Raw genomic sequence first — 56,312 nt, forward strand, 5'->3', positions numbered from 1 at the left:
CACCCCGGAAGGGGAGTGAAAGAGATCCTGAAACCGTGTGCCTACAAATAGTCAGAGCCCGTTAACGGGTGATGGCGTGCCTTTTGTAGAATGAACCGGCGAGTTACGATCCCGTGCGAGGTTAAGCTGAAGAGGCGGAGCCGCAGCGAAAGCGAGTCTGAATAGGGCGTTTAGTACGTGGTCGTAGACCCGAAACCAGGTGATCTACCCATGTCCAGGGTGAAGTTCAGGTAACACTGAATGGAGGCCCGAACCCACGCACGTTGAAAAGTGCGGGGATGAGGTGTGGGTAGCGGAGAAATTCCAATCGAACCTGGAGATAGCTGGTTCTCCCCGAAATAGCTTTAGGGCTAGCCTTAAGTGTAAGAGTCTTGGAGGTAGAGCACTGATTGGACTAGGGGTCCTCATCGGATTACCGAATTCAGTCAAACTCCGAATGCCAATGACTTATCCTTAGGAGTCAGACTGCGAGTGATAAGATCCGTAGTCAAAAGGGAAACAGCCCAGACCGCCAGCTAAGGTCCCAAAGTGTGTATTAAGTGGAAAAGGATGTGGAGTTGCTTAGACAACTAGGATGTTGGCTTAGAAGCAGCCACCATTTAAAGAGTGCGTAATAGCTCACTAGTCGAGTGACTCTGCGCCGAAAATGTACCGGGGCTAAATACACCACCGAAGCTGCGGATTGATACCGAATGGTATCAGTGGTAGGGGAGCGTTCTAAGGACAGTGAAGTCAGACCGGAAGGACTGGTGGAGTGCTTAGAAGTGAGAATGCCGGTATGAGTAGCGAAAGACGGGTGAGAATCCCGTCCACCGAATGCCTAAGGTTTCCTGAGGAAGGCTCGTCCGCTCAGGGTTAGTCAGGACCTAAGCCGAGGCCGACAGGCGTAGGCGATGGACAACAGGTTGATATTCCTGTACCACCTCTTTATCGTTTGAGCAATGGAGGGACGCAGAAGGATAGAAGAAGCGTGCGATTGGTTGTGCACGTCCAAGCAGTTAGGCTGATAAGTAGGCAAATCCGCTTATCGTAAAGGCTGAGCTGTGATGGGGAAGCTCCTTATGGAGCGAAGTCTTTGATTCCCCGCTGCCAAGAAAAGCTTCTAGCGAGATAAAAGGTGCCTGTACCGCAAACCGACACAGGTAGGCGAGGAGAGAATCCTAAGGTGTGCGAGAGAACTCTGGTTAAGGAACTCGGCAAAATGACCCCGTAACTTCGGGAGAAGGGGTGCTTTCTTAACGGAAAGCCGCAGTGAATAGGCCCAAGCGACTGTTTAGCAAAAACACAGCTCTCTGCGAAGCCGTAAGGCGAAGTATAGGGGGTGACACCTGCCCGGTGCTGGAAGGTTAAGGAGAGGGGTTAGCGTAAGCGAAGCTCTGAACTGAAGCCCCAGTAAACGGCGGCCGTAACTATAACGGTCCTAAGGTAGCGAAATTCCTTGTCGGGTAAGTTCCGACCCGCACGAAAGGTGTAACGATTTGGGCACTGTCTCAACCAGAGACTCGGTGAAATTATAGTACCTGTGAAGATGCAGGTTACCCGCGACAGGACGGAAAGACCCCGTGGAGCTTTACTGTAGCCTGATATTGAATTTTGGTACAGTTTGTACAGGATAGGCGGGAGCCTTTGAAACCGGAGCGCTAGCTTCGGTGGAGGCGCTGGTGGGATACCGCCCTGACTGTATTGAAATTCTAACCTACGGGTCTTATCGACCCGGGAGACAGTGTCAGGTGGGCAGTTTGACTGGGGCGGTCGCCTCCTAAAGTGTAACGGAGGCGCCCAAAGGTTCCCTCAGAATGGTTGGAAATCATTCGTAGAGTGCAAAGGCATAAGGGAGCTTGACTGCGAGACCTACAAGTCGAGCAGGGACGAAAGTCGGGCTTAGTGATCCGGTGGTTCCGCATGGAAGGGCCATCGCTCAACGGATAAAAGCTACCCCGGGGATAACAGGCTTATCTCCCCCAAGAGTCCACATCGACGGGGAGGTTTGGCACCTCGATGTCGGCTCATCGCATCCTGGGGCTGTAGTCGGTCCCAAGGGTTGGGCTGTTCGCCCATTAAAGCGGTACGCGAGCTGGGTTCAGAACGTCGTGAGACAGTTCGGTCCCTATCCGTCGTGGGCGTAGGAAATTTGAGAGGAGCTGTCCTTAGTACGAGAGGACCGGGATGGACGCACCGCTGGTGTACCAGTTGTTCTGCCAAGGGCATAGCTGGGTAGCTATGTGCGGAAGGGATAAGTGCTGAAAGCATCTAAGCATGAAGCCCCCCTCAAGATGAGATTTCCCATAGCGTAAGCTAGTAAGATCCCTGAAAGATGATCAGGTTGATAGGTTCGAGGTGGAAGCATGGTGACATGTGGAGCTGACGAATACTAATAGATCGAGGACTTAACCATATAATATGTAGCAAATGTTATCTAGTTTTGAAGGAATATGCCTTCAATAGTTTGGTGATGATGGCAGAGAGGTCACACCCGTTCCCATACCGAACACGGAAGTTAAGCTCTCTAGCGCCGATGGTAGTTGGGACCTTGTCCCTGTGAGAGTAGGACGTCGCCAAGCAACTAAGCACGAGTCAAATGACTCGTGTTTTTTCGTGTTTTCTTTTATAATCCATAGTAATAAAAAATGTATTTAAATAATTATTATTTTGATTAAATACAGGGGAATGTGGCTAGGATAGTAAATAAGCAAAAGAGTTGCAAATTTTATTAATACGTATATAATTAAAGTCAAAGATAGTCAAAGTCAATAAAGGTGGCGGATAAATGAGAAATATATCTGATATCATTGAGCAATATCTAAAGCAAGTTATTGACTTAAGTAATAATAATGTGATTGAAATCAAGAGAAATGAGATTGCGGATCGATTCGAGTGCGTACCATCTCAAATCAATTATGTGATCAATACCCGTTTTACGTTAGAAAGAGGATTTGTAGTAGAAAGTAAACGTGGTGGAGGAGGTTACATTCGCATTATAAAAGTCAAACTGCATGACGATATAGACATTATTGATCAAATGCTTCATATGATTGATCATAGCGTTGCGCAAGGAAATGCAGAGAGTATGATTATACGTTTAATAGAAGAGGGAATCATAACGAATCGTGAAGCTAAACTTATGTTAAGCGTACTAGATCGTTCTGTATTATCAATGGATGTTCCTTCTCGAGATGAACTTAGGGCTCGAATATTATGCGCAATGTTAAGAACACTGAAATATAAATAAATACAGCTTTTGTAAAAGAATAATAACTAAAAGATAAGGCAGTTAAATATTGTAGAAGTTTTGAAAAAAGAACACGCACTTTTATGTAAACGAATAAAGGAAAGTGAACAGTCTAGTAATGTATGAAAAGTACTATGAGATAGATCGTTCCTGTTGTAAAGGTGGGGATAGTGATGACTTGTCAAAACTGTAATATAAGACCAGCAACTTTACATTATACAAAAGTAATTAACGAAAAGAAGGCGGAAGTTCATCTTTGTGAGCAATGTGCAGAACAAAGTGGCTATACGTCTTTCTTTCAATCATCGCAGTCTAACTTTTCATTCCATGATTTATTTGCTGGGTTATTACATGGTGAATCAACAATGTTTGAAGAAGAAAAAAGCGGATTTTCGAACACAAATATATTAAGATGTCCAAATTGTAAAATGACATATGAGCAACTTACAAAGGTAGGACGCTTTGGATGTGCTTCTTGTTACGATACATTTAAGGAACATTTAAAGCCGTTATTAAAACGTCTTCACGGCGGGCATACAGATCATTGTGGAAAAATTCCGAAGCGTATAGAAGGAAATATTCACTTAAAGAAAGAATTAGATGAACTAAAACTCATTCTGAAACAATACGTACAGAAAGAGGAATTTGAGAAAGCTGCTGGAGTAAGGGATAAAATTAGAAATCTTGAAACTCAGCTTAGTGAGCATAGAGAGGGGGAATAGTTCTATGTCACTGGACAAAATTATGAATGAAGCGATTAGTCCATGGATGAAGGGAGATGGCCCTGATTCTGATATTGTTTTAAGTAGTCGAATTCGTTTGGCTCGTAATTTTAAAAAATATCAATTCTCTACTATGCAAAACGAAGAAGAAGCTAAACAGATTCAAGAATTATTTAAAAAGGAATTTATAAATAAAACAGTAGAACCTTTTGGAGAGTTTGAACTATTAAAAATGAATGAATTAACGCCTCTTCAAAGGAGAGTATTAGTTGAAAAGCATTTAATTAGTCCCAACCTTGCAGGAACAGAATATGGAGCGTGTCTATTGTCAGAAAACGAACATATTAGTGTTATGCTGAATGAAGAAGACCATATTCGGATTCAGTGCTTATTTTCAGGATTGCAGTTATCAGAGGCCCTTCAAAGTGCCAATCAAATAGATAATTGGATTGAGAAAGAGGTTGAATATGCTTTTGATGAATCACTTGGATATATTACGAGCTGCCCTACTAACGTTGGTACAGGACTTAGGGCTTCCGTAATGATCCATTTACCAGGGCTCGTTTTAACGAAAAGAATTAGCCGTATTATACAAGTAATTCAAAAATTAGGGTTAGTAGTAAGAGGAATATACGGTGAAGGTAGCGAAGCGTTAGGTAATATATTTCAAGTGTCAAACCAAATGACGCTAGGAAAATCTGAAGAAGATATTATTGCAGATTTAAAGAGTGTCATTCAACAAATCATACAGCAAGAAAAGATGGCTAGAGAATTAATTGTACAAAATTCAAGTATTGAGCTTGAAGATAAAGTTTATCGCTCTTATGGCATACTAGCCAACAGTCGTTTAATTCAATCTGCGGAAGCAGCCAATTGCTTATCAGATTTACGACTTGGTATTGATTTAGGATATATAAAAGGTATATCGAGAAATATTTTGACTGAGCTAATGGTTCTTACACAACCAGGCATTTTACAACAATATGCGGGAGGACCTTTAGGGCCAGAAGAAAGAGATTATCGAAGAGCAACCTTAATCCGTGAGCGATTACGTATTGAAAAAAACTAAGCGCAAGTAGGAGGCGATTTCTATGATGTTTGGAAGATTTACAGAAAGAGCACAGAAAGTATTAGCTTTATCTCAAGAGGAAGCGATTCGTATTGGGCATAACAATATTGGAACAGAACATATTTTACTTGGGCTTGTACGCGAAGGTGAAGGAATTGCAGCAAAAGCGTTGATTGCTCTTGGATTAAGCCCGGAGAAAGTTCAAAAAGAAGTAGAAGCGTTAATTGGACGCGGAACAGAAGCTTCTCAAACCGTACATTATACACCGCGTGCTAAAAAGGTTATTGAGCTGTCTATGGATGAAGCTCGTAAATTAGGTCATTCTTACGTTGGAACAGAACATATTCTACTTGGTTTAATCCGCGAGGGTGAAGGGGTAGCAGCACGTGTTTTAAATAACTTAGGTGTTAGCTTAAATAAGGCAAGACAACAAGTATTGCAACTTCTTGGAAGTAATGAAGCAAGTTCAGGTCATCAAGGTGGTTCTTCAACAAATGCAAATACACCAACACTTGATAGCTTAGCACGTGATTTAACAGTTGTTGCACGTGAAAATCGTTTAGACCCTGTTATTGGACGTGGTAAAGAAATTCAACGTGTAATTGAAGTTTTAAGCCGTAGAACGAAAAACAATCCTGTATTAATTGGGGAGCCTGGTGTAGGTAAAACGGCAATTGCAGAAGGATTAGCACAACAAATCGTAAATAATGAAGTTCCTGAAACTTTAAGAGATAAGCGTGTTATGACACTAGATATGGGTACAGTGGTAGCCGGAACGAAATACCGTGGTGAATTTGAAGACCGTTTGAAGAAAGTAATGGATGAAATCCGCCAAGCAGGAAATATCATTCTATTTATTGATGAACTTCATACATTAATTGGTGCAGGTGGAGCAGAAGGTGCTATTGACGCATCGAACATTTTAAAACCATCTTTAGCTCGTGGGGAATTACAATGTATTGGAGCGACAACGTTAGATGAATACCGCAAATATATTGAAAAAGACGCAGCTTTAGAGAGACGTTTCCAACCAATTCACGTTGATGAGCCAAGTTTAGATGAATCAACTCAAATTTTGAAAGGTTTACGCGATCGTTATGAGGCACATCACCGCGTATCTATTACAGATGATGCAATTGATGCAGCTGTAAAGCTTTCAGATCGTTATATTACAGATCGTTTCTTACCAGATAAAGCAATTGATTTAATTGATGAAGCTGCTTCAAAGGTTCGCTTACGCTCTTATACAACACCACCAAATCTAAAAGAGCTTGAAGTGAAGCTTGAGGAAATTAGAAAAGAAAAAGATGCAGCTGTACAAAGTCAAGAGTTTGAAAAAGCTGCTTCCTTACGTGATATGGAACAACGTTTACGTGAGAAGTTAGAAGATACGAAGCGTCAATGGAAAGAGCAACAAGGAAAAGAAAACTCAGAAGTGACAGTAGAAGATATTGCAAATGTTGTTTCTACGTGGACTCGTATCCCGGTTTCTAAGCTTGCACAAACAGAGACTGATAAATTATTAAACTTAGAATCGATTCTTCACGATCGTGTTATTGGTCAAGATGAAGCGGTAGTAGCTGTAGCGAAAGCTGTTCGTCGTGCTAGAGCAGGCTTGAAAGATCCGAAACGTCCGATTGGTTCATTTATTTTCTTAGGACCAACAGGTGTAGGTAAAACGGAGCTAGCAAGAGCGTTGGCAGAATCTATGTTCGGTGATGAGGATGCAATGATTCGCATCGATATGTCTGAGTACATGGAGAAGCATTCTACTTCTCGTTTAGTTGGATCTCCTCCAGGATATGTTGGATATGAAGAAGGTGGACAATTAACAGAAAAGGTTCGCCGTAAGCCATATTCAGTTGTCTTATTAGATGAAGTAGAGAAAGCTCATCCTGATGTGTTTAACATTTTACTACAAGTATTAGAAGATGGTCGCTTAACAGATTCTAAAGGGCGTACAGTTGATTTCCGTAATACAATTGTTATTATGACATCTAACGTTGGTGCAGAAGCGTTAAAACGTAATAAACATCTTGGATTTAACGTACAAGATGAGAGCCGCGATTATTCAGATATGAAAGGTAAAGTAATGGATGAACTGAAAAAGGCATTCCGTCCAGAATTCTTAAACCGTATTGATGAAATTATCGTGTTCCATATGCTTGAGAAAAAACATATTCAAGAGATTGTAACACTTATGGTAAATCAGTTAGTAAATCGCTTAAAAGAGCAAGAAATTGAATTGCATTTAACAGAAGGAGCGATTTCGGCTATTGCTGATAAAGGGTTTGACCGAGAGTACGGTGCTCGTCCGCTTCGTAGAGCAATTCAGAAACATGTAGAAGATAGACTATCGGAAGAACTTTTAAAAGGTGCTATTGAGAAAGGACAAAAAGTTATCTTTGATGTTGAAGGAGAATCATTTGTCATTCATAGTGCTGAAAAGGTAAAATAAGTATAGACAAACTAAGAGGGCTACGAGATAGCCCTCTTTCTTGTACGATAAGGATAAATTGTTTATAGATGAAAGTGAAGTGAGATATAAAACGATATGGCTAAAAAGAAAACAAAATTCACATGTCAAGAGTGTGGGTATCAGTCACCAAAATATATGGGGAAATGCCCTGGATGTGGTCAATGGAATACGCTTGTTGAAGAGATGGAACCGGTTGTATCATCAAGGCGCCTTAATTATGCGAATGCAATTCAAACAGAAGTAACAAAACCAAGACGTCTAACAGAAGTGGAAACAAAGTCTGAGGCGCGTATTGAAACAAAATTTCAAGAATTTAACCGTGTACTTGGTGGCGGGATTGTAGATGGATCCTTAGTACTGATTGGTGGAGACCCCGGGATTGGAAAATCAACGTTACTATTACAAATATCATCACAATTAGCGGATTCTTCATATGATGTCCTATATATATCGGGTGAAGAATCAGCAAAACAGATTAAACTGCGTGCGGATCGTTTACATGTAAATGGTAGTAATCTATTTGTTGTATCAGAGACGGACTTACAGCGAATTGCAACACATATTGAAGAGGTGAACCCAGCCTTTGTTGTTATTGATTCTATTCAAACAATACATCTACCTGAAGTAACATCAGCACCGGGAAGTGTGGCACAAGTTCGTGAATGTACAGCGGAATTAATGAAACTTGCAAAAACGAAAGGAATCCCTATTTTTATCGTTGGACATGTGACAAAAGAGGGAGCAATTGCAGGACCTCGTATGTTAGAACATATGGTCGATGCAGTTCTTTACTTTGAAGGAGACCGTCATCATACATACCGCATTTTGCGAGCAGTAAAGAATCGTTTTGGTTCTACGAATGAAATGGGTATTTTTGAAATGAAAGAGCTTGGCCTTGCAGAAGTATTAAACCCTTCTGAAATTTTTCTTGAGGAAAGACCAGTTGGGGTTGCAGGATCAACAGTGGTTGCCTCAATGGAAGGAACAAGACCAGTTTTAGTAGAAATACAAGCATTAATTTCCCCTACTAGTTTTGGAAACCCTCGAAGAATGGCAACGGGAATTGATCATAACCGTGTATCGCTTATTATGGCAGTGCTAGAAAAAAGAACAGGCTTATTATTGCAAAATCAGGATGCATATTTAAAAGTAGCAGGTGGTTTGAAGTTAGATGAACCAGCAATTGATTTAGCTGTCGCTTTAAGTATAGCTTCAAGTTTTAGAGATAAATCTACGGCACCAACCGATGCAGTAATAGGAGAAGTAGGATTAACTGGAGAAATAAGAAGAGTATCAAGAATTGAACAACGTGTACAAGAAGCAGCTAAATTAGGATTTCAACGCGCTATTATTCCTAGAAAAAATTTGGGAGGATGGACAATTCCAGATGGGATTGAGGTAGTTGGTGTATCTAATTTAGGAGAAGCACTTCGTTTGACATTAGGAGGCTAGGCTATGGAAGAAAACAAGCAACGTGTCAAAAGTATGATTAATATTTTACAACTTGTGGCCCCGGGAACACCACTGCGCGAAGGGATAGATAATGTACTTCGCGCACAAACAGGGGGATTAATTGTTCTTGGATATAATGAGCAGATTAAAAGTATTGTTGATGGAGGTTTTCATATTAATTGTGCATTCTCTCCAGCTAGTTTATATGAATTAGCAAAAATGGATGGGGCACTTATTTTAAATGAAACGGGAAGTAAAATTTTGATTTCGAACGCACAGTTAGTTCCAGAGTCATCTATTGACTCTATTGAGACAGGTATGCGCCACCGAACGGCGGAGCGTGTAGCAAAGCAGACAGGCAGCCTTGTTGTGGCTATTTCACAAAGACGTAACGTAATTACGCTATATCAAGGGAATTTACGTTATACACTAAAAGATATAGGCGTTATTTTAACAAAGGCGAATCAAGCTATCCAAACGTTAGAAAAATATAAGGCTGTATGGAATGATGGGATTACGAATTTGGGCATTCTAGAATTTGAAGAGGTTGTTACAATGTCCGAGGTAGTCCATGTTTTACATAGTGTTGAAATGGTACTACGTATTAAAAATGAAATATTGAGCTATATTCATGAATTGGGAACAGAAGGTAGGTTAATTCGTTTACAACTTACGGAACTATTAGCCGACTTAGAAGCAGAGGCAGCGCTATTAATTAAAGATTACTATCAAGAAAAAACACAAGACCATCATCAAATTTTGAAAAAGTTACAAGAACTTGCGAATACACAACTTCTAGAGGACAGTGATTTAGTTAAATTGCTTGGATACCCAGGACAAACGAGTTTAGAAGAAAGTGTGACGCCGAGAGGATACCGAATCACAAGCAAAATTTCGCGTGTTCCACCACTTATCATTGAAAATTTAATTAATCGATTTAAAACTTTGCAAGGTGTTTGTCGTGCAACTATTAATGAATTAGATGATGTGGAAGGAATTGGAGAAGTCAGGGCGAAGAAAATACGAGAAGGCCTAAAAAGAATTCAAGAGCATCTCTATATGAGTAGACACAATTAAGAATATTACATTGATTCCATAATATAACGACACTAGAACATTTTTGGTATATGATATGATATATTGGTAAATAAAACTATTTATAAAAAAACACGTCCGCTTTTGCATTCGGCGTTTTGATTAGCGAAACAATGGTTAATAATGAGTAGGAGGTGGTTGGATGTTAAAACGGATTGTACAGCTCTTCTTTTTAGTAATCGGGGGAGCGTTAGGGATTTACTTAATCCCAAAAGTTATTAATGTATTAGACATCGGTGCCGTTCCTTTATTGGAAGGATCGTATGTTCGTGCAATTATTGGTGCAATTATTTTATTTTTAACAACATTTTGGCTTGTAGATTATATTGTTCAACTTATTAAGCATATTGAAGAGGCTCTTGTAAAAGCGCCTGTAGCAGATGTTTTGTTTGGTACATTAGGTTTAATCTCTGGGCTTATTGTTGCGTATTTAATTTTAATACCAATTCGTGAATTTACAATTCCAGTTATTAGTACAGTGTTGCAAGTGTTCTTTACTCTTTTACTAGGATATTTAGGATTCCAAGTAGGGTTTAAAAAGAGGAATGAATTGCTAGGATTATTTACATTACCACAACGTGGGAAGAAGAAAAATAATAATAGTGAGAATGAAGAACCAGAAAATGAGGTAGAAGAATCTTTAGCGCATTGGAAAATTCTCGATACAAGTGTAATTATCGATGGACGTATTGCTGATATTTGCCAAACAAAGTTTTTAGAAGGAACAATTGTCATTCCGCAATTCGTGTTAGAAGAACTTCAGCACATTGCCGATTCTTCTGATGCTTTAAAACGTAATCGTGGTCGCAGAGGATTAGATATTTTAAATCGTATTCAAAAAGAGATGCCGATCCCGGTAGAAATTTATGAAGGCGATTTCGATGATATTCAGGAAGTGGATAGCAAACTTGTAAAGTTGGCGAAAATCACTGGCGGAACGGTAGTAACGAATGACTTCAACTTAAACAAAGTCTCTGAATTACAAGGGGTAACGGTGTTAAACATTAATGATTTAGCTAATGCAATTAAACCTGTTGTACTCCCAGGTGAAGAATTAAGTGTTTATGTTGTAAAAGATGGAAAAGAACAAAATCAAGGTGTAGCATATTTAGATGACGGCACGATGATTGTAGTAGAAGATGGTAGAGAATATGTAGGCTCACAACTCGATGTACTCGTTACGAGTGTGTTACAAACGTCGGCTGGGCGCATGATTTTTGCCAAACGTAAATTATTAGAAAAAGCATTATAAGTAGAGGATTATTAATATGTATACATTAATTATTCCAGCAGCTGGTCAAGGAAAGCGGATGGGTGCTGGCAAAAATAAGTTGTTCTTACTTATTAATGAAGTACCGATTATTGTGCATACGTTACGTGCTTTCGAACAGGATAAAGCATGTAAAAATATTATTATGGCAATTAACGAAGAAGAGCGTCCGTATTTTGAAGAGTTAATGCAAAAGTATCCGGTTGCAAAGCCAGTACAATTTATTCAAGGTGGAGCTGAAAGACAAGATAGTGTATATAATGCGATTCAGCATACGAGTGATGTTGAGTATGTTCTTGTACATGACGGTGCGCGCCCGTTCGTAACGAATAAAGTGATCCAAGACGTATTAACTGCAGCAGAAAAATATGGAGCTTCCATTTGTGCGGTGCCAGTGAAAGATACTGTTAAGAAAGTAGAGCAGGGTGTTGTTGTCGAAACGGTAGAAAGATCTCAACTTAAAGCTGTTCAAACACCGCAAGGGTTCTCTGTTTCTCTTTTGTTAGAAGCTCATAGAAGTGCGAAGCAGAGTTGTTTCCTTGGTACAGATGATGCAAGTCTCGTAGAACGTATCGGGAAGCAAGTAGGTGTAGTAGAGGGGAGTTACTATAATATTAAAGTGACGACCCCAGAGGATTTACTAATTGCTGAAAGTTTTCTTCACGTTCAAAAGAAATGATAGCAATGATTATAGCGAAGAGAAGCTCGGCAAAGGCCGGGCTTTTCTTTATAAGGATAGCGATATAATATAGAATCATAAAGCTCAGTAGTTTAGCTCGAGGAGGATGTAAAAAATGTTTCGAATTGGACAAGGTTTTGATGTGCATGAATTCGCGGAAGGTAGACCGTTAATTATTGGCGGAATTACAATTCCACATGAGAAAGGATTAATCGGTCACTCTGATGCAGATGTATTGTTACATACAATCGCGGATGCGTGTTTAGGTGCAATTGCAGCAGGAGATATTGGGAAACATTTTCCTGATACAGACCCTGCCTTTAAAGATGCTGATTCAGCTGTATTATTGCAAAAGGTTTGGGAGTTTGTGCGTGAACAAGGTTATGAATTAGGGAATTTAGATTGTACAATTATTGCTCAAAAGCCAAAAATGGCACCACATATTGAAAGTATGCGCAAACGCATTAGTGAGCTATTAGAAACGTCTATCGATAATATCAATGTAAAGGCAACAACAACAGAAAAATTAGGATTTACAGGTAGAGAAGAAGGAATTGCTTCTCAAGCAGTTGTTTTATTACAGAAAAAATAATGGTTTTTAATTCGTAAGATGGATAATCACATTTTTTTGGTGTACAATTATAGAATGTGTTGACATTAAGAATGGAAGGTGTACCAATTATGGAAAAGCAAGTGAGAGTGCGCTATGCGCCAAGTCCAACAGGACACTTACATATCGGAAATGCGCGTACGGCATTATTTAATTATTTATTTGCTCGTCATCAAGATGGTAAGTTTATTATTCGTATTGAAGATACTGATGTAAAACGTAATGTTGCTGGTGGAGAAGAAAGCCAATTAAAATACTTGAAATGGCTCGGTATGGACTGGGATGAAGGTGTTGATGTTGGTGGTGAATTTGGACCATATCGTCAAACAGAGCGTTTAGATATTTATAAAAAGTTATATGAAGATTTATTAGAGCGTGGTTTAGCTTACAAATGTTATATGACAGAAGAAGAGCTAGAAGCAGAACGCGAAGGGCAAATTGCTCGTGGTGAAACACCTCGTTACGCAGGTAACCACCGTGATTTAACTGAAGCGCAAGTGAAAGAATTTGAAGCTGAGGGACGTATTCCAAGTATTCGTTTCCGCGTACCAGCTGACCGTGATTACACATTTAAAGATATTGTAAAAGATGAAGTTGCATTCCACTCAAATGATTTCGGTGATTTCGTTATCGTGAAAAAAGATGGAATTCCAACTTATAACTTTGCAGTAGCAGTAGATGATCACTTAATGGAAATTACACACGTACTTCGTGGTGATGACCATATTTCAAACACGCCAAAACAAATGATGATTTATGAAGCTTTCGGTTGGGATATTCCGCAATTCGGTCATATGACTTTAATTGTAAATGAAAGCCGTAAAAAATTAAGTAAGCGTGATGAATCTATTATTCAATTTATTGAGCAATATAAAGAGCTTGGATATCTTCCAGAAGCAATCTTTAACTTTATTGCACTACTAGGTTGGTCGCCAGTAGGAGAAGAAGAAATCTTCTCTCAAGAAGAGTTTATCAAAATGTTTGATGCAGCTCGTTTATCAAAATCACCTGCATTATTTGATTCTCAAAAACTAAAATGGATGAACAACCAATATATGAAAAAGCAAGATTTAGATACGGTGGTAGAATTAAGCTTACCGCATTTAGTGAAGGCTGGACGTATAGGTGAAACTTTAAGTGAACAAGAACAAGCTTGGATTCGTGATGTAATTGCGTTATATCATGAACAAATGAGCTTTGGAGCTGAAATTGTAGAGCTTTCTGAAATGTTCTTCAAAGATCATGTTGATTATGAAGAAGAAGGACAAGAAGTATTAAAAGGTGAACAAGTACCAGAAGTACTTCGTGCATTTGCTGGTCAAGTAGAAGCACTAGAAGCTATGGAACCGGCAGCAATTAAGGCGGCTATTAAAGCAGTTCAAAAGGAAACAGGTCATAAAGGTAAAAACTTATTTATGCCAATCCGTGTTGCAACTACTGGTCAAACACACGGTCCAGAGCTTCCTAATGCTATTGCACTTCTTGGAAAAGAAAAAGTTTTAAATCGTCTTCAAAAAGTAATTGGTTAACATTTTCTAGGTTTAGAAATATAATAAGTATACTTAAAACCTAATAAGGAAAAGCGACGAGAAGGAGAAGTAGAAAATCAGGCTTTTTACAGAGAGAACCACCTTAGGCTGGAAGTGGTTTATAAGCGGATTTTTGAAATGCCCCTTCGAGTCTTCTGCTGAACAGCAAATTGTTTTGCGAAACGTCTTAGGACGTAAAGTAAGCAGAAGCGGTGTACACCGTTATCAGAGATGAGTTTGAGGCTTTTTTTAGCCTAAACAGAGTGGAACCGCGCTTATAAGGCGTCTCTGTCAATATGACAGAGACGTCTTTTTTTATACCGTAAAATTGGGTATGAGTATAAGTTTTATCCACGTGTATAAAGATTTAGGGGGATAAGTAGGGAGTTAGTTCACTCGAAAAAGCAGCCCATAAAGGGGAGGGAACGTCGATGTTTAAGAGGCTTCGGGAAGATATTGAAGTCGTTTTTGAACAGGATCCAGCGGCAAGAAGTTATTTCGAAGTCATTTTGACTTACTCTGGATTACATGCAGTTTGGGCCCATCGAATTGCACATGCTTTTTATAAAAAGAATTTCTTCTTTATTGCACGTTGGATCTCACAAGTTAGTCGTTTCTTTACTGGCATTGAGATTCATCCAGGAGCAACAATTGGTCGTCGTTTTTTCATTGACCATGGAATGGGGGTTGTAATTGGAGAAACGTGCGAAATTGGTGATAATGTAACAATCTATCAAGGAGTTACATTAGGTGGTACGGGTAAAGAAAAGGGAAAGAGGCACCCTACAATTCAGGATAATGTATTAATTGCAACAGGTGCTAAAGTACTGGGTTCGATTACAGTTGGAGAGAATTCTAAAATTGGAGCAGGTTCTGTCGTATTAAAAGAAGTCCCTGCACATTCTACAGTTGTAGGTATACCTGGCCGAGTCGTTATTCAAAATGGCGTAAAGATTGGTCAAGAATTGAATCATTCCGATCTTCCAGACCCAATTTTTGATAAATTAAAGGTCATGGAAGTAGAACTTGATAAATTGAAAAAACAACTTGAAGTAAAGGTAGAAAGGAAGGATAAAAATGACTATTCACATTTATAATACGTTAACACGTCAAAAGGAAGAGTTTATTCCATTAGAAGAAAATAAGGTAAAGATGTATGTATGCGGACCTACAGTTTATAACTATATTCACATCGGGAACGCAAGACCACCTATGGTATTTGATACAGTGCGCCGTTATTTAGAATATAAAGGATACGATGTGCAGTATGTATCTAACTTTACTGACGTAGATGATAAATTAATTAAAGCGGCAAATGAGTTAGGCGAAGATGTGCCGACAATTGCGGACCGTTTCGTGGAAGCGTACTTTGAAGATGTAACGGCACTAGGTTGCAAACATGCAACAGTTCATCCGCGTGTAACAGAAAATATGGACATCATTATTGAATTTATTCAAGAACTTGTGAATAAAGGATATGCATATGAATCAGAAGGGGATGTGTACTTTAGAACGAAGGAATTCGAAGGGTACGGTAAGTTATCACATCAACCGATCGCGGACTTACGTCACGGTGCGCGTATTGAAGTAGGAGAAAAGAAACAAGACCCTCTTGATTTTGCACTATGGAAAGCTGCGAAAGAAGGAGAAATCTTCTGGGAAAGCCCTTGGGGTCAAGGTCGCCCAGGCTGGCATATCGAGTGCTCGGCAATGGCGCGTAAATACTTAGGGGATACAATTGATATTCACGCTGGTGGTCAAGACTTGGCATTTCCTCATCACGAGAATGAAATCGCGCAGTCTGAGGCGTTAACAGGAAAAACATTTGCACGTTATTGGATGCACAATGGATATATTAATATTAATAATGAGAAAATGTCTAAGTCACTTGGGAACTTCATTTTAGTTCACGATATCATTAAGCAATATGATCCGCAGTTAATTAGATTCTTTATGCTATCAGTACATTACCGTCATCCAATTAATTTCAGTGAAGAGTTATTACGAAGCACAAATAACGGACTGGAAAGAATTAAAACAGCTTACGGTAATTTAAAACACCGTATGGAAAGTAGTACGGATTTAACAGATCATGATGAGAAGTGGTTAGCTGACCTGAAAAAATTCCAAACTGCATTTGAAGAAGCGATGAATGATGACTTCAATACTGCCAATGCAATCACTGAGTTATATAATGTAGCAAATCATGCAAATCAATATTTACTGGAAGAACATACGTCTACAGTGGTAATTCAAGCATACGTAAAACAACTTGAAACATTATTTGATATTCTAGGGTTAGAATTAGCGCAAGAAGAGTTACTAGATGAAGAAATTGAAGCGCTTATTCAAAAACGTATTGAAGCTCGTAAAAATCGTGATTTTGCATTATCAGATCAAATTCGCGATGATTTAAAAGATCGTAATATTATTTTAGAAGATACCGCTCAAGGTACAAGATGGAAAAGAGGATAAGAATGATTGATGCAAAGCAATTAAACAGCTTAGCGTTAGCATATATGGGTGATGCGGTATATGAACAATATATCCGCTATCACCTACTTCAAAAAGGGAAGGTTCGTCCTAATCAGTTGCATCGATTAGGGACAAGCTTTGTTTCGGCAAAAGCACAGGCGAAAGTTGTTTATCATTTATTAGAGACAGCATTTTTAACTGAGGAAGAAGAGGCAGTACTAAGAAGAGGGCGTAATGCAAATTCAGGTACTGTTCCGAAAAATACAGATGTACAAACATATCGACATAGTACAGCCTTTGAAGCGTTAATTGGCTATCATCACTTATTAAATAATCGTGAAAGATTAGACGAAATTGTATATAAGGCAATTGCTGTTCTAGAAGAAAAGGAAGGGGGCACATCATCATGAGTAGTGAATATATTATCGGACGTAACCCTGTAATTGAAGCGTTACGATCAGGGAGAGATATTAATAAAATTTGGATCGCAGAAGGTGCTGCCAAAGGACAAGTACAAATTGTACTAGCACTAGCGAAAGAAAATAAAATTATTTTGCAACATGCACCAAAAAAGAAGTTAGATCAATTAGTTGAGGGGAACCATCAAGGTGTAATTGCTCAAGTGGCCGCATATCAATATGCTGAGCTAGAAGATCTATTCAAAGTAGCAGAGAAGCGTAACGAAGATCCGTTCTTCTTAATTTTAGATGAAATTGAAGACCCGCATAACCTCGGTTCTATTATGCGTACTGCGGATGCGACAGGAGCTCATGGAATTATAATTCCGAAAAGAAGAGCTGTGGGACTTACTGCATCAGTTGCGAAAGCATCTACTGGGGCAATTGAATATATTCCTGTTGCACGTGTAACGAATTTATCTCGTACAATCGATGAATTAAAAGAACGTGGACTTTGGATTGCTGGTACAGATGCAAAAGGGAAAACGGATTATCGTAATTTAGATGGTAAAATGCCAATTGGATTAGTAATTGGAAGTGAAGGAAAAGGTATGAGTCGTATTATTGGTGAAAAATGTGATTTCTTAATTACTTTACCGATGGTTGGTAAAGTTACATCCTTAAATGCTTCAGTGGCCGCGAGTTTGTTAATGTATGAGGTATATCGTAAACGTAACGAAATTGGTAAATAAAAAATGAACGATATTTTAATCGTTGACGGTTACAACATTATTGGAGCTTGGGGAGACTTGAAAAAACTACGGGATGTAGATTTGCAATCATCAAGAGATGCACTGATTGATAAGATGGCGGATTACCAAGGTTACACAGGTACAAAGGTAATGATCGTTTTTGATGCTTATACAGTCCACGGTATTGAAAAAAAGATGAAACAATCACGTGTGGAAGTTATATTCACGAGGAAGAATCAAACTGCAGATGAAAAGATAGAGCAACTTGCAATTGAGCTTAGAAATATAAATACGCAAATATATGTTGCGACTTCTGATTATACGGAACAATGGGTTATATTTGCTCAAGGTGCGCTCCGGAAATCTGCGCGGGAATTAGAGTTGGAAGTACAAGCGATGGAGCAACAAGTAAGAAGGCGTACACAAGACACAAAAGAAAAGCAACCTGCTATGCGAAAGATATTTAGTAAAGATATTACAGAAAAGTTAGAAAAATTAAGAAGAGGAGAGCGTTGAAGCATTGACGCTCTTTGTCTTTTTACTGTATAATATTTCTAAATAAATAGCGGTCGGAGGGATCAAGGTGGAAGCAGGCTTCGTAAGTGTAGGCGACGTTACATTTCGTGATTTAGAAGATGAGGCAATCGTTGAGTTAGTTCGAAAAGGTAATACTGACGCTCTAGAATATTTGATTCACAAATATAAGAACTTTGTTCGCGCGAAATCGAGATCTTATTTCTTAGTGGGTGCCGATCGAGAAGATATTGTTCAAGAAGGTATGATTGGATTGTTTAAAGCGATTCGTGATTATAAAGAGGACAAGCTGTCTTCATTCAAAGCATTTGCTGAACTGTGTATCACTCGACAAATTATTACCGCTATTAAAACAGCAACCAGGCAAAAACATATTCCGTTAAATTCATATGTGTCTTTAGATAAACCGATTTATGACGAGGAATCTGATCGGACATTATTAGATGTTATTTCGGAAGCGAAGGTAACTGATCCTGAAGAAATGATTATAAGTCAGGAAGAATATACCGACATAGAATCTAAAATATCTGAATTATTAAGCGATTTAGAAAGAAAAGTGCTTTCTTTATATCTAGACGGTCGTTCTTATCAAGAGATTTCGGAACAGTTAAATAGACATGTGAAATCTATTGATAACGCTTTACAGAGAGTGAAGCGGAAATTGGAACGGTATATGGAAATGAGAGAGAGTACCACTTCAAATTAATAACAAGAGCTACAGGTGTAAAAAATCACCTGTTTTCTTTTTGTAGCGAGTACAAAAGGCATGTCATTGACATTGTCTTTTATTGTATGATACATTTTTAGGGACATAATGTTACAAGGTTGGTGTAACTAATGAGGAAAAAAGTTGTACTCTCATGTGAAGAGTGTAAAAATCGAAACTACTCTACGATGAAAGATACGAGCTCAGTAGAGCGACTTGAAATAAAGAAATTTTGTAAAACATGCAATCAGCATACAGTTCACAAGGAAACAAAATAAATAATTGAAATAATACACTGGAGGTCCCGTAGATGCGTTTAACGAACTTTTTCGGCGATGTAGGTCGCGAAATGAAAAAAGTAAGTTGGCCTAAAAAAGATGAATTACTCCGTTCAACAGCGACTGTTATCGCTACAGTTGTCTTCTTTGCGATTTTCTTCGCAGTAGTTGATATGGGCATTTCTTCTTTAATTCGGTTAATTCTTGGTTAATTCTTGAATAAGAAGCACTTATCCATGATATAATGTTATTTATAAGAACTGTGTAAAAGCCCGGTGAACGGGTTTTTTCATTTGCGCAAAAAAATGTACGTCAGGGAGGGAAGGACGCTCGTCCTAAATGAATGGAAAAAAGTTGGTATGTTGTCCATACTTATTCTGGATATGAAAATAAAGTAAAAGCAAACCTAGAGAAACGTGTAGAATCAATGGGTATGCAAGATAAAATTTTCCGTGTTGTTGTCCCGGAAGAAGTAGAAGTAGAAATGAAAAATGGTAAAGAAAAATTAATGAAAAGAAAAGTGTTCCCAGGTTATGTATTAGTAGAATTAATCATGACTGATGACTCTTGGTATGTTGTACGTAACACGCCAGGTGTAACTGGGTTCGTTGGTTCTTCTGGTTCTGGATCTAAACCATCACCTCTATTAGAAGAGGAAGTTGTTACCATTATGAAACATATGGGAATGGACAACGAAGTGGTTGATTTCGACTTTGAACTTCATGAGACAGTACGTGTAAATGAGGGACCATTCGCAGATTATACAGGTGCTATCGAAGAAATTGATGTGGAGAAGAAGAAGGTTAGCGTGCTTGTGGACATGTTTGGTCGCGAGACTCCAGTTGAACTTGACTTCCATCAAATTGAAAAATTATAAAATGAAACTTGAAATGAATTGTAAAAAGTGATAATATCTTTTAAGTCAGTACGTCTTCGTTATCGGAGACGTTTTTTGAAAGATTTTATCCTTAGAGATAAAATATGACGTGGGAGGGCAAATCACTGTCCAATTGACCACATCACGGACTTAAGGAGGTGTGTCTCGTGGCTAAAAAGGTAATTAAAATGGTAAAGCTTCAAATTCCTGCAGGTAAAGCTAACCCAGCTCCACCAGTTGGTCCAGCATTAGGACAAGCAGGTGTTAACATCATGGGCTTCTGTAAAGAGTTTAACGCTCGTACAGCAGATCAAGCTGGTCTTATCATCCCTGTTGAAATTACGGTATTTGAGGACCGTTCATTCACTTTCATTACTAAAACTCCTCCTGCTGCTGTTCTTCTTAAGAAAGTAGCTGGTATTGAGTCTGGTTCTGGTGAACCAAACCGTAATAAAGTGGCAACTGTTAAGCGTGATAAAGTACGCGAAATCGCTGAAACTAAAATGCCTGACCTAAACGCTGCTAGCGTAGAAGCTGCAATGCGTATGGTTGAAGGTACTGCACGCAGTATGGGCATCGTTATCGAAGACTAATTCGATTTGTTTTTTAAAAAAGGTTGCGGGTCTGGAATTCCAATTCGCAACCTTTATTATCGTAAATGATTATCGTTTTTAAATAAATGGGTGGCGCGCATCCTCAGGTTATACCTGAAAATAAGCGTAAACGTGGGAGGTTATTCCGCTAAAACCACATTCGAGGAGGAAATAAAAATGGCTAAAAGAGGTAAAAAGTACGTAGAAGCTGCAAAGCTTGTTGATCGTGCAGCTGCTTACTCTGCAACAGAAGCAGTAGAATTAGTAAAGAAAACAAACACAGCTAAATTTGATGCAACTGTAGAAGCTGCATTCCGTTTAGGTGTTGACCCTAAGAAAGCTGACCAACAAATCCGTGGTGCAGTTGTTCTTCCACACGGTACTGGTAAAGTACAACGTGTATTAGTGTTCGCTAAAGGTGAAAAAGCTAAAGAAGCTGAAGCTGCTGGAGCTGACTTCGTAGGCGATGCTGATTACATCGGTAAAATCCAACAAGGTTGGTTCGATTTCGATGTAGTAGTAGCAACTCCTGACATGATGGGTGAAGTTGGTAAACTTGGTCGCGTATTAGGACCTAAAGGTTTAATGCCAAACCCTAAAACTGGAACAGTTACTTTCGATGTAACTAAAGCTGTTAACGAAATCAAAGCTGGTAAAGTTGAATACCGCGTTGATAAAGCTGGTAACATCCACGTTCCAATCGGTAAAGTATCTTTCGAAGATGCTAAATTAGTAGAAAACTTCAGAACAATCGCTGACACTTTACAAAAAGTTAAGCCAGCTGCTGCAAAAGGTACTTACATGAAGAACGTAACAGTTGCTTCTACAATGGGACCTGGCGTACGTGTAGACGTTTCTACATTAGCGTAAATTTTGGAAGTTGACTTCATAAAGAAGTTTTAATATAATCATTTATGTTGTGAATTTAATTAGTGTACCGTAGACAGTAGGTGTCAATAGACTTAATTTCCTACCTAGGTGTTAATATACGAAGCGGAATTTTTTTCTGTGACTATATGCCTCCATGTCTACAAGTTGGGCATGGAGGTTTTTAGTGCACTTTCGGTACATCTTCTATATAATCTACAGGAGGTGTAATAACATGAGCAAAGTAATCGAAACTAAACAACAAGTTGTAACTGAAATCGCGGACAAACTTCGCGCTAGTAAATCTACAATCGTTGTTGACTACCGTGGTTTAACAGTTTCTGAAGCAACAGAATTACGTAAGCAATTACGTGAAGCTGGCGTTGAGTTCAAAGTTTACAAAAACTCTCTAACTCGTCGTGCTGCAGAATCTGCTGAAATGGCTGAGTTAAATGAATTCTTAACAGGACCAAACGCAATCGCGTTCAGTAACGAGGATGTAGTTGCTCCTGCGAAAGTATTAAACGACTTCGCTAAAGATCATGAAGCTTTAGAAATTAAAGCAGGCGTAATCGAAGGTAAACTTGTAACACTTGATGAGGTTAAAGCTATCGCTACTCTTCCATCACGTGAAGGCTTACTTTCTATGCTTCTTAGCGTTCTTCAAGCTCCAATCCGTAACCTTGCACTTGCTACTAAAGCAGTTGCAGACCAAAAGGAAGAGCAAGGCGCTTAATTTTTTAAAAGATAATTACGTATTATCGATAAAACAATACAAACCTATTTAAGGGAGGATATTTACAATGACTAAAGAACAAATCATTGAAGCAGTTAAATCTATGACTGTATTAGAACTTAACGACTTAGTAAAAGCTATCGAGGAAGAATTCGGCGTAACTGCTGCTGCTCCTGTAGCTGTTGCTGGTGGCGCTGGAGAAGCTGCTGCTGAGAAAACTGAATTTGATGTGGAACTAACTAGCGCTGGTGCACAAAAAATCAAAGTTATCAAAGTTGTTCGTGAAATCACTGGTCTTGGCTTAAAAGAAGCTAAAGAATTAGTTGACAACACTCCAAAAGTAATCAAAGAAGCTGCTGCTAAAGAAGAAGCTGAAGAAATCAAAGCTAAACTTGAAGAAGTTGGCGCTGCTGTAGAAGTTAAGTAATTAACTTTTGATGCTTTAAAAAAAGCTCGCTCTCATGCGAGCTTTTTTTTTAACTGTAAAGAAAAGAGGTGGCCATATGGCAGACCATTATTTTTCTAACGACCCTTCTAGTAAAAGTGATCGTAAGCGATGGGAATTTACGCTTCGTGGATCTCAATTTACTTTCTTATCTGACCGTGGGGTGTTCTCGAAAAACGAAGTGGACTTTGGTTCTCGTCTTTTAATTGAAGCGTTTCAAGTGCCAGATATTAAAGGTGACATATTAGACGTAGGTTGTGGATATGGACCAATTGGTTTATCGTTGGCGAAAGAGTTTCAAGACCGTAAAGTTCACATGGTGGATGTGAATGAAAGGGCACTTGAGCTTGCGAAAGAAAATGCCGCTAACAATAGAATTGGAAATGTGCACATTTTTCAAAGTAGCGTCTATGAAAATGTAGATGGTATGTATGCTGCTATTCTATCTAATCCTCCAATTCGTGCAGGTAAAGATATCGTGCATGAGATTTTAGAAAAAGCTATAGAACATTTAGTTCCAGGTGGGGAGTTGTGGATTGTTATTCAAAAGAAACAAGGTGCACCATCTGCGCTGAAGAAACTAGAAGAAGTATTTTCTGAAGTCGAAGTTGTAGAAAAGAAAAAAGGATATTATATCATAAAATCAAAAAAACGTTGACGGTTATTTTTGGCTATGTTAACATTATACAATGCCAATATATGATTTTCTGCGTTGAGAAAGATGTATATTTTTGTTTCTCTTGGAAAAGATAGTAAAATCAGCAGATTATGAAACAGAATGATGGTTTTCTTATAGAAGCCATTTTTCTTTTTTGAACAGGTAGAAAGACTCAACGTATTTATCTTTAAGAGAAAAAGACTACGCTAAATAGCAGTAGTTGTATTTATTTGTGATTTTGCACAAATTTTTTTGTGCATTTATAATACTCATGATTTGAGGGGTGAAGCAGTTGACAGGTCAACTAGTTCAATACGGACGCCACCGCCAACGAAGAAGTTATGCCCGTATTAGTGAAGTATTAGAGTTACCAAATCTTATCGAAATTCAAACCTCTTCTTATCAGTGGTTTCTTGATGAGGGTTTGCGAGAAATGTTCCAAGACATTTCTCCGATTGAAGACTTTACGGGAAATCTATCGCTTGAATTTATCGACTACAGCTTAGGTGAACCTAAATACTCTGTAGACGAATGCAAAGAGCGTGATGTGACGTATGCAGCACCACTTCGTGTAAAAGTGCGTCTAATCAACAAGGAAACTGGTGAAGTAAAAGAACAAGATGTGTTCATGGGAGATTTCCCACTCATGACAGAGACTGGAACATTCGTAATTAACGGTGCAGAACGTGTTATCGTTTCCCAGTTAGTTCGCTCTCCAAGCGTATACTATAGTGGCAAAGTGGATAAAAACGGAAAACGTGGTTTTACTGCTACTGTAATTCCAAACCGCGGAGCTTGGTTAGAGTATGAGACAGATGCTAAGGATGTTGTATATGTGCGTATTGACCGTACGCGTAAACTTCCTGTAACTGTTTTGTTACGCGCATTAGGGTTTGGCTCTGATCAAGAAATCACCGAGCTTTTAGGTGATAACGAATACTTAAGCAACACATTAGAAAAAGACAACACAGATAGCACAGAAAAAGCATTGCTTGAAATTTATGAGCGTCTACGTCCTGGTGAGCCACCAACAGTAGAAAATGCTAAGAGCTTACTTGTGTCTCGTTTCTTTGATCCAAAGCGCTACGATTTAGCAAATGTAGGTCGCTACAAGATCAACAAAAAGTTACACATTAAAAACAGATTGTTTAATCAACGTTTAGCTGAAACATTAGTGGATCCAGAAACTGGTGAAATTTTAGCGGCAGAAGGAACAATCTTAGATCGTCGTACACTTGATCGCATTTTACCTTACTTAGAGAAAAACATTGGATTCAAAACAGCGAAACCAATGGGTGGAGTGGTAGAAGGCGATGTTGAGCTGCAATCTATTAAGATTTATGCTCCTGAGTCAGAAGGCGAGCGCGTAATTAACGTAATTGGTAATGCAAATATTACTCGTGATGTAAAACACATCACACCAGGTGATATCCTTGCTTCTATCAGTTACTTCTTCAACCTACTATACAAAGTAGGGGATACAGATGATATCGACCACTTAGGAAACCGTCGTCTGCGTTCTGTTGGAGAACTATTACAAAATCAATTCCGTATCGGTCTTTCTCGTATGGAACGTGTTGTTCGTGAGAGAATGTCGATCCAAGATACAAATGCAATTACACCACAGGCATTAATTAATATTCGTCCTGTTATTGCATCTATTAAAGAGTTCTTCGGAAGTTCTCAGTTATCTCAGTTCATGGACCAAACAAACCCATTAGCAGAGTTAACTCACAAACGAAGACTATCTGCATTAGGACCTGGTGGTTTAACGCGTGAGCGCGCAGGCTTTGAAGTACGTGACGTTCACTACTCTCACTATGGTCGTATGTGTCCGATTGAAACACCAGAGGGACCAAACATCGGTTTGATTAACTCATTATCTTCATTCGCGAAAGTAAATGAGTTTGGTTTCATTGAAACACCATACCGTCGTGTTGACCCAGAAACTGGTCTTGTAACAGGGCATGTCGATTATTTAACAGCAGATGAAGAAGATAATTATGTTGTAGCCCAAGCGAATATGAAATTATCTGAAGAAGGAGAATTCCTTGATGAAGATATCGTAGCTCGTTTCCGTGGTGAAAACATTGTCACAAATAAAGAACGCATCGACTACATGGATGTATCACCAAAACAAGTAGTGTCGGCAGCGACAGCTTGTATTCCGTTCTTAGAAAACGATGACTCTAACCGCGCACTTATGGGAGCGAACATGCAACGTCAGGCGGTTCCGTTAATGAATCCGGAATCACCGATTGTAGGTACAGGTATGGAGTACGTATCAGCAAAAGACTCAGGTGCTGCAGTAATCTGTAAACACCCTGGTATTGTTGAGCGCGTAGAAGCACGTGAAGTTTGGGTACGTCGCTATGTAGAAGTTGACGGTCAAACAGTAAAAGGCGACTTAGATCGCTACAAAATGCAAAAATTCATTCGTTCTAACCAAGGAACTTGCTACAACCAACGTCCAATCGTAAGTGTTGGAAATGAAGTTGTAAAAGGTGAAATCCTTGCGGATGGTCCTTCTATGGAATTAGGTGAACTAGCACTTGGACGTAACGTGCTTGTTGGCTTCATGACTTGGGACGGTTATAACTACGAGGATGCGATCATTATGAGTGAGCGCCTTGTAAAAGATGATGTGTATACTTCTATTCATATTGAAGAATATGAGTCAGAAGCTCGTGATACGAAGCTTGGACCAGAAGAAATCACACGTGATATTCCAAACGTTGGGGAAGATGCATTACGTAACCTTGACGAGCGCGGTATCATTCGCGTTGGTGCGGAAGTAAAAGATGGAGATTTACTTGTTGGTAAAGTAACACCTAAAGGTGTAACAGAATTAACAGCTGAAGAACGTCTATTACATGCTATCTTTGGAGAAAAAGCGCGTGAAGTACGTGATACATCACTACGTGTACCACACGGTGGTGGCGGTATTATCTTAGACGTAAAAGTATTCAACCGTGAAGATGGCGACGAATTGCCACCAGGCGTGAATCAACTTGTGCGTGCATATATCGTTCAAAAACGTAAAATCTCTGAAGGTGACAAGATGGCCGGACGTCACGGTAACAAAGGTGTTATCTCTCGTATTTTACCAGAAGAAGATATGCCTTACTTACCAGACGGTACGCCAATCGATATCATGTTAAACCCATTAGGGGTACCATCTCGTATGAATATCGGTCAGGTATTAGAGCTTCATCTTGGTATGGCAGCAAGATACCTTGGCATTCACATTGCAACACCAGTATTCGATGGTGCTCGTGAGGAAGATGTTTGGGGCACAATTGAAGAAGCTGGTATGGCAAATGACGCGAAAACAATCCTGTATGACGGACGTACTGGTGAACCATTCGATAACCGTGTATCTGTTGGTGTCATGTATATGATCAAACTTGCGCACATGGTTGACGATAAACTTCATGCTCGTTCTACTGGACCATACTCACTTGTAACGCAGCAGCCTCTTGGAGGTAAAGCTCAGTTCGGTGGACAGCGTTTCGGTGAGATGGAGGTTTGGGCACTTGAAGCTTACGGTGCTGCTTATACTCTTCAAGAAATCTTAACAGTGAAGTCTGATGATGTTGTTGGACGTGTTAAGACGTATGAAGCAATTGTTAAAGGCGAAAATGTTCCAGAACCAGGCGTTCCTGAATCATTCAAAGTATTGATTAAAGAGCTGCAAAGTTTAGGTATGGACGTTAAAATGATGTCTAGCGACGATACAGAAATTGAAATGCGTGATACGGAAGATGACGATGATCATCAATCAGCAGACAAATTGAATGTCGAAGTTGAGACAACTAAGGAATAATTGGGATAACCTGTAGACTAAAAGGGAGGTAGGCCCCTTGATAGATGTAAATAACTTTGAATATATGAAGATTGGACTTGCTTCACCTGACAAGATTCGTTCTTGGTCATACGGTGAAGTTAAGAAACCAGAAACAATTAACTATCGTACGTTAAAGCCTGAAAAAGATGGCTTGTTCTGTGAGCGTATTTTCGGACCACAAAAGGACTGGGAATGTCATTGCGGAAAATACAAACGTGTACGTTATAAAGGTGTAGTTTGTGATCGATGTGGCGTTGAAGTAACGCGTGCGAAAGTGCGTCGTGAACGTATGGGTCATATCGAATTAGCTGCTCCTGTATCTCATATTTGGTATTTCAAAGGTATCCCGAGCCGCATGGGACTTGTCTTAGACATGTCCCCTCGCGCGCTTGAAGAAGTAATTTATTTCGCTTCTTATGTTGTAACAGAAAGTGGAGATACACCACTTGATAAGAAGCAATTACTTTCTGAAAAAGAATACCGTGCATATCGTGATCGATATGGTAGCACATTCCAAGCTGCTATGGGTGCAGAAGCGATTAAAAAGCTATTACAAGACATCGATTTAGATAAAGAAGTAGACTTCTTAAAAGAAGAATTAAAAACAGCACAAGGACAACGCCGTACTCGTGCTATTAAACGTCTAGAAGTATTAGAAGCATTCCGTAACTCTGGAAATGAGCCATCTTGGATGATCTTAGATGTTCTACCAGTAATCCCACCAGAACTACGACCAATGGTACAGTTAGATGGTGGACGTTTTGCTACTTCTGACTTAAACGACTTATACCGTCGTGTAATTAACCGTAACAACCGTTTAAAACGTCTATTGGACTTAGGTGCACCAAGCATTATCGTTCAAAACGAAAAACGTATGTTACAAGAAGCTGTAGACGCATTAATCGATAATGGTCGTCGTGGCCGTCCAGTTACTGGACCAGGTAACCGTCCATTAAAATCTCTATCTCACATGCTTAAAGGTAAACAAGGACGTTTCCGTCAAAACTTATTAGGTAAACGTGTTGACTACTCTGGTCGTTCTGTAATCGTTGTAGGACCGAACTTAAAGATGTATCAATGTGGATTACCGAAAGAGATGGCGCTTGAACTGTTCAAACCTTTCGTAATGAAAGAGTTAGTTGAAAAAGGATTAGCACACAACATTAAGAGTGCGAAACGTAAAATCGAGCGTGTACAACCTGAAGTTTGGGACGTTTTAGAATCTGTGATTAAAGAACATCCAGTACTTCTAAACCGCGCACCAACACTTCACCGTCTTGGTATTCAGGCGTTTGAACCTACATTAGTAGAAGGTCGCGCAATCCGTCTTCACCCACTTGTATGTACTGCATACAACGCGGACTTTGACGGTGACCAAATGGCCGTTCACGTACCTTTATCATCAGAAGCACAAGCAGAAGCTCGTCTTCTTATGTTAGCGGCACAAAACATCTTGAACCCGAAAGACGGTAAACCAGTTGTTACTCCATCTCAGGATATGGTATTAGGTAACTACTACTTAACACTTGAGCGTGAAGGTGCAATCGGTGAAGGTATGGTCTTCAAAGATGCGAACGAAGCATTACTTGCATATCAAAATGGATATGTACATCTTCATACGCGTGTTGCAGTAGCTGCAAGTGCAGTAAACAACGCAACATTTACTGAAGAGCAAAAGAGTATGCTTCTATTAACAACAGTTGGTAAATTAATATTTAACGAAATCTTACCAGAGTCGTTCCCTTATATTAATGAACCAACAAATTCAAACCTTGAAAAAGAAACACCAGCGAAATATTTCGTTGAAAAAGGTGCGAATATTAAAGAGATTATTGCTAGTCGCGAAGAAGTGGCGCCATTCAGCAAGAAAATCCTTGGTAACATCATTGCGGAAGTGTTTAAACGTTTCAAAATTACAGAAACGTCTCGCATGCTTGACCGTATGAAAAACTTAGGATTCAAGTACTCTACAAAAGCTGGTATTACAGTTGGGGTATCTGACATTCTTGTATTAGGTGAAAAAGATGAAATTCTCCACGAAGCACAAGCAAAAGTAGATAATGTAATTAAACAATTCCGTCGCGGTTTAATCACGGAAGAAGAACGTTACGATCGCGTTATCTCTATTTGGAGTAATGCAAAAGATGTTATCCAAGGAAAACTGATGAAGTCCTTGAATAAACGCAACCCAATCTTCATGATGAGTGATTCCGGTGCCCGTGGTAACGCATCGAACTTTACTCAGCTTGCTGGTATGCGTGGTCTGATGGCCAATCCATCTGGTCGTATCATCGAACTTCCAATCAAATCAAGTTTCCGTGAAGGTTTAACAGTACTTGAGTACTTCATCTCTACGCATGGTGCGCGTAAAGGTCTTGCCGATACAGCACTGAAAACTGCCGATTCTGGTTACTTAACACGTCGTCTTGTTGACGTTGCACAAGATGTAATCGTTCGTGAAGATGATTGTGGAACAGATCGCGGTTTATTAATTGGTGCGATTAAAGAGGGTAATGAAGTTATTGAGTCATTATATGATCGTCTTGTTGGACGTTTTGCAAGAAAAACTGTAAAACATCCTGAAACAGGTGAAGTATTAGTTGCTGAAAATCAATTAATTACTGAAGATATCGCTCATATCGTTGAAAATTCGGGTGTTGAAACTGTAAACATTCGTTCAGCGTTTACGTGTAACACTCGCCACGGTGTATGTAAGAAGTGTTACGGTCGTAACTTAGCAACTGGAACAGACGTAGAAGTAGGGGAAGCGGTAGGTATTATCGCAGCTCAATCTATCGGTGAGCCAGGTACACAGTTAACGATGCGTACGTTCCATACAGGTGGGGTTGCCGGAGATGATATCACTCAAGGTTTACCTCGTATCCAAGAGATCTTCGAAGCTCGTAATCCGAAAGGTCAGGCTGTTATCAGTGAAATCGACGGTGTTATCGCAGCGATCAACGATGTTAAAGATCGCCAAGAAGTAGTTGTACAGGGTGAAGTTGAAGCTCGTACGTATGCTATTCCTTACGGTGCTCGTCTGAAAGTAATTCCAGGACAGAAAATTAGCCACGGTAAAGAGTTAACAGAAGGTTCTATCGATCCGAAAGAATTACTAAAAGTAACGGACATTACGGCAGTTCAAGAATACTTATTACGTGAAGTTCAAAAAGTATACCGTATGCAAGGGGTAGAAATTGGTGACAAACACGTAGAAGTAATGGTACGCCAAATGTTACGTAAAGTACGTGTGAGTGATGCAGGTGAAACAGATGTATTACCAGGAACATTACTAGATATCCATCAGTTTACTGATGCGAATGCGAAGGTGTTACTGCAAGGTAAACAACCAGCAACAGCTAGACCAGTTCTACTTGGTATTACAAAAGCTTCACTTGAAACAGATTCATTCTTATCTGCAGCATCGTTCCAAGAAACAACTCGTGTCTTAACTGATGCAGCGATTAAGGGTAAACGCGATGAGCTTCTAGGATTGAAAGAAAATGTTATTATCGGTAAACTTGTTCCTGCTGGAACAGGTATGAATCGTTATCGCAAAGTGGATCTTGTTAAAACAACACAAGATGACATGAATGTAGAAAACGATGAAGTTTATGTGGAACAGTAAAATTTTCCGTCGTAAATTTTGTATAAAAACAGTTAATCCTAGTTGACATTGTATGAGTCAAAATGTTACTATAAGCAAGGTTGCTCCTGAACGATGCTTTGGAGGATATTTATATGTCTTATCAAAAAGTGTCAAATGCTGAAAATGTAGTCGTTGGTCATAAACGTACATTGGAAGCAATCAAAAATGGTATAGTTAAAGAAGTTGTCATTGCAGAAGATGCTGATATGCGGTTAACCCATGTCATCATTCGCACTGCATTGCAACATAACATACCCATAACCAAAGTTGAATCAGTTCGTAAACTTGGAAAAGTTGCGGGGATTCAAGTGGGAGCTTCAGCAATAGGAATAATAAGTTAAAACTGTTTTTGTGAGGAGAGAGCATTTGCTCTCCCTTGCAAAAACTTTGTTTTCAACTAATAATGAACCACCTGGATATGTGGTCATACAAACATGCGAAGGGAGGATAATCAAATGCCTACTATTAACCAATTAGTGAGAAATGGTCGTACTGATAAAGTATGGAAATCTAAATCACCTGCGTTAAACAAAGGTTTTAACTCTTTAAAGAAAAAATCAACTGATATCTCTGCACCTCAAAAACGTGGTGTATGTACTCGTGTTGGTACAATGACTCCAAAGAAACCTAACTCAGCGTTACGTAAATATGCTCGTGTTCGTTTAACAAATGGTATTGAGGTAACAGCATACATCCCAGGTATCGGTCACAACTTACAAGAGCACAGCGTAGTATTAATTCGCGGTGGTCGTGTAAAAGACTTACCAGGGGTACGTTACCACATCGTTCGTGGTGCGCTTGATACAGCTGGTGTTGACAAGCGTATGCAAGGCCGTTCTAAATACGGTACTAAAAAGCCTAAAGCGGCTAAGAAATAATAACTTTTTAATGAAAGGAGGAACTCAATATGCCTCGTAAAGGACCTGTTGCAAAACGTGACGTGTTACCAGATCCAATGTACAATTCGAAGCTAGTAACACGCCTTATCAACAAAATGATGGTTGACGGTAAAAAAGGTAAATCTCAAACAATTCTTTATAATGCGTTCGATATCGTAAGCGAACGTACTGGTAAAGAGCCAATGGAAGTATTCGAGCAAGCTCTTAAGAACATTATGCCTGTTCTTGAAGTACGCGCTCGTCGTGTTGGTGGTGCTAACTACCAAGTTCCAGTTGAGGTTCGTCCAGAACGCCGTACAACTTTAGGTCTTCGTTGGTTAGTAAACTACGCTCGTCTTCGTGGTGAAAAAACTATGGAAGAGCGTCTTGCTAACGAAATCTTAGATGCAGCTAACAACGCTGGTGCATCTGTTAAGAAACGTGAAGACACTCATAAAATGGCAGAAGCTAACAAAGCATTTGCTCATTACCGTTGGTAGGATTCAACGTAAAATAAATGTAAGCATAAACCGCTTTATTTGTCGCTTATGGAAGTGTGGAGAGGGAGAATGCCTCTCCCTTTCGTTGGGCGCTCGTTTTACATAATGAGGGTACTGGACATACTGACATGTGTAACAATATAAAGTGGCTTTTTTGCTACTTAAAATAAAAAAATCCAATCCATATATGGAAGGAGCAAGACACCAAATGGCAAGAGAGTTCTCTTTAGAAAACACTCGTAATATTGGTATCATGGCTCACATCGATGCTGGTAAAACAACAGCTACTGAGCGTATTCTGTACTACACAGGACGTATTCACAAAATCGGTGAAACTCACGAAGGTGCATCTCAGATGGACTGGATGGAGCAAGAGCAAGAGCGTGGTATCACAATTACTTCTGCTGCAACTACAGCACAATGGAAAGGTCACCGTGTAAACATCATTGACACTCCAGGTCACGTAGATTTCACAGTAGAAGTAGAACGTTCTTTACGCGTACTTGATGGCGCAGTAGCAGTACTTGATGCACAATCTGGTGTAGAACCACAAACAGAAACTGTTTGGCGTCAGGCTACTACTTACGGCGTACCTCGTATCGTATTCGTTAACAAAATGGATAAAATCGGTGCAGATTTCTTATACTCTGTAGGAACAATCCACGATCGTTTACAAGCAAACGCACACCCAATTCAGTTACCAATCGGTGCTGAAGATGAGTTCAATGGTATCATTGACCTTGTTGAAGAATGTGCTTACATGTACGGTAACGATTTAGGAACAGACATTCAACGTGTTGAAATTCCTGAAGAGCATAAAGAACTAGCTGAAGAATACCGTGGAAAACTTATTGAAGCGGTAGCTGAGCTTGATGAAGAAATGATGATGAAGTACCTAGAAGGTGAAGAAATCACTGTAGAAGAGCTTAAAGCTGGTATCCGTAAGGCTACAACTTCTGTAGAATTCTTCCCAGTAATCTGTGGTTCTGCATTCAAAAACAAAGGTGTTCAAATTCTGTTAGACGCAGTTATCGACTACCTACCATCTCCATTAGATGTACCTGCAATCAAAGGTACTCTTCCGGATACAGATGAAGAAGTAGAACGTAAGTCTAGCGATGAAGAGCCTTTCTCAGCTCTAGCATTCAAAATCATGACTGACCCTTATGTTGGTAAGTTAACGTTCTTCCGTGTGTACTCTGGTGTGTTAAACTCTGGATCATACGTGAAAAACTCAACTAAAGGTAAGCGTGAGCGTGTAGGTCGTATCCTACAAATGCACGCTAACAGCCGTGAAGAGATCTCAACAGTTTACGCTGGTGATATCGCTGCTGCTGTAGGTTTAAAAGATACTACTACTGGTGATACTCTTTGTGACGAGAAGAGCCTTGTTATCCTTGAGTCTATGGAATTCCCAGAGCCAGTTATCTCTGTAGCTATCGAACCAAAATCAAAAGCTGACCAAGATAAAATGGGTACAGCATTATCTAAGCTTTCTGAAGAAGATCCAACATTCCGTGCTCACACTGACCAAGAAACTGGCCAAACAATCATCGCTGGTATGGGTGAACTTCACCTTGATATCATCGTTGACCGTATGCGCCGTGAGTTCAAAGTTGAAGCAAACGTTGGTGCTCCTCAGGTAGCATACCGTGAGACTTTCCGCTCTGCTGCGAAAGTTGAAGGTAAGTTCGCTCGTCAATCTGGTGGACGTGGACAATTCGGTCACGTTTGGATTGAGTTTGAACCTAATGAAGAAGGTAAAGGATTCGAATTCGAAAACAAGATCGTCGGTGGTGTTGTTCCACGTGAATACATCCCAGCTGTAGGCGCAGGTCTTGAAGATGCACTTAAAAATGGTGTACTTGCTGGATATCCAGTAGTAGACATTAAAGCTGCATTAGTTGACGGATCTTACCATGATGTCGATTCATCTGAGATGGCGTTCAAAATCGCTGCATCTATGGCACTTAAAGCTGCGGTTTCTAAATGTAACCCAGTAATTCTTGAGCCAATGATGAAAGTTGAAGTTGTAATTCCTGAAGAGTACATGGGTGACATTATGGGTGACGTAACATCTCGTCGTGGACGTGTAGAAGGTATGGAAGCTCGCGGTAACGCTCAAGTTGTTCGCGCTATGGTTCCACTTTCTGAAATGTTCGGTTATGCAACGTCATTACGTTCTAACACTCAAGGACGCGGAACATTCTCTATGGTGTTTGATCACTATGAAGAAGTACCAAAGTCTGTTTCTGAAGAAATTATCAAAAAAAATAAAGGTGAATAATTGATTTTTATCGATTCTTCACGTATAACTACTTATGTAAGCTTAGAAAGTGGGACGCAAGTTTCGCTTTCTAGCCTAAATATAAAATAACCTATATAAACTAAGGAGGAATTTAGAATGGCTAAAGCTAAATTCGAACGTTCTAAACCCCATGTTAACATCGGTACAATCGGCCACGTTGACCATGGTAAAACTACATTAACTGCTGCGATCACTACAGTACTTGCAAAAGCTGGTGGTGCTGAAGCACGCGGATACGATCAAATCGATGCTGCTCCAGAAGAAAGAGAGCGCGGTATCACAATCTCAACTGCACACGTTGAGTACGAAACTGAAACTCGTCACTATGCACACGTTGACTGCCCAGGTCACGCTGACTATGTTAAAAACATGATCACTGGTGCTGCTCAAATGGACGGCGGTATCTTAGTAGTATCTGCTGCTGATGGCCCAATGCCTCAAACTCGTGAGCACATCCTTCTTTCTCGTCAAGTAGGTGTACCTTACATCGTTGTATTCTTAAACAAATGCGACATGGTAGACGACGAAGAATTATTAGAATTAGTAGAAATGGAAGTTCGCGACCTATTATCTGAATACGGATTCCCAGGCGATGACATTCCTGTAATCAAAGGTTCTGCTCTTAAAGCTCTTCAAGGAGAAGCTGATTGGGAAGCAAAAATCATTGAATTAATGGCTGAAGTTGATGCTTACATCCCAACTCCAGAACGTGAAACTGACAAACCATTCTTAATGCCTGTAGAGGATGTATTCTCTATCACAGGTCGTGGTACAGTTGCTACTGGTCGTGTTGAGCGCGGTATCGTTAAAGTTGGTGACGTTGTAGAAATCATCGGTCTTGCTGAAGAAAATGCTTCTACAACTGTAACTGGTGTAGAAATGTTCCGTAAACTTCTTGACCAAGCTCAAGCTGGTGACAACATCGGTGCTTTACTTCGTGGGGTTGCTCGTGAAGACATCCAACGTGGACAAGTACTTGCAAAAAGCGGTTCTGTAAAAGCTCACGCTAAATTCAAAGCTGAAGTTTTCGTATTATCTAAAGAAGAAGGTGGACGTCACACTCCATTCTTCGCTAACTACCGTCCACAGTTCTACTTCCGTACAACTGACGTAACTGGTATCATCCAATTACCAGAAGGTACTGAAATGGTAATGCCTGGTGACAACGTAGAAATGACTATCGAACTTATCGCTCCAATCGCTATCGAAGAGGGAACTAAATTCTCTATTCGTGAAGGTGGACGTACAGTAGGTTACGGCGTAGTTGCTACTATCGTTGAGTAATCTTAACTGATATAAAAAACCCCGAGGGATTTTCCCTTGGGGTTTTTGTTTGCATTTATATAATGAACAAAATGATTGTTTCATGTTTTGACGAGTTTCTTCTATAATAATGTGAAATCATTAAAACTGAAATCCAGAAACTGTAAAATGAATTCTGCTAGATGAAAACTTGAAATTCTTTAAAGTGCCATGTATAATAGCAAAAGTAGAGAAAAGCAGATGCAAACAAAAAGATGCTTGCATCTAGACGAATAACATTGTATAATAGACAATGTTGGTCTTTGACTGCGATGAAGTGGAAGGTTGCTGACACACCCGGCCGCTTTGCCATGGCATGGTGTGAGGAAATTTCCATGGAGAAGGTCTATTTTAGAAATAGGCGAACGAAGGAGGGAAAATAATGGCAAAAGAAAAAATTCGTATCCGTTTAAAAGCTTACGATCACCGTATTCTTGATCAGTCAGCTGAGAAAATTGTAGAAACAGCTAAGCGTTCTGGGGCAACAGTTTCTGGTCCGATCCCATTACCAACTGAAAAAACTGTTTACACAATTCTTCGTGCTGTTCATAAGTACAAAGATTCTCGTGAGCAATTCGAAATGCGCACGCACAAACGTCTAATCGACATCGTGAGTCCTACTCCACAAACAGTAGATTCATTAATGCGTTTAGACTTACCATCTGGTGTAGATATCGAAATCAAACTATAATTTATATAACTTAAAAATGTAGGAGGTGTAACTCATGACCAAAGGAATCTTAGGAAGAAAGATCGGTATGACTCAAGTATTTGCTGAGAACGGTGAGTTAATCCCAGTAACAGTTATCGCTGCTAATCCAAACGTTGTTCTTCAAAAGAAAACAACTGAAACTGATGGCTACAACGCAATTCAGTTAGGATTTGAAGATAAGCGTGAAAAGTTAACTAACAAACCTGAACAAGGCCACACTGCTAAAGCATCTACAACTCCTAAGCGCTTCATTCGCGAAATCCGCGATGCAGACGTGGACGGATTAGAGGTTGGTCAAGAGGTAAAAGTTGACGTATTCGCTACAGGTGAAATCGTTGATGTAACAGGAATTTCTAAAGGTAAAGGTTTCCAAGGTGTTATCAAACGCCACGGACAATCTCGCGGACCTATGTCTCATGGTTCTCGCTATCACCGTCGTCCAGGTTCAATGGGCCCAGTTGCTCCGAACCGTGTATTCAAAGGCAAAAAACTTGCTGGACGTATGGGTGGAGACCAAGTTACTATCCAAAACTTAGAAATCGTTCAAGTTGACACTGAGCGCAACTTATTACTAGTAAAAGGTAACGTTCCAGGTGCTAAGAAATCTCTTGTAGTTGTTCAAGGCGCTGTGAAGGTTAGCAAATAATTCACAATAGGAAGGAGGAATTCCAATGCCAAAAGTTACTGTATATAACCAAACTGGTTCACAGGTTGGTGAAATCGAATTAGCTGAAGCTATTTTCGGTATCGAACCAAATGAAGCTGTACTTTTCGAAGCTGTAATGATGCAACGTGCATCTTTACGTCAAGGTACACACAAAGTAAAAACTCGCTCTGAAGTTCGCGGTGGTGGTCGTAAACCATGGCGTCAAAAAGGAACTGGACGTGCTCGTCAAGGGTCTATCCGCTCTCCTCAATGGCGTGGTGGTGGTACGGTATTCGGACCTACACCAAGAAGCTATGCGTACAAACTTCCTAAGAAAGTTCGTCGTTTAGCAATCAAATCTGCATTAGCTACTAAAGTAGTTGAGAACAACATTGTAGTTCTTGAAGACCTAGTGTTAAATGCACCAAAAACAAAAGATATGCTAGCAGTACTTAAAGGATTAACTGTTGAGAAGAAAGCTCTTATCGTAACTGCTGATGCAAACGAATCTGTAGAGTTATCTGCTCGCAATATCCCTGGAGTAACAGTAATCACTGCTGATGGCGTAAACGTTTTAGACGTGCTTCATCATGATAAGCTAATCATGACAAAAGCGGCAGTGGAAAAAGTAGAGGAGGTGCTTGCATAATGAGAGATCCTCGTGATATCATTAAGCGCCCAGTTATCACTGAACGTTCTATGGAAATGATGGCTGAAAAAAAATACACGTTCGATGTGGACGTTAAATCTAATAAAACAGAAGTTAAAGATGCTCTAGAAGCGATCTTTGGTGTTAAAGTAGAAAAAGTGAACATCATGAACTACAAGCCGAAAGCAAAACGCGTTGGTCGTCACGCTGGTTTTACTAGCCGTCGTCGTAAAGCAATCGTTAAGCTAACTGCTGACAGCAAAGAAATCGAAATCTTCCAAGGCGTTTAATTCTTACTAAAGAAGGAGGGAAATTGAGATGGGAATTAAAAAGTATAATCCAACTACTAACGGTCGTCGTAACATGACTACGAATGATTTCGCTGAAATCACAACTGACAGACCCGAAAAGTCTTTACTTGCTCCTTTAAGCAAAAAGGCTGGTCGTAATAACCAAGGTAAAATCACTGTACGTCATCAAGGTGGCGGACATAAGCGTCAATACCGTATCATCGACTTCAAACGTAACAAAGATGGAATTCCAGGACGCGTTGCTACGATCGAATACGATCCAAACCGCTCTGCGAATATCGCATTAATTAACTACGTTGACGGTGAAAAACGTTACATTCTTGCTCCTAAGAACTTAGAAGTAGGTATGGAAATTATGTCTGGCGCTGAAGCTGACATTAAAATCGGTAACGCATTACCATTAATCAACATTCCAGTAGGTACTGTTGTTCATAACATCGAGCTTAAACCAGGTCGTGGTGGACAATTAGTTCGTTCTGCTGGTACATCTGCACAAGTACTTGGTAAAGAAGGTAAATACGTTCTTGTACGTTTAACTTCTGGTGAAGTGCGTCTTGTATTATCTGCTTGCCGTGCAACTGTAGGTCAAGTTGGTAACGAGTCACACGAACTTATCAAGATCGGTAAAGCTGGTCGCTCTCGCTGGTTAGGTAAGCGCCCAACTGTTCGTGGTTCTGTAATGAACCCAGTTGATCACCCACACGGTGGTGGTGAAGGACGTTCACCAATCGGACGTAAGTCTCCAATGTCTCCATGGGGTAAACCAACTCTTGGATTCAAAACTCGTAAGAAAAACAAAGCGTCTGACAAATTCATCGTTCGTCGTCGTAAAAAATAATGGGATTGTAGTACGGTTCACTTTGAGAACCGTACGGCAATCACGAAGGGAGGCACCAAAATGGCTCGTAGCTTGAAAAAAGGACCATTTGTCGATGATCATTTAATGAGTAAAATTGCAAAGCTAAATGAAACTGAGCAAAAGCAAGTTGTTAAAACTTGGTCTCGTCGTTCAACGATCTTCCCTCAGTTCATCGGTCACACAATCGCTGTATATGACGGTCGTAAACATGTACCTGTATATGTTACTGAAGACATGGTAGGCCACAAGTTAGGTGAATTCGCACCAACTCGTACGTATAAAGGTCATGATGCTGACGATAAGAAAACTAGAAGATAATGAGAGGAGGCACTTCAATGCAAGCTAAAGCAGTAGCGAGAACAGTTCGTATTGCTCCTCGTAAAGTTCGTTTAGTTGTAGACTTAATCCGAGGTAAGCAAGTGGGTGAAGCGATTGCTATCCTTAACCACACACCAAAAACTGCTTCTCCAGTTGTAGAAAAAGTTTTAAAATCTGCAATCGCAAATGCAGAGCACAATTATGAAATGGACATTAACAACCTAGTTGTTGAGAAAGTTTTCGTTGACGAAGGTCCAACGTTAAAACGTTTCCGTCCACGTGCAATGGGTCGTGCAAGCCAAATTAACAAACGCACAAGCCACATCACAGTTGTGGTATCAGAAAAGAAGGAGGGATAATCGATGGGTCAAAAGGTTAATCCAATTGGTCTTCGTGTCGGCGTTATCCGTGACTGGGAATCTCGTTGGTTCGCTGAGAAAGATTACGCTACATTATTACATGAAGACATCAAAATCCGTGAGTACATTAATGTACGCTTAAAAGATTCTGCTGTTGCTAAAGTAGAAATCGAACGTGCAGCAAATCGTGTAAATGTTACAATTCACACTGCAAAACCTGGTATGGTAATTGGTAAAGGTGGTACTGAAGTTGAAGCACTTCGTAAAGCTCTTAACCAATTAACAGGCAAGCGTGTACACATCAACATTTTAGAAGTTAAGAGAGCTGATCTTAACGCTAAATTAGTAGGCGAAAACATCGCTCGTCAATTAGAAAACCGTGTATCATTCCGTCGTGCACAAAAGCAAGTTATTCAACGTGCTATGCGTGCAGGTGCTAAAGGTATTAAAACACAGGTTTCTGGTCGTCTTGGCGGAGCTGATATCGCTCGTGCAGAATCTTACAGTGAAGGAACTGTTCCACTTCATACACTTCGCGCTGATATTGACTATGCAGCAGTTGAAGCTGATACAACATACGGTAAATTAGGCGTAAAAGTATGGATCTACCGTGGAGAAGTCCTTCCTACAAAAAAGAAAGCTTCTGAGGAAGGAGGAAAATAATATGTTAATGCCAAAACGCGTAAAATATCGTAGAGAGCATCGTGGTAAAATGCGTGGTCGTGCTAAAGGTGGAACTGAAGTAGCTTTCGGTGAATTCGGTTTACAAGCACAAGCTGCTTCATGGATTACAAACCGTCAAATCGAAGCTGCTCGTCGTGCAATGACTCGTTACATGAAACGTGGCGGTAAAGTATGGATTAAAATTTTCCCTTCTAAACCTTACACTGCAAAACCTCTAGAAGTACGTATGGGTTCCGGTAAAGGGGCACCAGAAGGCTGGGTAGCAGTAGTAAAACCTGGGAAAATTATGTTCGAAATCGCGGGTGTATCTGAAGAGGTAGCACGCGAAGCATTACGTCTTGCAGCTCACAAGTTACCTGTGAAATGTAAATTCGTAAAACGTGAAGAAAATGGTGGTGAATCTAATGAAAACTAATGATATTCGTGAATTAACCACTGCCGAAATCGAAACAAAAGTTAAAGCTTTAAAGGAAGAGTTGTTTAATCTTCGCTTCCAACTTGCTACAGGACAATTAGAGAATCCAACTCGCATTCGTGAAGTGCGTAAGGCAATTGCTCGTATGAAAACTGTAGTTCGTGAAAGAGAGATCGGAATTAATCGATAAATTGAGGGGAGGTTTGCATAGTGAGCGAACGTAACCAACGCAAAGTTTATACTGGTCGTGTAGTGTCTGACAAAATGGACAAAACGATTACAGTTTTAGTTGAAACTTACAAAACTCATTCCTTGTACGGAAAACGTGTTAAGTATTCTAAGAAGTACAAAGCCCATGATGAGCAAAACCAAGCGAAACTTGGCGATATCGTAAAAATCATGGAAACTCGCCCGCTTTCTGCTACTAAGCGTTTCCGTTTAGTTGAAATCGTTGAAGAAGCGGTTATTATCTAAATAGACGAATCGGAATTTTTAGTCCGAAGGGAGGTTTCATAACATGATCCAACAAGAATCTCGTTTGAAAGTTGCTGACAACTCTGGTGCACGTGAACTTTTAACAATTAAAGTATTAGGCGGCTCTGGTCGTAAATATGCTAACATTGGTGACATTATCGTTGCTACGGTAAAACAAGCAACACCAGGTGGCGTTGTTAAAAAAGGTGACGTTGTTAAAGCAGTAGTAGTACGTACGAAGAGCGGTGCTCGTCGTCCGGATGGTTCTTACATCAAATTTGATGAAAACGCAGCGGTTATCATTAAAGACGATAAGAGCCCACGTGGTACTCGTATCTTCGGACCAGTAGCTCGTGAATTACGTGATAGCAACTTCATGAAGATCGTTTCTTTAGCTCCAGAAGTTCTATAATTTAAGGTATTGCCTTGCTAAGGAGGTGCAGAATTAAGATGCATGTAAAAAAAGGTGATAAAGTACAGGTAATCACTGGTAAAGACAAAGGAAAACAAGGCGTTATCCTTGTGGCTTTCCCAAAGCAAAACCGTGTTATCGTTGAGGGTGTTAACATCGTTAAGAAGCACTCTAAGCCATCTCAATTAAATCCACAAGGTGGAATTATTACTAAAGAGGCACCTATTCACGTTTCTAACGTTATGATTTTAGATCCGAAAACAGGTGAACCTACTCGCGTAGGCTTCAAGGTAGAAGATGGTAAAAAAGTTCGTATTGCAAAAAAATCTGGTGAATTATTAGATAAATAATTTTCTTAAGAAAGGAGGTCACTTCATTGAATCGCCTTAAAGAGAAGTTCCAAAAGGAAATTACTCCTGCTCTAATGAGCAAGTTTAACTATAAATCTGTAATGCAGGTACCAAAAATCGAAAAGATCGTAATCAACACTGGTGTTGGTGACGCGGTATCTAATTCAAAAGCTTTAGACAACGCAGTAGAAGAATTAACACAAATCGCAGGTCAAAAACCTGTTGTAACTCGTGCTAAAAAATCAATCGCTGGTTTCCGTCTTCGTGAAGGTATGCCAATCGGTGCGAAAGTAACTTTACGCGGCGAGCAAATGTATGAGTTCTTCGATAAATTAGTATCAGTTTCTTTACCACGTGTACGTGATTTCCGTGGTGTTTCTAAGAAATCATTCGATGGTCGTGGAAACTATACATTAGGTGTTAAAGAGCAACTTATTTTCCCTGAGATTGATTATGATAAAGTAAGCAAAGTCCGCGGTATGGACATCGTAATCGTTACTACAGCGAACACTGATGAAGAAGCTCGTGAACTTTTAACACAATTCGGTATGCCATTCCAAAAATAATGGAAGCCAACGCTAAGTAGAGGAGGCGAAAACGTGGCTAAAAAATCTATGATTGCGAAACAAAAGCGTACTCCTAAGTTTAAAGTACAAGAGTATACACGTTGCGAACGCTGCGGTCGTCCGCATTCTGTATACCGCAAATTTAAACTTTGCCGTATTTGTTTCCGTGAACTTGCATATAAAGGTCAAATTCCTGGTGTTAAAAAAGCTAGTTGGTAAAACCCACAAATGGGAAGGAGGTAAAACACATGGTGATGACAGATCCAATTGCAGACATGCTTACTCGCATCCGTAATGCGAACATGGTACGTCATGAGAAATTAGAGGTTCCTGCTTCTAAAATCAAAAAAGAGATCGCTGAACTTTTAAAACGTGAAGGTTTCATTCGTGATGTAGAATACATCGAGGATAACAAACAAGGTATCCTTCGTATTTTCCTGAAATATGGTGCAAACAACGAACGTGTAATCACTGGATTAAAACGTATCAGTAAACCTGGCTTACGCGTTTACGCTAAAGCTGACGAAGTACCACGTGTACTTAACGGATTAGGTATCGCTCTTGTTTCTACATCTAAGGGAGTAATGACAGACAAAGACGCTCGTCAATTACAAACTGGTGGAGAAGTAGTAGCATACGTTTGGTAATATATATTTAAAACGAACGGAGGTGTGACCACATGTCTCGTATTGGTAAAAAGATTCTTGAAATCCCTGCAGGTGTTACTATTACAGTTGCAGAAGACAATACTGTAACAGTAAAAGGCCCTAAAGGTGAATTAACTCGTACTTTCAATGCTGATATGCTTATCAAAATTGAAGAGAATACATTAACAGTTGAGCGTCCATCTGAACAGAAGGAACACCGTGCATTACACGGTACAACTCGTGCTTTAATCGGAAACATGGTTGAAGGTGTAACTGAAGGTTTCGCACGCGGACTTGAATTAGTCGGTGTTGGTTACCGTGCTCAAAAACAAGGTGATAAACTTGTATTAAGCGTAGGTTATTCTCATCCAGTAGAAATGACTCCGGAAGCAGGTCTTGAAGTTGAAGTACCTGCACAAACTAAGATCGTAATCAAAGGTATCGACAAGCAACGTGTTGGCGAATTCGCTGCTAACATCCGCGCTGTACGTGCTCCTGAGCCTTACAAAGGTAAAGGTATTCGTTACGAAGGCGAAGTTGTTCGTCGTAAAGAAGGTAAAACTGCTAAGTAAACCCGTTAGGTGAGAGAAAGGAGTGACAAGAATGATCACTAAAGCTGATAAAAATGCGACTCGTAAGAAAAGACATGCGCGTGTACGTGCTAAACTTACTGGTACTGCAGAACGTCCACGTTTAAACGTGTTCCGTTCTAACCAACATATTTACGCTCAAGTTATTGATGATGTAAATGGTGTAACGTTAGTAAGTGCATCTACTCTTGATAAAGACCTTGCTCTTAACGGTACTAGCAATATTGAAGCTGCTACGAAAGTTGGAGAATCAGTTGCTAAGCGTGCTGTAGAGAAAGGCGTTAAAGAAGTAGTATTTGATCGCGGTGGTTACTTATACCATGGCCGTGTTAAAGCTCTAGCTGAAGCTGCTCGTGAGGCTGGATTACAATTTTAATGGTCAAAGGAGGGAAAATTGATGCATCGCATTGACCCAAGTAAATTAGAACTTGAAGAACGTGTAGTTACGATAAATCGTGTCGCGAAAGTTGTTAAGGGTGGTCGTCGTTTCCGCTTTGCTGCACTAGTTGTAGTTGGCGATAAAAACGGTCATGTTGGATTCGGTACTGGTAAAGCACAAGAGGTACCAGACGCAATCCGCAAAGCTATCGAAGACGCTAAGAAAAACTTAATCGCTGTACCATTAGTTGGTACAACAATTCCACACACAATCAACGGTCATTTTGGAGCTGGTGAAGTATTCTTAAAGCCTGCTGCTGAGGGTACTGGTGTTATTGCTGGTGGACCTGTTCGTGCGGTCCTTGAATTAGCAGGTGTACAAGATATTCTTTCGAAATCTCTTGGTTCTAACACACCAATCAACATGATTCGCGCTACTGTGAACGGATTAAGCGAACTTAAGCGCGCTGAAGATGTTGCAAAATTACGCGGTAAATCTGTAGAAGAGCTACTAGGTTAAGGAGGGAAAACAAATGGCGAAAAAGTTAGAAATTACCCTCACTCGTAGTGTAATTGGTCGTCCACAAGATCAACGTGCGACGGTAGAAGCTTTAGGTCTTAAAAAGTTGAATTCAACTGTAGTTAAGGAAGAAACTCCTGCTATTCTTGGTATGATCAACAAAGTTTCTCACCTTGTAACTGTAAAAGAAGCTTAAGGATAACTCATTAATATAAGGAGGTGCCTGGGAATGAAACTTCATGAATTAAAACCTGCAGAAGGTTCTCGTAAAGTACGTAACCGTGTCGGTCGTGGTATCGGTTCTGGTAACGGTAAAACTGCTGGTAAAGGTCATAAAGGACAAAACGCACGTTCTGGCGGCGGTGTTCGTCTTGGCTTCGAAGGTGGTCAAACTCCATTATTCCGTCGTTTACCAAAACGCGGCTTCACAAACATTAACCGTAAAGAGTTTGCTATTGTAAACTTATCAACGTTAAATCGTTTTGAAGATGGTACAGAAGTAACACCTGAATTATTGCTGGAAACTGGCGTTATCAGCAAATTAAACGACGGTGTTAAAATTCTTGCAAGCGGCGCAGTAGAGAAAAAACTAACTGTTAAAGCGCACAAGTTCTCTTCAAGTGCTAAAGAAGCAATTGAAGCAGCTGGCGGATCAGTTGAGGTGATCTAATGTTTCGTACAATCTCCAACTTTATGCGCGTTGCTGAGATAAGACGTAAAATATTATTCACTTTAGCGATGTTAATCGTATTCAGGATTGGCACGTTTATCCCCGTGCCATTTACAAATGGAGACGTACTGAAGGCACAAGATCAATTAAATGCTTTAGGTATTCTAAATACATTTGGCGGTGGAGCCTTGAAAAACTTCTCCATCTTTGCGATGGGAATCATGCCGTATATTACAGCATCCATCATCGTGCAATTATTGCAGATGGATGTTGTTCCTAAATTTTCGGAATGGGCGAAGCAAGGTGAAATGGGCCGTCGTAAATTAACGCAATTCACGCGTTATTTTACAATTGTTCTTGCGTTTATTCAGGGGTTTGGTATGTCAATCGGTTTTAACGGTATGGTAGGTGGACAATTAATTTTGAATCCTGGTTGGAGCACTTATTTATACATTGCTACGGTACTGACTGCTGGTACTGCATTTTTAATGTGGTTAGGTGAACAGATTACAGCTAAAGGTGTAGGTAATGGTATTTCCATCCTAATCTTTGGTGGTATTGCCGCAGCGATCCCAAGTGTTATATCTCAAGTGTATCAGCAACAGTTTCAAAATATCGGAGATCAATTGTTCATGAGTATCGTTAAAGTTGCATTGATTTTACTAGCTGTGTTAGCAGTTATTGTGGGTGTTATTTTCATTCAACAGGCTGTTAGAAAGATCCCAATTCAATATGCGAAGCGTGTAACAGGAGGAAATGGTGGTTATGCTGGAGCACAAAACACACATTTACCGCTTAAGGTAAATAGTGCTGGTGTTATTCCAGTAATTTTTGCTGTTTCATTCTTAATTACTCCTCCGACTATTGCGCAGTTCTTCCCGAAACATGATGTATCGCAGTGGATTATTGCAAACTTTAACTATTCTCACCCAGTGGGAATGATCATATATGTTGCGCTCATTGTAGCCTTCACATATTTCTATGCGTTTGTTCAGGTTAATCCAGAGCAAATGTCAGAGAATCTAAACAAACAAGGTGGATATGTTCCAGGTATTCGTCCGGGTAAGAATACAGAACAATATCTAACAAAAATCTTGTATCGTTTGACCTTTGTAGGATCAATTTTCCTAGCAGCGATTGCAATCTTACCAGTTATCTTTACGAAGCTGGGAAATCTTCCTCCATCTGCACAGATCGGTGGAACGAGTATGTTAATCGTTGTCGGCGTTGCTTTAGAAACAATGAAGCAACTAGAAAGCCAACTGGTAAAACGCCATTACAAAGGGTTTATCAAGCAGTGAGTAAGTGGGAAGTATTGTCTTCCCTACATGCTCATGTACTCTGAGGGGGAACAAGGATGAACTTAATTTTAATGGGGCTTCCTGGTGCTGGTAAAGGTACACAAGCCGAACAGATTGTTGCCAAGTATAACATCCCTCACATCTCAACAGGAGATATGTTCCGTGCAGCTATGAAGGCTGAAACTGAAATGGGTTTACAAGCAAAATCCTTTATTGATAAAGGTGCACTTGTTCCAGATGAAGTTACAATCGGAATCGTTCGTGAACGTTTAAGTCAAGAAGACTGCGTAAGAGGCTTCTTATTAGACGGTTTCCCACGAACTGTTGCACAAGCATCAGCTCTTGAAGAGATTATGAAAGATCTTGGCAAAAAAATCGACTATGTTTTAAACATTAATGTGGATTCAGGATTGTTATTAAAACGCCTTACAGGCCGTCGCATTTGTAAAGAGTGCGGTGCGACTTACCACTTAGAATTCAATCCGCCAGCAAAAGCTGACGTGTGCGATAAATGTGGTGGCGAGTTATATCAACGCTCTGATGACAATGAAGAAACTGTAGCAAATCGCTTAGATGTAAATATTAAGCAAACTAAACCTTTGCTTGATTTCTACGAGGAGCTTGGTTACTTACAAAGCATTAATGGTGAGCAAGATATCAATAAAGTATTTGCTGATATCGATGTTCTCATCGGAGGCTTAGCGTAATGATAATCTGCAAAACTCCTCGCGAGATAGAAATCATGCGAGAAGCGGGCAGGATCGTTGCTTTGACTCATCAAGAGTTAAAACAGCACATTACTCCAGGAATTACAACGAAAGAGCTCGATCAAATAGCGGAAAAGACGATTCAAAAATATGGTGCTACGCCATCTTTTAAAGGATACAACGGATTTCCGGGGAGCATATGTGCTTCTGTAAATGAAGAGCTTGTACACGGAATTCCAGGGAAGCGCAAGCTCAAAGAGGGCGATATCATCAGTATCGATATTGGTGCGAAATACAATGGGTACCATGGAGATTCTGCATGGACGTATCCAGTTGGAAACATTTCTGAATCTGTTCAAAAGCTACTTGATGTCACAGAAAAATCGTTGTATCTTGGTCTAGAACAAGTAAAACCAGGCGAGAGATTATCAAATATCTCACATGCGGTTCAAACCCATGCTGAAGAGAATGGATTCTCGATCGTTAGGGAGTATGTTGGTCACGGAATCGGGCAAGACTTACATGAGGACCCTCAAATCCCGCACTATGGTCCACCAAATAGAGGCCCTAGATTAAAGCCGGGAATGGTCATCTGTGTTGAGCCGATGGTGAATCAAGGAAGACGATATGTAAAAACACTATCTGATGACTGGACAGTGGTAACGGTAGATGGTAAATGGTGTGCCCATTTTGAGCACACGATTGCTCTTACAGAAGCAGGATACGAAATCCTTACCACTTTATAAGTAGCTGGCTCTCCGGGATTTCAGAGCAGTGTAAAATGTTACTGATTTGAAGAAGGGAGAACTATTGAATGGCTAAAGATGATGTAATTGAAGTCGAAGGTACCGTTCTTGAAACGTTGCCAAATGCTATGTTCAAAGTAGAATTAGAGAATGGGCATGTCGTATTGGCTCACGTTTCTGGTAAAATCCGTATGAACTTCATTCGTATTTTACCAGGAGACAAAGTTACGGTAGAATTATCTCCGTACGATTTAAATCGTGGTCGTATTACGTACCGTTTTAAATAATATAGCACTCCGTAATCTTTAAGGAGGTTCGAGACATGAAAGTAAGACCGTCAGTTAAACCAATCTGCGAAAAATGTAAAGTTATTCGTAGACGTGGAAAAGTAATGGTTATTTGTGAAAACCCTAAACATAAACAAAAACAAGGTTAATCAGAAGGAGGTGCATTCGGAATGGCACGTATCGCAGGTGTAGATATTCCTCGTGACAAACGCGTTGTTATTTCTTTAACTTACGTATTCGGCATTGGTCGCACAACTGCTGAAAAAATTCTTGCTGAAGCTGGTGTTTCTGAAGAAACACGAGTTCGTGATTTAACGGAAGACGAATTAGGACGTATCCGTGATATCATCGATCGTATTAAAGTTGAGGGAGACCTTCGTCGTGAAGTATCTCTTAACATCAAACGTCTAATGGAGATCGGTTCTTACCGTGGTCTTCGTCACCGTCGTGGTTTACCAGTTCGTGGTCAAAACTCTAAAAACAATGCTCGTACACGTAAAGGTCCACGTCGTACAGTAGCAAATAAAAAGAAATAATAAGTAAAGGAGGTTGAACTAACAATGGCACGTAAAACAAACACTCGTAAAAAACGTGTGAAAAAGAATATTGAAGCTGGTGTAGCTCATATTCGTTCTACTTTCAACAACACAATCGTAACACTTACAGATACTCACGGTAACGCGCTTTCTTGGTCTAGTGCTGGTGCACTTGGTTTCCGTGGATCTCGTAAATCTACTCCATTCGCTGCGCAAATGGCTGCTGAAACTGCTGCTAAAGCTGCAATGGAGCACGGTTTAAAAACTTTAGAGGTTACTGTTAAAGGTCCTGGTGCTGGTCGTGAAGCTGCAATTCGTGCTCTTCAAGCTGCAGGTCTAGAAGTAACAGCAATTAGAGATGTTACTCCAGTTCCTCATAATGGATGTCGTCCACCAAAACGTCGTCGTGTGTAATTTTTCTGTATAGAATTTTCCCTTTTGTCTATAATGGATATGATGCATTATCGAGAAATTTCGTACAGAAACATCGCTTGTTGTGCACAATCGGGAACTGCCTAAGGGGGACTTTCGGTTAGACAGGGGTTATACCTTTGTTTAACCGGGGTTTCGACGTTTTGAAGGAGGGTTTAGTTAATGATTGAAATCGAAAAGCCGAAAATCGAAACGGTTGAACTTAACGAAGATGCTAAATATGGTAAATTCGTAATTGAACCGCTTGAGCGTGGATATGGTACTACGTTGGGTAACTCCTTACGTCGTATTCTTTTATCTTCACTCCCTGGTGCCGCTGTTACTGCTATCCAAATCGATGGCGTATTACATGAATTTTCAACAGTTGAGGGCGTAGTAGAAGACGTTACAACGATCATCTTAAACTTGAAAAAGTTAGCTCTTAAAATCTACTCTGAAGAAGAGAAGACGTTGGAAATTGATGTGCAGGGCGAAGGTATTGTCACAGCTGCTGATATTACTCACGATAGTGATGTAGAAATCTTAAATCCAGATTTACACATTGCAACGTTAGCAAAAGATGCGCATTTCCGCGTGCGTTTAACTGCAAAGCGTGGCCGTGGGTATACGCCAGCTGATGCAAATAAAAGCGAAGATCAACCAATAGGAGTAATTCCTATTGATTCTATTTATACTCCAGTATCACGTGTGACTTACCAAGTGGAAAAGACACGTGTCGGACAAGTGGCTAATTATGATAAGCTTACGCTTGATGTATGGACGGATGGAAGCATCGGGCCAAAAGAAGCTATCTCTTTAGGTGCCAAAATCTTAACTGAGCATTTAAATATCTTTGTTGGTTTAACTGATGAAGCACAAAATGCTGAGATTATGGTCGAGAAGGAAGAAGATCAAAAAGAGAAAGTTCTTGAGATGACTATCGAAGAACTAGACCTTTCTGTTCGTTCTTATAATTGCCTAAAACGTGCAGGAATTAATACTGTACAAGAGCTTGCGAACAAAACAGAAGAAGATATGATGAAAGTTCGTAACTTAGGACGTAAATCCTTAGAAGAAGTTAAACATAAACTTGAGGAATTAGGTTTAGGTTTACGTAAAGACGACTGAGGATTTAAACCCATCAACAAAGGAGGGAACTACGAATGGCATACAGAAAATTAGGCCGTACAAGTGCGCAACGTAAAGCTATGTTACGTGACTTAGCTACTGATTTAATTATCAACGAGCGCATCCAAACGACAGAAACTCGTGCAAAAGAACTTCGTTCTGTAGTGGAAAAAATGATCACTTTAGGTAAACGCGGAGATCTTCATGCTCGTCGTCAAGCAGCAGCTTTCATTCGCAATGAAGTAGCTAACGCTGAGACTGGTCAAGATGCACTTCAAAAACTATTCGCTGATGTAGCTCCACGCTATGCTGAGCGCCAAGGCGGATACACTCGTATTGCAAAAATTGGTCCACGTCGCGGAGACGCAGCACCAATGGTAATTATCGAGTTAGTATAATGATAATTAAAAGGGCAGGACAGTTCTTTTCAAGAAACTGGTCATGGCCCTTTTTTTTAAATATAAAAATAGGCTTACTTGGCGAAGGAAAGGGTGCCTTGTATTGAAAAAAGAGAAACTTCGGACAGAAAATATATCATTTCAATATCCTGGTGCAGCCACTTATGCATTAAAAGATGTTTCATTCTCCTTATATGAAGGAGAATGGGTATCTGTTATTGGACAAAACGGTTCTGGGAAGTCTACACTTGCAAAATTATTGAATGGTTTGTTTTTGCCGGAAGCAGGGACAATTACAGTAAATGATACAATGGTTTTGTCAGAGGAAACGGTATGGGATGTTCGAAAACAAATTGGGATGGTATTTCAAAATCCAGATAATCAATTTGTTGGAACGACAGTGCAAGATGACGTTGTCTTTGGTTTAGAGAATATCGGAATGCCAAGAGAGCAAATGGTAGAAAGATTAGATCAGGCCTTACGACTAGTCCGTATGGAAGATTTTCTTAATGATGAGCCACATTCGTTATCTGGTGGGCAAAAGCAGCGAGTAGCAATAGCAGGCGTTTTAGCACTTCAACCGTCTATTTTGATATTAGATGAAGCAACGTCAATGCTAGACCCTCAAGGGAGACGTGAAGTGGTAGAAACGGTTAGACAACTTGTTAATGAAAAAGGTATTACCGTGTTATCAATTACGCACGATTTAGAAGAAGCGGCACAGTCAGACCGTGTCATTATTTTAAATAAGGGAGAGATATTAGAGGAAGGGACTCCAGAACAAATTTTCAAGTCCTCTCATATGCTCCAAGAAATTGGATTAGATGTACCATTTTCAGTGAAAATAGCAGAATTATTAAAAAGAAATGAAATTCTCTTGCAAAATACGCATCTTACAATGGAAAGCTTGGTGAACGAACTTTGGAGATTACATTCCAAAAAGTAGAACATCGTTATCAATATAAAACTCCATTTGAAAGACGCGCACTTTATGATGTAGACGTGTCGTTTCCAAGTGGGGGCTATTATGCCATTATCGGTCATACTGGTTCAGGTAAGTCGACGATGATTCAACATTTAAATGGTTTATTGCAGCCGACAAATGGCACAGTTCAAATCGGTGAACATTTCATTTCGGCAGGAAAGAAAGAAAAAAAGCTAAAGCCACTACGTAAAAAGGTAGGGGTTGTCTTTCAATTCCCAGAACATCAGTTATTTGAAGAGACTGTGGAGAAAGATATTTGTTTCGGACCTACTAATTTTGGGGTATCGGAAGAAGAAGCGAAGCAAAAGGCAAGAGAAGCAATTGAACTTGTAGGGTTAGAACCAGAACTGTTAACGCGTTCACCATTTGAGTTAAGTGGTGGGCAAATGAGGCGTGTTGCGATAGCAGGCGTATTAGCGATGGAACCCGAAGTGCTTGTATTAGATGAACCTACAGCAGGACTAGACCCAAAAGGGCAAAATGAACTTATGGAGATGTTTTATAAGCTACATAAGGAGAAAGGCCTTACAGTTATCCTTGTAACGCATAATATGGAGGATGCTGCTAAATATGCCGAGCAGATTGTAGTCATGCATAAAGGAACGGTCTTTTTGCAAGGAAGTGCAGAGGAAGTATTTTCACATGCTGATGAACTAGAGAAAATTGGTGTGGATCTTCCTATGTCTTTAAAGTATAAACGTGCAATTGAAGAGAAGTTTGGCATTTCAATCCCAAAGGCTACCTTATCTTTAGAGGATCTTACTCATGAAGTTGTGCAGGTGTTACGAAAAGGTGGTCATGAATCATGCAGCAGTTGATTATTGGAAGATATATTCCAGGGAATTCTCTTATTCATCAACTTGATCCACGTACGAAGCTGCTGATTGTCTTTTTATATGTATTTGTTGTTTTCTTAGCAAATAATGCGATTTCATATGGATTTTTATTTTTATATGCACTCATTGCTTTATTTTTTGCAAAAGTGCCGATTCGTTATGTACTTTCGGGCTTAAAACCAATTCTATGGATTTTTCTTTTTACATTTTTCCTGCATATTTTAACAAATAAAGAAGGGGAAGTATTATTCCAGCTTGGTTGGTTTTCGATACATGAAAAAGGATTAGAGCAAGGAATATACATTTCTATACGATTCTTCGTTATTATTTTAATGACGACATTATTAACGTTAACGACGACACCTATTGAGATTACAGATGGTTTGGAGACGTTATTAAAGCCGTTGAAGCGTATAAAAGTTCCTGTTCATGAAATCGCATTAATGATGTCAATTTCTCTTCGTTTTATCCCGACATTAATGGATGAAACGAGTAAAATAATGAAGGCACAATCGTCACGTGGTATTGATTTTGCAGGGGGACCGATAAAGGATAGGATGAAAGCTATCATTTCACTACTCGTTCCTCTATTTATCAGTGCTTTTAAGCGTGCAGAGGACTTAGCAATTGCTATGGAAGCCCGTGGATATCAAAGTGGCGAAGGACGTACTAAATTTAGGCAACTACGCTGGAAAACAAGCGATACAGTAACGATTATAAGCTTACTTTGTTTAGCTTGTATTTTGGCATGGGTGCGATCGTAATGGAGAATAAAGAAATGGATAGAATAAAATGTACGGTTGCATATGATGGCATGCATTTTTGTGGTTATCAAATTCAACCGCAGCATCGTACTGTTCAACAAGAGATAGAGAAAGCTTTGCAGAAATTGCATAAAGGGGAACTTGTTCGTGTTCAGGCATCGGGCAGAACGGATTCTACCGTTCATGCTAAAGGACAAGTGATACACTTTGATACACCGTTGTCTCTTGAAGAGTGGCAATGGAGCAATGCATTAAACACTATGTTACCAGATGATATTGTTATCACACAGGTAGAGAAAAAAACAGAAGAATTTCACGCACGTTACGGTGTCGAGAGAAAAGAATATCGTTATCGTGTATTATTATCAAAGACTGCGGATGTATTCCGTAGAAATTACGTATATCAATATCCATATCCGCTCGAAATAAATGCTATAAGAAAAGCGATCCCTTATTTTATTGGAACGCATGATTTCACTTCTTTTTGTTCGGCAAAAACTGACAAAAAAGATAAAGTGAGAACAATTTATGAAATCGAGCTAATTGAGCAGGACGACGAATTAATTTTTCGTTTTGTAGGTAATGGATTTTTATATAATATGGTCAGGATTATTGTTGGTACGTTACTGAGCGTAGGGCAAGGAAAGCTTGATCCGGATAGCATTCCAGAGATTTTAGCGAAACAAAATCGTCAGTTTGCTGGAAAGATGGCTCCTGGTCATGGGCTTTATTTATGGCAGGTAAACTATAACAACTAATCCTGGTGTAACATTTGCTTGACATTAGAAACTCAAAAGTATATCATAACATATGGTATTGTTTCTAAAACCACGATTAGCCCCGGAAGGAAATCGTGTTTAAGATAAACAATAGATTTTTTCTATGGAAAAGATAACGAGGAGGGAAACACATGCGTACGACTTTTATGGCAAAAGCTAACGAAGTTGAGCGTAAATGGTATGTGGTTGATGCTGAAGGTCAAACTTTAGGTCGCCTTGCTAGTGAAGTAGCATCCATTTTACGTGGTAAAAACAAACCTACATTTACACCACACGTTGACACGGGTGATCATGTAATTATTATTAACGCTGAGAAAATTCATTTAACAGGTAATAAATTAAACGATAAAATTTACTACCGTCACACTAACCACCCAGGTGGACTTAAACAAAGAACAGCTCTTGAAATGCGTACAAACTACCCTGTACAAATGTTAGAGCTTGCAATTAAAGGCATGCTTCCAAAAGGACGCTTAGGCCGTCAAGTTTCTAAGAAACTAAACGTGTATGCTGGAGCAGAGCATCCACACCAAGCACAAAAACCAGAAGTTTACGAACTTCGCGGATAATCAATTAAAGGAGGGCTTACTTTGGCACAGGTTCAATACTATGGCACTGGACGTCGTAAGAGTTCAGTAGCGCGCGTACGCCTAGTTCCAGGCGAAGGACGCGTTATCATTAACGGTCGTGATTTTGAAAACTATATCCCATTTGCTGCATTACGTGAAGTAGTGAAACAACCTCTAGTTGCAACAGAAACTTTAGGTAACTACGATGTACTTGTAAACGTAAATGGTGGTGGATACACTGGTCAAGCTGGTGCTATTCGTCACGGTATTTCTCGCGCTTTATTAAAAGCTGATCCAGAATACCGTCTAACACTAAAACGTGCAGGTCTATTAACTCGTGACGCACGTATGAAAGAGCGTAAAAAATACGGTCTTAAAGGCGCACGTCGTGCACCTCAGTTCTCAAAACGTTAATTTTTGCGAACTACAAACCCCAACCATTTTGGTTGGGGTTTTTTATGTTTCATTCCTCTTTTGAAATTTTTGTAGTTTGGAATATTTTAGTGCTATCCTCTCGCGTATGCTTCTTCTTTAGAAGTTTAGACTAATACGTATTAGGGAGGTTTATAAGTACTATGAATGTCATTGTCAGCTTACAAGAAAAACAAAAAGAAAAGCAGTTGAAATATGAGCGGAAGATGCTGCGGGAATTATCATTAAAAACATTACGTTCAAATATTAGAGATGCCTTTCAGATGCAGGAACTTCATCGTCAGTATGAAGATTACTGCATTGAATTAGGGATAGAATCGTATTTATTAGGAGCGAGATATAGCAAATTTGGTTATTATGGCGAATCGTTCTTTGATGTGAAATATAGGGCCTTAGAAGAAGAGCAACAATTAACGGAAACACTATTTCAATTTTTAACGAGCATGACTATGCGGGAGATTAAGTTACAAGATGAGGAATTACTTTTTGAATCTTGCCAGCAGTTTATCGGCTTATGGTGGCAGGAAGGATATGAAAAAGGTGAAAGAAGATATCGATTAAAGCTTCATTAAGACAAGCATAAACTTTCCTCTTGTCCCATATAAGTAATTAGAGGGACTAGCTGGAGGAGGAAAGGTATGAAGAGAATTCGAATTATCTCTTTTGCACTCGCTGCGGTTATTTTGTTTTTTTTAGTCAAACAAGAATTTCAAATTACAAAATCGTGGCGAGCTTGGAATTTACCCTTATCAGGGAAAGTAATCGTATTAGATGCTGGGCATGGTGGACCAGACGGAGGGGCTGTTGGTGGCAAGGATATTGTAGAAAAAGATATTACGCTTGAGATTACAAAGAAGGTGCAAGATTATTTACAAGAGCAAGGTGCACTAGTTATTTTAACGCGTGAGGGAGATTATGATTTAGCCCAGAAAGATA

General features: G+C 39.8%; 69 protein-coding genes, 2 rRNA genes and 2 other annotated features (2 of these 73 only partly in view). All 71 genes read left to right on the forward strand.

From position 1 onward, the window contains the following. Positions 1-2,395 (forward strand): 23S ribosomal RNA (locus NLJ82_RS00500) (it extends 528 nt beyond the left edge of the window). A gap of 50 nt (positions 2,396-2,445) precedes the next feature. Further along, positions 2,446-2,561, forward strand: a 5S ribosomal RNA gene (gene rrf, locus NLJ82_RS00505). A 206-nt stretch (positions 2,562-2,767) separates the two neighbouring features. Continuing rightward, complete coding sequence (gene ctsR / locus NLJ82_RS00510; RefSeq protein WP_001244563.1) at positions 2,768-3,229, forward strand: transcriptional regulator CtsR; 462 nt, start codon at positions 2,768-2,770, stop codon at positions 3,227-3,229. Positions 3,230-3,402: 173 nt separating this feature from the next. Beyond that, positions 3,403-3,951, forward strand: coding sequence for a protein-arginine kinase activator protein McsA (gene mcsA, locus NLJ82_RS00515; RefSeq protein ID WP_000128382.1), 549 nt, complete (start codon positions 3,403-3,405; stop codon positions 3,949-3,951). A gap of 4 nt (positions 3,952-3,955) precedes the next feature. Next, a complete protein-coding gene (gene mcsB, locus NLJ82_RS00520) occupies positions 3,956-5,020 on the forward strand; it encodes a protein-arginine kinase McsB (RefSeq protein WP_000050825.1) in 1,065 nt (354 codons plus the stop codon). 22 nt (positions 5,021-5,042) lie between these two features. Further along, positions 5,043-7,478 (forward strand): ATP-dependent protease ATP-binding subunit ClpC, encoded by a 2,436-nt coding sequence (gene clpC, locus NLJ82_RS00525; protein WP_000971179.1) that lies wholly within the window; start codon positions 5,043-5,045, stop codon positions 7,476-7,478. Between the two features lie 96 nt (positions 7,479-7,574). Further along, a complete protein-coding gene (radA, locus tag NLJ82_RS00530) occupies positions 7,575-8,951 on the forward strand; it encodes a DNA repair protein RadA (protein ID WP_001085212.1) in 1,377 nt (458 codons plus the stop codon). 3 nt (positions 8,952-8,954) lie between these two features. Further along, entirely contained in the window at positions 8,955-10,028 is a 1,074-nt protein-coding gene (disA, locus tag NLJ82_RS00535) for a DNA integrity scanning diadenylate cyclase DisA (protein WP_000392171.1), read from the forward strand. 160 nt (positions 10,029-10,188) lie between these two features. Beyond that, positions 10,189-11,298: a PIN/TRAM domain-containing protein gene (locus NLJ82_RS00540; protein WP_000919684.1), complete on the forward strand. Its 1,110-nt coding sequence runs from the start codon at positions 10,189-10,191 to the stop codon at positions 11,296-11,298. A 16-nt stretch (positions 11,299-11,314) separates the two neighbouring features. Beyond that, a complete protein-coding gene (gene ispD, locus NLJ82_RS00545) occupies positions 11,315-11,995 on the forward strand; it encodes a 2-C-methyl-D-erythritol 4-phosphate cytidylyltransferase (RefSeq protein WP_000288304.1) in 681 nt (226 codons plus the stop codon). A 115-nt stretch (positions 11,996-12,110) separates the two neighbouring features. Next, positions 12,111-12,587: a 2-C-methyl-D-erythritol 2,4-cyclodiphosphate synthase gene (gene ispF / locus NLJ82_RS00550; protein ID WP_000488386.1), complete on the forward strand. Its 477-nt coding sequence runs from the start codon at positions 12,111-12,113 to the stop codon at positions 12,585-12,587. An 89-nt stretch (positions 12,588-12,676) separates the two neighbouring features. After that, the gene (gene gltX / locus NLJ82_RS00555) at positions 12,677-14,134 is read left to right on the forward strand and encodes a glutamate--tRNA ligase (protein WP_000415154.1); all 1,458 of its coding nucleotides are present in this window, start codon (positions 12,677-12,679) and stop codon (positions 14,132-14,134) included. Between the two features lie 47 nt (positions 14,135-14,181). Further along, positions 14,182-14,427, forward strand: a binding site (T-box leader). Between the two features lie 138 nt (positions 14,428-14,565). Beyond that, a complete protein-coding gene (gene cysE / locus NLJ82_RS00560; protein ID WP_000476500.1) occupies positions 14,566-15,231 on the forward strand; it encodes a serine O-acetyltransferase in 666 nt (221 codons plus the stop codon). Further along, on the forward strand, positions 15,212-16,609 hold the full coding sequence (gene cysS, locus NLJ82_RS00565) for a cysteine--tRNA ligase (protein WP_000152259.1): 1,398 nt from the start codon (positions 15,212-15,214) through the stop codon (positions 16,607-16,609). The genes cysE and cysS overlap by 20 nt, the downstream gene beginning before the upstream one ends. 2 nt (positions 16,610-16,611) lie before the next feature. Beyond that, positions 16,612-17,019, forward strand: coding sequence for a Mini-ribonuclease 3 (locus tag NLJ82_RS00570; RefSeq protein WP_000564261.1), 408 nt, complete (start codon positions 16,612-16,614; stop codon positions 17,017-17,019). Next, positions 17,016-17,759 (forward strand): 23S rRNA (guanosine(2251)-2'-O)-methyltransferase RlmB, encoded by a 744-nt coding sequence (rlmB, locus tag NLJ82_RS00575; protein WP_000093759.1) that lies wholly within the window; start codon positions 17,016-17,018, stop codon positions 17,757-17,759. The genes NLJ82_RS00570 and rlmB overlap by 4 nt, the downstream gene beginning before the upstream one ends. Before the next feature lie 3 nt (positions 17,760-17,762). After that, on the forward strand, positions 17,763-18,275 hold the full coding sequence (locus tag NLJ82_RS00580) for an NYN domain-containing protein (protein ID WP_000997883.1): 513 nt from the start codon (positions 17,763-17,765) through the stop codon (positions 18,273-18,275). A 67-nt stretch (positions 18,276-18,342) separates the two neighbouring features. Continuing rightward, on the forward strand, positions 18,343-18,999 hold the full coding sequence (locus tag NLJ82_RS00585; RefSeq protein WP_000387199.1) for an RNA polymerase factor sigma-70: 657 nt from the start codon (positions 18,343-18,345) through the stop codon (positions 18,997-18,999). Positions 19,000-19,130: 131 nt separating this feature from the next. Then, positions 19,131-19,277, forward strand: a complete 147-nt coding sequence (rpmG, locus tag NLJ82_RS00590; RefSeq protein ID WP_002070160.1) for a 50S ribosomal protein L33 — start codon at positions 19,131-19,133, stop codon at positions 19,275-19,277. Positions 19,278-19,309: 32 nt separating this feature from the next. Then, positions 19,310-19,489, forward strand: a complete 180-nt coding sequence (gene secE, locus NLJ82_RS00595; RefSeq protein ID WP_001241321.1) for a preprotein translocase subunit SecE — start codon at positions 19,310-19,312, stop codon at positions 19,487-19,489. Between the two features lie 131 nt (positions 19,490-19,620). Next, positions 19,621-20,154 (forward strand): transcription termination/antitermination protein NusG, encoded by a 534-nt coding sequence (nusG, locus tag NLJ82_RS00600; RefSeq protein ID WP_000415794.1) that lies wholly within the window; start codon positions 19,621-19,623, stop codon positions 20,152-20,154. Positions 20,155-20,321: 167 nt separating this feature from the next. Next, positions 20,322-20,747 carry a 50S ribosomal protein L11 gene (gene rplK / locus NLJ82_RS00605; RefSeq protein ID WP_001085872.1) on the forward strand — a complete coding sequence of 142 codons (426 nt, stop codon included), beginning with the start codon at positions 20,322-20,324 and terminating at the stop codon, positions 20,745-20,747. A 177-nt stretch (positions 20,748-20,924) separates the two neighbouring features. After that, positions 20,925-21,617, forward strand: a complete 693-nt coding sequence (rplA, locus tag NLJ82_RS00610; RefSeq protein ID WP_002020168.1) for a 50S ribosomal protein L1 — start codon at positions 20,925-20,927, stop codon at positions 21,615-21,617. A 49-nt stretch (positions 21,618-21,666) separates the two neighbouring features. Further along, positions 21,667-21,810, forward strand: a sequence feature (ribosomal protein L10 leader region). Positions 21,811-21,849: 39 nt separating this feature from the next. Next, on the forward strand, positions 21,850-22,350 hold the full coding sequence (gene rplJ / locus NLJ82_RS00615; RefSeq protein WP_000048716.1) for a 50S ribosomal protein L10: 501 nt from the start codon (positions 21,850-21,852) through the stop codon (positions 22,348-22,350). A gap of 67 nt (positions 22,351-22,417) precedes the next feature. Then, the gene (rplL, locus tag NLJ82_RS00620) at positions 22,418-22,777 is read left to right on the forward strand and encodes a 50S ribosomal protein L7/L12 (RefSeq protein ID WP_000159736.1); all 360 of its coding nucleotides are present in this window, start codon (positions 22,418-22,420) and stop codon (positions 22,775-22,777) included. Between the two features lie 76 nt (positions 22,778-22,853). Continuing rightward, complete coding sequence (locus tag NLJ82_RS00625; RefSeq protein WP_000763281.1) at positions 22,854-23,453, forward strand: class I SAM-dependent methyltransferase; 600 nt, start codon at positions 22,854-22,856, stop codon at positions 23,451-23,453. Between the two features lie 292 nt (positions 23,454-23,745). Further along, a complete protein-coding gene (gene rpoB / locus NLJ82_RS00630) occupies positions 23,746-27,279 on the forward strand; it encodes a DNA-directed RNA polymerase subunit beta (RefSeq protein ID WP_000147554.1) in 3,534 nt (1,177 codons plus the stop codon). Between the two features lie 37 nt (positions 27,280-27,316). Further along, positions 27,317-30,928 carry a DNA-directed RNA polymerase subunit beta' gene (gene rpoC, locus NLJ82_RS00635; protein ID WP_000567937.1) on the forward strand — a complete coding sequence of 1,204 codons (3,612 nt, stop codon included), beginning with the start codon at positions 27,317-27,319 and terminating at the stop codon, positions 30,926-30,928. A gap of 113 nt (positions 30,929-31,041) precedes the next feature. Then, on the forward strand, positions 31,042-31,290 hold the full coding sequence (locus NLJ82_RS00640) for a 50S ribosomal protein L7ae-like protein (RefSeq protein WP_000121830.1): 249 nt from the start codon (positions 31,042-31,044) through the stop codon (positions 31,288-31,290). 114 nt (positions 31,291-31,404) lie between these two features. After that, complete coding sequence (rpsL, locus tag NLJ82_RS00645) at positions 31,405-31,827, forward strand: 30S ribosomal protein S12 (protein ID WP_001142340.1); 423 nt, start codon at positions 31,405-31,407, stop codon at positions 31,825-31,827. A 29-nt stretch (positions 31,828-31,856) separates the two neighbouring features. Continuing rightward, positions 31,857-32,327 carry a 30S ribosomal protein S7 gene (gene rpsG, locus NLJ82_RS00650; RefSeq protein ID WP_001137493.1) on the forward strand — a complete coding sequence of 157 codons (471 nt, stop codon included), beginning with the start codon at positions 31,857-31,859 and terminating at the stop codon, positions 32,325-32,327. A gap of 208 nt (positions 32,328-32,535) precedes the next feature. Then, entirely contained in the window at positions 32,536-34,614 is a 2,079-nt protein-coding gene (gene fusA / locus NLJ82_RS00655) for an elongation factor G (protein ID WP_000090373.1), read from the forward strand. 117 nt (positions 34,615-34,731) lie between these two features. After that, positions 34,732-35,919 (forward strand): elongation factor Tu, encoded by a 1,188-nt coding sequence (gene tuf / locus NLJ82_RS00660; RefSeq protein ID WP_001029615.1) that lies wholly within the window; start codon positions 34,732-34,734, stop codon positions 35,917-35,919. 400 nt (positions 35,920-36,319) lie between these two features. Then, on the forward strand, positions 36,320-36,628 hold the full coding sequence (gene rpsJ / locus NLJ82_RS00665; protein WP_001040596.1) for a 30S ribosomal protein S10: 309 nt from the start codon (positions 36,320-36,322) through the stop codon (positions 36,626-36,628). Between the two features lie 34 nt (positions 36,629-36,662). Next, the gene (gene rplC / locus NLJ82_RS00670; RefSeq protein WP_000160207.1) at positions 36,663-37,295 is read left to right on the forward strand and encodes a 50S ribosomal protein L3; all 633 of its coding nucleotides are present in this window, start codon (positions 36,663-36,665) and stop codon (positions 37,293-37,295) included. A gap of 25 nt (positions 37,296-37,320) precedes the next feature. Then, the gene (gene rplD / locus NLJ82_RS00675; RefSeq protein ID WP_001127258.1) at positions 37,321-37,944 is read left to right on the forward strand and encodes a 50S ribosomal protein L4; all 624 of its coding nucleotides are present in this window, start codon (positions 37,321-37,323) and stop codon (positions 37,942-37,944) included. After that, positions 37,944-38,234 (forward strand): 50S ribosomal protein L23, encoded by a 291-nt coding sequence (gene rplW / locus NLJ82_RS00680; protein WP_001205558.1) that lies wholly within the window; start codon positions 37,944-37,946, stop codon positions 38,232-38,234. The genes rplD and rplW overlap by 1 nt, the downstream gene beginning before the upstream one ends. 28 nt (positions 38,235-38,262) lie before the next feature. Further along, a complete protein-coding gene (gene rplB / locus NLJ82_RS00685; protein ID WP_000511580.1) occupies positions 38,263-39,093 on the forward strand; it encodes a 50S ribosomal protein L2 in 831 nt (276 codons plus the stop codon). A 60-nt stretch (positions 39,094-39,153) separates the two neighbouring features. After that, positions 39,154-39,432, forward strand: coding sequence for a 30S ribosomal protein S19 (gene rpsS / locus NLJ82_RS00690; protein WP_000124453.1), 279 nt, complete (start codon positions 39,154-39,156; stop codon positions 39,430-39,432). A 17-nt stretch (positions 39,433-39,449) separates the two neighbouring features. Beyond that, positions 39,450-39,791, forward strand: coding sequence for a 50S ribosomal protein L22 (gene rplV, locus NLJ82_RS00695; RefSeq protein ID WP_001148024.1), 342 nt, complete (start codon positions 39,450-39,452; stop codon positions 39,789-39,791). A gap of 3 nt (positions 39,792-39,794) precedes the next feature. Then, complete coding sequence (rpsC, locus tag NLJ82_RS00700; protein WP_000529956.1) at positions 39,795-40,454, forward strand: 30S ribosomal protein S3; 660 nt, start codon at positions 39,795-39,797, stop codon at positions 40,452-40,454. Between the two features lies 1 nt (position 40,455). Continuing rightward, on the forward strand, positions 40,456-40,890 hold the full coding sequence (gene rplP / locus NLJ82_RS00705) for a 50S ribosomal protein L16 (RefSeq protein ID WP_000928971.1): 435 nt from the start codon (positions 40,456-40,458) through the stop codon (positions 40,888-40,890). Next, positions 40,880-41,080, forward strand: a complete 201-nt coding sequence (gene rpmC, locus NLJ82_RS00710; protein ID WP_000855718.1) for a 50S ribosomal protein L29 — start codon at positions 40,880-40,882, stop codon at positions 41,078-41,080. Before rplP ends, rpmC begins: the two co-directional genes overlap by 11 nt. A 20-nt stretch (positions 41,081-41,100) precedes the next feature. Beyond that, positions 41,101-41,364, forward strand: a complete 264-nt coding sequence (gene rpsQ / locus NLJ82_RS00715; protein WP_000004106.1) for a 30S ribosomal protein S17 — start codon at positions 41,101-41,103, stop codon at positions 41,362-41,364. 43 nt (positions 41,365-41,407) lie between these two features. Beyond that, complete coding sequence (gene rplN / locus NLJ82_RS00720; protein WP_000615912.1) at positions 41,408-41,776, forward strand: 50S ribosomal protein L14; 369 nt, start codon at positions 41,408-41,410, stop codon at positions 41,774-41,776. Between the two features lie 38 nt (positions 41,777-41,814). Continuing rightward, positions 41,815-42,126 (forward strand): 50S ribosomal protein L24, encoded by a 312-nt coding sequence (gene rplX / locus NLJ82_RS00725; RefSeq protein WP_000558200.1) that lies wholly within the window; start codon positions 41,815-41,817, stop codon positions 42,124-42,126. A gap of 26 nt (positions 42,127-42,152) precedes the next feature. Beyond that, positions 42,153-42,692 carry a 50S ribosomal protein L5 gene (gene rplE, locus NLJ82_RS00730; RefSeq protein WP_001080827.1) on the forward strand — a complete coding sequence of 180 codons (540 nt, stop codon included), beginning with the start codon at positions 42,153-42,155 and terminating at the stop codon, positions 42,690-42,692. A gap of 33 nt (positions 42,693-42,725) precedes the next feature. After that, positions 42,726-42,911 carry a 30S ribosomal protein S14 gene (rpsN, locus tag NLJ82_RS00735; protein WP_001085700.1) on the forward strand — a complete coding sequence of 62 codons (186 nt, stop codon included), beginning with the start codon at positions 42,726-42,728 and terminating at the stop codon, positions 42,909-42,911. A 29-nt stretch (positions 42,912-42,940) separates the two neighbouring features. Next, entirely contained in the window at positions 42,941-43,339 is a 399-nt protein-coding gene (gene rpsH / locus NLJ82_RS00740) for a 30S ribosomal protein S8 (protein WP_000245511.1), read from the forward strand. 32 nt (positions 43,340-43,371) lie between these two features. Beyond that, a complete protein-coding gene (rplF, locus tag NLJ82_RS00745) occupies positions 43,372-43,911 on the forward strand; it encodes a 50S ribosomal protein L6 (protein WP_254754619.1) in 540 nt (179 codons plus the stop codon). Between the two features lie 31 nt (positions 43,912-43,942). Further along, entirely contained in the window at positions 43,943-44,305 is a 363-nt protein-coding gene (gene rplR / locus NLJ82_RS00750) for a 50S ribosomal protein L18 (RefSeq protein WP_000628816.1), read from the forward strand. 21 nt (positions 44,306-44,326) lie between these two features. Continuing rightward, complete coding sequence (gene rpsE / locus NLJ82_RS00755; RefSeq protein ID WP_000554646.1) at positions 44,327-44,827, forward strand: 30S ribosomal protein S5; 501 nt, start codon at positions 44,327-44,329, stop codon at positions 44,825-44,827. Between the two features lie 13 nt (positions 44,828-44,840). Next, positions 44,841-45,023, forward strand: a complete 183-nt coding sequence (gene rpmD, locus NLJ82_RS00760; protein ID WP_001085234.1) for a 50S ribosomal protein L30 — start codon at positions 44,841-44,843, stop codon at positions 45,021-45,023. A gap of 33 nt (positions 45,024-45,056) precedes the next feature. Continuing rightward, positions 45,057-45,497, forward strand: coding sequence for a 50S ribosomal protein L15 (gene rplO, locus NLJ82_RS00765; protein WP_000766080.1), 441 nt, complete (start codon positions 45,057-45,059; stop codon positions 45,495-45,497). Next, a complete protein-coding gene (gene secY / locus NLJ82_RS00770; RefSeq protein WP_000490114.1) occupies positions 45,497-46,798 on the forward strand; it encodes a preprotein translocase subunit SecY in 1,302 nt (433 codons plus the stop codon). The genes rplO and secY overlap by 1 nt, the downstream gene beginning before the upstream one ends. 56 nt (positions 46,799-46,854) lie before the next feature. Further along, positions 46,855-47,505: an adenylate kinase gene (locus NLJ82_RS00775; RefSeq protein ID WP_001048996.1), complete on the forward strand. Its 651-nt coding sequence runs from the start codon at positions 46,855-46,857 to the stop codon at positions 47,503-47,505. After that, on the forward strand, positions 47,505-48,251 hold the full coding sequence (gene map, locus NLJ82_RS00780; protein WP_000582539.1) for a type I methionyl aminopeptidase: 747 nt from the start codon (positions 47,505-47,507) through the stop codon (positions 48,249-48,251). The genes NLJ82_RS00775 and map overlap by 1 nt, the downstream gene beginning before the upstream one ends. A 68-nt stretch (positions 48,252-48,319) precedes the next feature. Continuing rightward, positions 48,320-48,538, forward strand: coding sequence for a translation initiation factor IF-1 (gene infA, locus NLJ82_RS00785; protein WP_001029884.1), 219 nt, complete (start codon positions 48,320-48,322; stop codon positions 48,536-48,538). 35 nt (positions 48,539-48,573) lie between these two features. Further along, complete coding sequence (gene rpmJ, locus NLJ82_RS00790) at positions 48,574-48,687, forward strand: 50S ribosomal protein L36 (protein WP_000868344.1); 114 nt, start codon at positions 48,574-48,576, stop codon at positions 48,685-48,687. Between the two features lie 21 nt (positions 48,688-48,708). Beyond that, positions 48,709-49,074, forward strand: coding sequence for a 30S ribosomal protein S13 (rpsM, locus tag NLJ82_RS00795; protein WP_000090789.1), 366 nt, complete (start codon positions 48,709-48,711; stop codon positions 49,072-49,074). A 24-nt stretch (positions 49,075-49,098) separates the two neighbouring features. Then, positions 49,099-49,488, forward strand: coding sequence for a 30S ribosomal protein S11 (rpsK, locus tag NLJ82_RS00800; RefSeq protein WP_000101799.1), 390 nt, complete (start codon positions 49,099-49,101; stop codon positions 49,486-49,488). Between the two features lie 180 nt (positions 49,489-49,668). After that, the gene (locus tag NLJ82_RS00805; RefSeq protein WP_000569643.1) at positions 49,669-50,613 is read left to right on the forward strand and encodes a DNA-directed RNA polymerase subunit alpha; all 945 of its coding nucleotides are present in this window, start codon (positions 49,669-49,671) and stop codon (positions 50,611-50,613) included. Positions 50,614-50,648: 35 nt separating this feature from the next. Beyond that, a complete protein-coding gene (gene rplQ / locus NLJ82_RS00810; protein WP_000331490.1) occupies positions 50,649-51,011 on the forward strand; it encodes a 50S ribosomal protein L17 in 363 nt (120 codons plus the stop codon). A gap of 103 nt (positions 51,012-51,114) precedes the next feature. Beyond that, entirely contained in the window at positions 51,115-51,957 is an 843-nt protein-coding gene (locus tag NLJ82_RS00815) for an energy-coupling factor ABC transporter ATP-binding protein (protein ID WP_000711783.1), read from the forward strand. Then, positions 51,933-52,814 carry an energy-coupling factor ABC transporter ATP-binding protein gene (locus NLJ82_RS00820; protein ID WP_000406517.1) on the forward strand — a complete coding sequence of 294 codons (882 nt, stop codon included), beginning with the start codon at positions 51,933-51,935 and terminating at the stop codon, positions 52,812-52,814. The genes NLJ82_RS00815 and NLJ82_RS00820 overlap by 25 nt, the downstream gene beginning before the upstream one ends. Next, positions 52,802-53,596: an energy-coupling factor transporter transmembrane component T family protein gene (locus NLJ82_RS00825; protein ID WP_001186536.1), complete on the forward strand. Its 795-nt coding sequence runs from the start codon at positions 52,802-52,804 to the stop codon at positions 53,594-53,596. Before NLJ82_RS00820 ends, NLJ82_RS00825 begins: the two co-directional genes overlap by 13 nt. 14 nt (positions 53,597-53,610) lie before the next feature. Beyond that, the gene (truA, locus tag NLJ82_RS00830) at positions 53,611-54,354 is read left to right on the forward strand and encodes a tRNA pseudouridine(38-40) synthase TruA (RefSeq protein ID WP_002163776.1); all 744 of its coding nucleotides are present in this window, start codon (positions 53,611-53,613) and stop codon (positions 54,352-54,354) included. Positions 54,355-54,506: 152 nt separating this feature from the next. Then, entirely contained in the window at positions 54,507-54,944 is a 438-nt protein-coding gene (rplM, locus tag NLJ82_RS00835; RefSeq protein ID WP_001260793.1) for a 50S ribosomal protein L13, read from the forward strand. 21 nt (positions 54,945-54,965) lie between these two features. After that, the gene (rpsI, locus tag NLJ82_RS00840; RefSeq protein WP_000079986.1) at positions 54,966-55,358 is read left to right on the forward strand and encodes a 30S ribosomal protein S9; all 393 of its coding nucleotides are present in this window, start codon (positions 54,966-54,968) and stop codon (positions 55,356-55,358) included. A gap of 161 nt (positions 55,359-55,519) precedes the next feature. Continuing rightward, the gene (locus tag NLJ82_RS00845) at positions 55,520-55,948 is read left to right on the forward strand and encodes a YbaK family protein (RefSeq protein ID WP_001101006.1); all 429 of its coding nucleotides are present in this window, start codon (positions 55,520-55,522) and stop codon (positions 55,946-55,948) included. A 66-nt stretch (positions 55,949-56,014) separates the two neighbouring features. After that, positions 56,015-56,312, forward strand: partial view of an N-acetylmuramoyl-L-alanine amidase CwlD gene (cwlD, locus tag NLJ82_RS00850; RefSeq protein ID WP_000822435.1) — the 5' portion only. 416 nt of this gene lie beyond the right edge of the window; the window shows 298 of its 714 coding nt (coding positions 1-298); the start codon lies at positions 56,015-56,017; its stop codon lies beyond the right edge, outside the window.

Source organism: Bacillus paranthracis (genome assembly GCF_024296885.1).
GTDB classification, from domain to species: Bacteria; Bacillota; Bacilli; order Bacillales; family Bacillaceae_G; genus Bacillus_A; species Bacillus_A paranthracis.

Bases quoted from the DNA above. Each gene is read 5' to 3' on its own strand.
- NLJ82_RS00845 (WP_001101006.1), top strand. From the start codon at position 55,520: ATGAATGTCATTGTCAGCTTACAAGAAAAACAAAAAGAAAAGCAGTTG.
- map (WP_000582539.1), top strand. From the start codon at position 47,505: ATGATAATCTGCAAAACTCCTCGCGAGATAGAAATCATGCGAGAAGCG.
- rplV (WP_001148024.1), top strand. From the start codon at position 39,450: ATGCAAGCTAAAGCAGTAGCGAGAACAGTTCGTATTGCTCCTCGTAAA.
- rplC (WP_000160207.1), top strand. From the start codon at position 36,663: ATGACCAAAGGAATCTTAGGAAGAAAGATCGGTATGACTCAAGTATTT.
- rplD (WP_001127258.1), top strand. From the start codon at position 37,321: ATGCCAAAAGTTACTGTATATAACCAAACTGGTTCACAGGTTGGTGAA.
- rplM (WP_001260793.1), top strand. From the start codon at position 54,507: ATGCGTACGACTTTTATGGCAAAAGCTAACGAAGTTGAGCGTAAATGG.
- NLJ82_RS00580 (WP_000997883.1), top strand. From the start codon at position 17,763: ATGAACGATATTTTAATCGTTGACGGTTACAACATTATTGGAGCTTGG.
- rpsJ (WP_001040596.1), top strand. From the start codon at position 36,320: ATGGCAAAAGAAAAAATTCGTATCCGTTTAAAAGCTTACGATCACCGT.
- rpsL (WP_001142340.1), top strand. From the start codon at position 31,405: ATGCCTACTATTAACCAATTAGTGAGAAATGGTCGTACTGATAAAGTA.
- rpsH (WP_000245511.1), top strand. From the start codon at position 42,941: ATGGTGATGACAGATCCAATTGCAGACATGCTTACTCGCATCCGTAAT.
- mcsB (WP_000050825.1), top strand. From the start codon at position 3,956: ATGTCACTGGACAAAATTATGAATGAAGCGATTAGTCCATGGATGAAG.
- rplW (WP_001205558.1), top strand. From the start codon at position 37,944: ATGAGAGATCCTCGTGATATCATTAAGCGCCCAGTTATCACTGAACGT.
- rplR (WP_000628816.1), top strand. From the start codon at position 43,943: ATGATCACTAAAGCTGATAAAAATGCGACTCGTAAGAAAAGACATGCG.
- rplO (WP_000766080.1), top strand. From the start codon at position 45,057: ATGAAACTTCATGAATTAAAACCTGCAGAAGGTTCTCGTAAAGTACGT.
- secY (WP_000490114.1), top strand. From the start codon at position 45,497: ATGTTTCGTACAATCTCCAACTTTATGCGCGTTGCTGAGATAAGACGT.
- truA (WP_002163776.1), top strand. From the start codon at position 53,611: ATGGATAGAATAAAATGTACGGTTGCATATGATGGCATGCATTTTTGT.
- rpsE (WP_000554646.1), top strand. From the start codon at position 44,327: ATGCATCGCATTGACCCAAGTAAATTAGAACTTGAAGAACGTGTAGTT.
- infA (WP_001029884.1), top strand. From the start codon at position 48,320: ATGGCTAAAGATGATGTAATTGAAGTCGAAGGTACCGTTCTTGAAACG.
- disA (WP_000392171.1), top strand. From the start codon at position 8,955: ATGGAAGAAAACAAGCAACGTGTCAAAAGTATGATTAATATTTTACAA.
- rplF (WP_254754619.1), top strand. From the start codon at position 43,372: ATGTCTCGTATTGGTAAAAAGATTCTTGAAATCCCTGCAGGTGTTACT.
- rplB (WP_000511580.1), top strand. From the start codon at position 38,263: ATGGGAATTAAAAAGTATAATCCAACTACTAACGGTCGTCGTAACATG.
- rpsK (WP_000101799.1), top strand. From the start codon at position 49,099: ATGGCACGTAAAACAAACACTCGTAAAAAACGTGTGAAAAAGAATATT.
- NLJ82_RS00570 (WP_000564261.1), top strand. From the start codon at position 16,612: ATGATTGATGCAAAGCAATTAAACAGCTTAGCGTTAGCATATATGGGT.
- NLJ82_RS00540 (WP_000919684.1), top strand. From the start codon at position 10,189: ATGTTAAAACGGATTGTACAGCTCTTCTTTTTAGTAATCGGGGGAGCG.
- fusA (WP_000090373.1), top strand. From the start codon at position 32,536: ATGGCAAGAGAGTTCTCTTTAGAAAACACTCGTAATATTGGTATCATG.
- secE (WP_001241321.1), top strand. From the start codon at position 19,310: ATGCGTTTAACGAACTTTTTCGGCGATGTAGGTCGCGAAATGAAAAAA.
- rplN (WP_000615912.1), top strand. From the start codon at position 41,408: ATGATCCAACAAGAATCTCGTTTGAAAGTTGCTGACAACTCTGGTGCA.
- rpsC (WP_000529956.1), top strand. From the start codon at position 39,795: ATGGGTCAAAAGGTTAATCCAATTGGTCTTCGTGTCGGCGTTATCCGT.
- rpmJ (WP_000868344.1), top strand. From the start codon at position 48,574: ATGAAAGTAAGACCGTCAGTTAAACCAATCTGCGAAAAATGTAAAGTT.
- rpsG (WP_001137493.1), top strand. From the start codon at position 31,857: ATGCCTCGTAAAGGACCTGTTGCAAAACGTGACGTGTTACCAGATCCA.
- NLJ82_RS00625 (WP_000763281.1), top strand. From the start codon at position 22,854: ATGGCAGACCATTATTTTTCTAACGACCCTTCTAGTAAAAGTGATCGT.
- cysE (WP_000476500.1), top strand. From the start codon at position 14,566: ATGTTTAAGAGGCTTCGGGAAGATATTGAAGTCGTTTTTGAACAGGAT.
- mcsA (WP_000128382.1), top strand. From the start codon at position 3,403: ATGACTTGTCAAAACTGTAATATAAGACCAGCAACTTTACATTATACA.
- rpsS (WP_000124453.1), top strand. From the start codon at position 39,154: ATGGCTCGTAGCTTGAAAAAAGGACCATTTGTCGATGATCATTTAATG.
- radA (WP_001085212.1), top strand. From the start codon at position 7,575: ATGGCTAAAAAGAAAACAAAATTCACATGTCAAGAGTGTGGGTATCAG.
- rplJ (WP_000048716.1), top strand. From the start codon at position 21,850: ATGAGCAAAGTAATCGAAACTAAACAACAAGTTGTAACTGAAATCGCG.
- rpmG (WP_002070160.1), top strand. From the start codon at position 19,131: ATGAGGAAAAAAGTTGTACTCTCATGTGAAGAGTGTAAAAATCGAAAC.
- NLJ82_RS00825 (WP_001186536.1), top strand. From the start codon at position 52,802: ATGCAGCAGTTGATTATTGGAAGATATATTCCAGGGAATTCTCTTATT.
- gltX (WP_000415154.1), top strand. From the start codon at position 12,677: ATGGAAAAGCAAGTGAGAGTGCGCTATGCGCCAAGTCCAACAGGACAC.
- NLJ82_RS00805 (WP_000569643.1), top strand. From the start codon at position 49,669: ATGATTGAAATCGAAAAGCCGAAAATCGAAACGGTTGAACTTAACGAA.
- NLJ82_RS00775 (WP_001048996.1), top strand. From the start codon at position 46,855: ATGAACTTAATTTTAATGGGGCTTCCTGGTGCTGGTAAAGGTACACAA.
- rpmD (WP_001085234.1), top strand. From the start codon at position 44,841: ATGGCGAAAAAGTTAGAAATTACCCTCACTCGTAGTGTAATTGGTCGT.
- tuf (WP_001029615.1), top strand. From the start codon at position 34,732: ATGGCTAAAGCTAAATTCGAACGTTCTAAACCCCATGTTAACATCGGT.
- rplX (WP_000558200.1), top strand. From the start codon at position 41,815: ATGCATGTAAAAAAAGGTGATAAAGTACAGGTAATCACTGGTAAAGAC.
- rpmC (WP_000855718.1), top strand. From the start codon at position 40,880: ATGAAAACTAATGATATTCGTGAATTAACCACTGCCGAAATCGAAACA.
- ispF (WP_000488386.1), top strand. From the start codon at position 12,111: ATGTTTCGAATTGGACAAGGTTTTGATGTGCATGAATTCGCGGAAGGT.
- rplA (WP_002020168.1), top strand. From the start codon at position 20,925: ATGGCTAAAAGAGGTAAAAAGTACGTAGAAGCTGCAAAGCTTGTTGAT.
- rlmB (WP_000093759.1), top strand. From the start codon at position 17,016: ATGAGTAGTGAATATATTATCGGACGTAACCCTGTAATTGAAGCGTTA.
- clpC (WP_000971179.1), top strand. From the start codon at position 5,043: ATGATGTTTGGAAGATTTACAGAAAGAGCACAGAAAGTATTAGCTTTA.
- ispD (WP_000288304.1), top strand. From the start codon at position 11,315: ATGTATACATTAATTATTCCAGCAGCTGGTCAAGGAAAGCGGATGGGT.
- NLJ82_RS00640 (WP_000121830.1), top strand. From the start codon at position 31,042: ATGTCTTATCAAAAAGTGTCAAATGCTGAAAATGTAGTCGTTGGTCAT.
- cysS (WP_000152259.1), top strand. From the start codon at position 15,212: ATGACTATTCACATTTATAATACGTTAACACGTCAAAAGGAAGAGTTT.
- rplL (WP_000159736.1), top strand. From the start codon at position 22,418: ATGACTAAAGAACAAATCATTGAAGCAGTTAAATCTATGACTGTATTA.
- nusG (WP_000415794.1), top strand. From the start codon at position 19,621: ATGGAAAAAAGTTGGTATGTTGTCCATACTTATTCTGGATATGAAAAT.
- rpsM (WP_000090789.1), top strand. From the start codon at position 48,709: ATGGCACGTATCGCAGGTGTAGATATTCCTCGTGACAAACGCGTTGTT.
- rplQ (WP_000331490.1), top strand. From the start codon at position 50,649: ATGGCATACAGAAAATTAGGCCGTACAAGTGCGCAACGTAAAGCTATG.
- rplP (WP_000928971.1), top strand. From the start codon at position 40,456: ATGTTAATGCCAAAACGCGTAAAATATCGTAGAGAGCATCGTGGTAAA.
- ctsR (WP_001244563.1), top strand. From the start codon at position 2,768: ATGAGAAATATATCTGATATCATTGAGCAATATCTAAAGCAAGTTATT.